This is a genomic window from Muricauda brasiliensis, assembly GCF_003057865.1.
In the GTDB taxonomy this organism is placed as follows: domain Bacteria; phylum Bacteroidota; class Bacteroidia; order Flavobacteriales; family Flavobacteriaceae; genus Flagellimonas; species Flagellimonas chongwuensis.
The window spans coordinates 691,120-748,790 of record NZ_QBTW01000011.1; the positions used below are offsets into that span (position 1 = coordinate 691,120).

The 57,671-nt window shown below is 40.9% G+C and carries 56 protein-coding genes (2 of these 56 only partly in view); 33 read left to right on the plus strand and 23 right to left on the minus strand.

All coding sequences use genetic code 11. The features are described 5' to 3' along the window. Nucleotides 1–146, plus strand: the 3' portion of a protein-coding gene (locus tag DCK90_RS09030; RefSeq protein WP_108245952.1) for a putative signal transducing protein. 241 nt of this gene lie to the left of the window's left edge; only the last 146 of its 387 coding nucleotides appear in the window; its start codon lies beyond the left edge, outside the window; its stop codon occupies nt 144–146. Between the two features lie 18 nt (nt 147–164). Here DCK90_RS09030 and DCK90_RS09035 read toward each other — a convergent pair whose 3' ends face one another. Together DCK90_RS09035 and DCK90_RS09040 are read right to left on the minus strand one after the other, a co-directional pair. Continuing rightward, on the minus strand, nt 165–1,640 hold the full coding sequence (locus DCK90_RS09035; protein ID WP_234414692.1) for an ArnT family glycosyltransferase: 1,476 nt from the start codon (nt 1,638–1,640) through the stop codon (nt 165–167). Between the two features lie 61 nt (nt 1,641–1,701). Then, nucleotides 1,702–3,198, minus strand: a complete 1,497-nt coding sequence (locus DCK90_RS09040) for an aminotransferase-like domain-containing protein (protein ID WP_108245849.1) — start codon at nt 3,196–3,198, stop codon at nt 1,702–1,704. Nucleotides 3,199–3,293: 95 nt separating this feature from the next. On the opposite strand from DCK90_RS09040, the gene DCK90_RS09045 reads away from it, so the two are divergent. Both DCK90_RS09045 and DCK90_RS09050 read left to right on the plus strand, forming a co-directional pair. Continuing rightward, nucleotides 3,294–5,126 (plus strand): TonB-dependent receptor plug domain-containing protein, encoded by a 1,833-nt coding sequence (locus DCK90_RS09045; protein ID WP_108245850.1) that lies wholly within the window; start codon nt 3,294–3,296, stop codon nt 5,124–5,126. Between the two features lie 137 nt (nt 5,127–5,263). Further along, the gene (locus DCK90_RS09050) at nt 5,264–6,133 is read left to right on the plus strand and encodes a cupin-like domain-containing protein (RefSeq protein WP_108245851.1); all 870 of its coding nucleotides are present in this window, start codon (nt 5,264–5,266) and stop codon (nt 6,131–6,133) included. A gap of 1 nt (nt 6,134) precedes the next feature. On the opposite strand, the gene DCK90_RS09055 is transcribed toward DCK90_RS09050, so the two are convergent. The 3 genes from DCK90_RS09055 to DCK90_RS09065 form a co-directional block, all read right to left on the minus strand. Then, complete coding sequence (locus DCK90_RS09055) at nt 6,135–6,608, minus strand: regulatory protein RecX (RefSeq protein WP_108245852.1); 474 nt, start codon at nt 6,606–6,608, stop codon at nt 6,135–6,137. Between the two features lie 54 nt (nt 6,609–6,662). Continuing rightward, entirely contained in the window at nt 6,663–8,213 is a 1,551-nt protein-coding gene (locus DCK90_RS09060) for an Rne/Rng family ribonuclease (RefSeq protein ID WP_108245853.1), read from the minus strand. A gap of 271 nt (nt 8,214–8,484) precedes the next feature. After that, nucleotides 8,485–8,775 carry an HU family DNA-binding protein gene (locus tag DCK90_RS09065; protein WP_014032385.1) on the minus strand — a complete coding sequence of 97 codons (291 nt, stop codon included), beginning with the start codon at nt 8,773–8,775 and terminating at the stop codon, nt 8,485–8,487. Between the two features lie 124 nt (nt 8,776–8,899). Between DCK90_RS09065 and mutY the strand changes: the two genes are divergently transcribed. Genes mutY through gldD form a run of 4 tightly spaced genes read left to right on the plus strand, consistent with a single transcriptional unit; the run spans nt 8,900 to nt 12,313 of the window. Next, nucleotides 8,900–9,937 (plus strand): A/G-specific adenine glycosylase, encoded by a 1,038-nt coding sequence (mutY, locus tag DCK90_RS09070; RefSeq protein WP_108245854.1) that lies wholly within the window; start codon nt 8,900–8,902, stop codon nt 9,935–9,937. Between the two features lie 24 nt (nt 9,938–9,961). Next, the gene (locus DCK90_RS09075; RefSeq protein ID WP_108245855.1) at nt 9,962–10,429 is read left to right on the plus strand and encodes a single-stranded DNA-binding protein; all 468 of its coding nucleotides are present in this window, start codon (nt 9,962–9,964) and stop codon (nt 10,427–10,429) included. A 26-nt stretch (nt 10,430–10,455) separates the two neighbouring features. After that, the gene (locus DCK90_RS09080) at nt 10,456–11,766 is read left to right on the plus strand and encodes a gliding motility-associated protein GldE (protein WP_108245856.1); all 1,311 of its coding nucleotides are present in this window, start codon (nt 10,456–10,458) and stop codon (nt 11,764–11,766) included. After that, entirely contained in the window at nt 11,756–12,313 is a 558-nt protein-coding gene (gene gldD / locus DCK90_RS09085; RefSeq protein WP_108245857.1) for a gliding motility lipoprotein GldD, read from the plus strand. The genes DCK90_RS09080 and gldD overlap by 11 nt, the downstream gene beginning before the upstream one ends. Here gldD and DCK90_RS09090 read toward each other — a convergent pair whose 3' ends face one another. From DCK90_RS09090 to DCK90_RS09100, 3 genes are all read right to left on the minus strand, one after another. Beyond that, nucleotides 12,314–12,748, minus strand: a complete 435-nt coding sequence (locus tag DCK90_RS09090; RefSeq protein ID WP_108245858.1) for a hypothetical protein — start codon at nt 12,746–12,748, stop codon at nt 12,314–12,316. It abuts the gene before it with no gap. Between the two features lie 148 nt (nt 12,749–12,896). After that, complete coding sequence (locus DCK90_RS09095) at nt 12,897–14,969, minus strand: M16 family metallopeptidase (RefSeq protein WP_108245859.1); 2,073 nt, start codon at nt 14,967–14,969, stop codon at nt 12,897–12,899. Nucleotide 14,970: 1 nt separating this feature from the next. Beyond that, nucleotides 14,971–16,293, minus strand: a complete 1,323-nt coding sequence (locus tag DCK90_RS09100; protein ID WP_108245860.1) for a M16 family metallopeptidase — start codon at nt 16,291–16,293, stop codon at nt 14,971–14,973. A gap of 184 nt (nt 16,294–16,477) precedes the next feature. Between DCK90_RS09100 and DCK90_RS09105 the strand changes: the two genes are divergently transcribed. From DCK90_RS09105 to DCK90_RS09130, 6 genes are all read left to right on the plus strand, one after another. After that, a complete protein-coding gene (locus DCK90_RS09105) occupies nt 16,478–16,933 on the plus strand; it encodes a DUF4199 domain-containing protein (RefSeq protein ID WP_108245953.1) in 456 nt (151 codons plus the stop codon). A 95-nt stretch (nt 16,934–17,028) separates the two neighbouring features. Next, nucleotides 17,029–17,568, plus strand: coding sequence for a 50S ribosomal protein L21 (gene rplU, locus DCK90_RS09110; RefSeq protein ID WP_108245861.1), 540 nt, complete (start codon nt 17,029–17,031; stop codon nt 17,566–17,568). Nucleotides 17,569–17,592: 24 nt separating this feature from the next. Beyond that, nucleotides 17,593–17,853, plus strand: a complete 261-nt coding sequence (gene rpmA / locus DCK90_RS09115) for a 50S ribosomal protein L27 (RefSeq protein ID WP_108245862.1) — start codon at nt 17,593–17,595, stop codon at nt 17,851–17,853. Between the two features lie 151 nt (nt 17,854–18,004). Continuing rightward, the gene (locus DCK90_RS09120; protein WP_108245863.1) at nt 18,005–19,594 is read left to right on the plus strand and encodes a tetratricopeptide repeat protein; all 1,590 of its coding nucleotides are present in this window, start codon (nt 18,005–18,007) and stop codon (nt 19,592–19,594) included. 171 nt (nt 19,595–19,765) lie between these two features. Then, nucleotides 19,766–22,669 carry a TonB-dependent receptor gene (locus DCK90_RS09125; protein ID WP_108245864.1) on the plus strand — a complete coding sequence of 968 codons (2,904 nt, stop codon included), beginning with the start codon at nt 19,766–19,768 and terminating at the stop codon, nt 22,667–22,669. Nucleotides 22,670–22,763: 94 nt separating this feature from the next. Continuing rightward, a complete protein-coding gene (locus tag DCK90_RS09130; RefSeq protein ID WP_108245865.1) occupies nt 22,764–23,786 on the plus strand; it encodes a phytase in 1,023 nt (340 codons plus the stop codon). Here the strand turns inward: DCK90_RS09130 and DCK90_RS09135 are convergent. After that, complete coding sequence (locus tag DCK90_RS09135) at nt 23,775–24,887, minus strand: D-TA family PLP-dependent enzyme (protein WP_108245866.1); 1,113 nt, start codon at nt 24,885–24,887, stop codon at nt 23,775–23,777. The two genes, DCK90_RS09130 and DCK90_RS09135, sit on opposite strands and share 12 nt — an antisense overlap. 158 nt (nt 24,888–25,045) lie before the next feature. Between DCK90_RS09135 and DCK90_RS09140 the strand changes: the two genes are divergently transcribed. Continuing rightward, nucleotides 25,046–25,624, plus strand: coding sequence for a DUF3332 domain-containing protein (locus tag DCK90_RS09140; RefSeq protein ID WP_108245867.1), 579 nt, complete (start codon nt 25,046–25,048; stop codon nt 25,622–25,624). A gap of 67 nt (nt 25,625–25,691) precedes the next feature. Here DCK90_RS09140 and ahcY read toward each other — a convergent pair whose 3' ends face one another. Then, nucleotides 25,692–27,008 carry an adenosylhomocysteinase gene (gene ahcY / locus DCK90_RS09145; RefSeq protein ID WP_108245868.1) on the minus strand — a complete coding sequence of 439 codons (1,317 nt, stop codon included), beginning with the start codon at nt 27,006–27,008 and terminating at the stop codon, nt 25,692–25,694. 74 nt (nt 27,009–27,082) lie between these two features. Between ahcY and DCK90_RS09150 the strand changes: the two genes are divergently transcribed. From DCK90_RS09150 to DCK90_RS09180, 7 genes are all read left to right on the plus strand, one after another. Beyond that, on the plus strand, nt 27,083–27,724 hold the full coding sequence (locus DCK90_RS09150; RefSeq protein WP_108245869.1) for a 4'-phosphopantetheinyl transferase family protein: 642 nt from the start codon (nt 27,083–27,085) through the stop codon (nt 27,722–27,724). A gap of 40 nt (nt 27,725–27,764) precedes the next feature. Then, on the plus strand, nt 27,765–28,025 hold the full coding sequence (locus DCK90_RS09155; protein WP_108245870.1) for a thiamine-binding protein: 261 nt from the start codon (nt 27,765–27,767) through the stop codon (nt 28,023–28,025). Then, on the plus strand, nt 28,009–28,644 hold the full coding sequence (gene pnuC / locus DCK90_RS09160) for a nicotinamide riboside transporter PnuC (RefSeq protein ID WP_108245871.1): 636 nt from the start codon (nt 28,009–28,011) through the stop codon (nt 28,642–28,644). The genes DCK90_RS09155 and pnuC overlap by 17 nt, the downstream gene beginning before the upstream one ends. Then, a complete protein-coding gene (locus DCK90_RS09165; protein ID WP_108245872.1) occupies nt 28,605–29,186 on the plus strand; it encodes an AAA family ATPase in 582 nt (193 codons plus the stop codon). The genes pnuC and DCK90_RS09165 overlap by 40 nt, the downstream gene beginning before the upstream one ends. After that, the gene (locus tag DCK90_RS09170) at nt 29,167–30,705 is read left to right on the plus strand and encodes a DUF4301 family protein (protein WP_108245873.1); all 1,539 of its coding nucleotides are present in this window, start codon (nt 29,167–29,169) and stop codon (nt 30,703–30,705) included. The genes DCK90_RS09165 and DCK90_RS09170 overlap by 20 nt, the downstream gene beginning before the upstream one ends. A 649-nt stretch (nt 30,706–31,354) precedes the next feature. After that, nucleotides 31,355–31,657, plus strand: a complete 303-nt coding sequence (locus tag DCK90_RS09175; RefSeq protein ID WP_014032362.1) for a hypothetical protein — start codon at nt 31,355–31,357, stop codon at nt 31,655–31,657. 134 nt (nt 31,658–31,791) lie between these two features. Further along, nucleotides 31,792–33,138, plus strand: a complete 1,347-nt coding sequence (locus tag DCK90_RS09180; protein ID WP_108245874.1) for a sigma-54-dependent transcriptional regulator — start codon at nt 31,792–31,794, stop codon at nt 33,136–33,138. Here the strand turns inward: DCK90_RS09180 and DCK90_RS09185 are convergent. Continuing rightward, entirely contained in the window at nt 33,113–35,509 is a 2,397-nt protein-coding gene (locus DCK90_RS09185) for a hybrid sensor histidine kinase/response regulator (RefSeq protein WP_159075798.1), read from the minus strand. The two genes, DCK90_RS09180 and DCK90_RS09185, sit on opposite strands and share 26 nt — an antisense overlap. Nucleotides 35,510–35,826: 317 nt before the next feature. Between DCK90_RS09185 and DCK90_RS09190 the strand changes: the two genes are divergently transcribed. Further along, entirely contained in the window at nt 35,827–38,076 is a 2,250-nt protein-coding gene (locus DCK90_RS09190; RefSeq protein WP_108245876.1) for a TonB-dependent receptor, read from the plus strand. A 37-nt stretch (nt 38,077–38,113) separates the two neighbouring features. Beyond that, nucleotides 38,114–39,115: a Gfo/Idh/MocA family protein gene (locus DCK90_RS09195; protein ID WP_108245877.1), complete on the plus strand. Its 1,002-nt coding sequence runs from the start codon at nt 38,114–38,116 to the stop codon at nt 39,113–39,115. Between the two features lie 4 nt (nt 39,116–39,119). Here DCK90_RS09195 and DCK90_RS09200 read toward each other — a convergent pair whose 3' ends face one another. Beyond that, the gene (locus tag DCK90_RS09200; RefSeq protein ID WP_108245878.1) at nt 39,120–40,106 is read right to left on the minus strand and encodes an aldo/keto reductase; all 987 of its coding nucleotides are present in this window, start codon (nt 40,104–40,106) and stop codon (nt 39,120–39,122) included. 9 nt (nt 40,107–40,115) lie between these two features. Next, nucleotides 40,116–40,550 carry a Rieske (2Fe-2S) protein gene (locus DCK90_RS09205; protein ID WP_108245879.1) on the minus strand — a complete coding sequence of 145 codons (435 nt, stop codon included), beginning with the start codon at nt 40,548–40,550 and terminating at the stop codon, nt 40,116–40,118. A 186-nt stretch (nt 40,551–40,736) separates the two neighbouring features. Here DCK90_RS09205 and greA point away from each other — a divergent pair, with 186 nt between their 5' ends. Further along, nucleotides 40,737–41,213 carry a transcription elongation factor GreA gene (greA, locus tag DCK90_RS09210; RefSeq protein WP_108245954.1) on the plus strand — a complete coding sequence of 159 codons (477 nt, stop codon included), beginning with the start codon at nt 40,737–40,739 and terminating at the stop codon, nt 41,211–41,213. A gap of 67 nt (nt 41,214–41,280) precedes the next feature. Then, nucleotides 41,281–41,670, plus strand: coding sequence for an HIT family protein (locus DCK90_RS09215; protein ID WP_108245880.1), 390 nt, complete (start codon nt 41,281–41,283; stop codon nt 41,668–41,670). On the opposite strand, the gene DCK90_RS09220 is transcribed toward DCK90_RS09215, so the two are convergent. Together DCK90_RS09220 and DCK90_RS09225 are read right to left on the minus strand one after the other, a co-directional pair. After that, nucleotides 41,667–42,011, minus strand: coding sequence for a hypothetical protein (locus tag DCK90_RS09220; protein WP_108245881.1), 345 nt, complete (start codon nt 42,009–42,011; stop codon nt 41,667–41,669). The two genes, DCK90_RS09215 and DCK90_RS09220, sit on opposite strands and share 4 nt — an antisense overlap. Before the next feature lie 9 nt (nt 42,012–42,020). Beyond that, on the minus strand, nt 42,021–43,166 hold the full coding sequence (locus tag DCK90_RS09225) for a sensor histidine kinase (protein ID WP_108245882.1): 1,146 nt from the start codon (nt 43,164–43,166) through the stop codon (nt 42,021–42,023). A gap of 122 nt (nt 43,167–43,288) precedes the next feature. On the opposite strand from DCK90_RS09225, the gene DCK90_RS09230 reads away from it, so the two are divergent. Beyond that, entirely contained in the window at nt 43,289–43,666 is a 378-nt protein-coding gene (locus DCK90_RS09230) for a DUF3127 domain-containing protein (protein WP_108245883.1), read from the plus strand. Between the two features lie 120 nt (nt 43,667–43,786). Continuing rightward, the gene (gene aat / locus DCK90_RS09235; RefSeq protein WP_234414696.1) at nt 43,787–44,431 is read left to right on the plus strand and encodes a leucyl/phenylalanyl-tRNA--protein transferase; all 645 of its coding nucleotides are present in this window, start codon (nt 43,787–43,789) and stop codon (nt 44,429–44,431) included. Here the strand turns inward: aat and DCK90_RS09240 are convergent. Genes DCK90_RS09240 through DCK90_RS09250 form a run of 3 tightly spaced genes read right to left on the minus strand, consistent with a single transcriptional unit; the run spans nt 44,402 to nt 46,203 of the window. Beyond that, nucleotides 44,402–45,082 carry a DUF2490 domain-containing protein gene (locus tag DCK90_RS09240; protein ID WP_234414700.1) on the minus strand — a complete coding sequence of 227 codons (681 nt, stop codon included), beginning with the start codon at nt 45,080–45,082 and terminating at the stop codon, nt 44,402–44,404. The genes aat and DCK90_RS09240 overlap by 30 nt on opposite strands. After that, nucleotides 45,069–45,650, minus strand: a complete 582-nt coding sequence (locus DCK90_RS09245; RefSeq protein WP_108245886.1) for a hypothetical protein — start codon at nt 45,648–45,650, stop codon at nt 45,069–45,071. The genes DCK90_RS09240 and DCK90_RS09245 overlap by 14 nt, the downstream gene beginning before the upstream one ends. Continuing rightward, nucleotides 45,640–46,203 (minus strand): DNA-3-methyladenine glycosylase I, encoded by a 564-nt coding sequence (locus DCK90_RS09250; protein ID WP_108245887.1) that lies wholly within the window; start codon nt 46,201–46,203, stop codon nt 45,640–45,642. The genes DCK90_RS09245 and DCK90_RS09250 overlap by 11 nt, the downstream gene beginning before the upstream one ends. A 120-nt stretch (nt 46,204–46,323) precedes the next feature. Between DCK90_RS09250 and DCK90_RS09255 the strand changes: the two genes are divergently transcribed. The 5 genes from DCK90_RS09255 to DCK90_RS09275 all read left to right on the plus strand — a co-directional run bounded on the left by DCK90_RS09255 (nt 46,324) and on the right by DCK90_RS09275 (nt 52,134). After that, entirely contained in the window at nt 46,324–47,013 is a 690-nt protein-coding gene (locus DCK90_RS09255; protein ID WP_108245888.1) for a TetR/AcrR family transcriptional regulator, read from the plus strand. Further along, complete coding sequence (locus DCK90_RS09260; RefSeq protein ID WP_108245889.1) at nt 47,003–48,673, plus strand: peptidase domain-containing ABC transporter; 1,671 nt, start codon at nt 47,003–47,005, stop codon at nt 48,671–48,673. The genes DCK90_RS09255 and DCK90_RS09260 overlap by 11 nt, the downstream gene beginning before the upstream one ends. 5 nt (nt 48,674–48,678) lie before the next feature. Further along, nucleotides 48,679–50,034: an HlyD family secretion protein gene (locus DCK90_RS09265; RefSeq protein ID WP_108245890.1), complete on the plus strand. Its 1,356-nt coding sequence runs from the start codon at nt 48,679–48,681 to the stop codon at nt 50,032–50,034. Continuing rightward, nucleotides 50,018–51,433, plus strand: a complete 1,416-nt coding sequence (locus DCK90_RS09270; protein ID WP_108245955.1) for a TolC family protein — start codon at nt 50,018–50,020, stop codon at nt 51,431–51,433. The genes DCK90_RS09265 and DCK90_RS09270 overlap by 17 nt, the downstream gene beginning before the upstream one ends. Before the next feature lie 80 nt (nt 51,434–51,513). Beyond that, the gene (locus DCK90_RS09275) at nt 51,514–52,134 is read left to right on the plus strand and encodes a thioredoxin family protein (protein ID WP_108245891.1); all 621 of its coding nucleotides are present in this window, start codon (nt 51,514–51,516) and stop codon (nt 52,132–52,134) included. Here DCK90_RS09275 and DCK90_RS09280 read toward each other — a convergent pair. Genes DCK90_RS09280 through DCK90_RS09300 form a run of 5 tightly spaced genes read right to left on the minus strand, consistent with a single transcriptional unit; the run spans nt 52,117 to nt 55,567 of the window. Beyond that, nucleotides 52,117–52,836 (minus strand): energy transducer TonB, encoded by a 720-nt coding sequence (locus tag DCK90_RS09280; RefSeq protein WP_108245892.1) that lies wholly within the window; start codon nt 52,834–52,836, stop codon nt 52,117–52,119. The two genes, DCK90_RS09275 and DCK90_RS09280, sit on opposite strands and share 18 nt — an antisense overlap. A gap of 46 nt (nt 52,837–52,882) precedes the next feature. Further along, on the minus strand, nt 52,883–53,587 hold the full coding sequence (gene truB / locus DCK90_RS09285) for a tRNA pseudouridine(55) synthase TruB (RefSeq protein ID WP_108245956.1): 705 nt from the start codon (nt 53,585–53,587) through the stop codon (nt 52,883–52,885). A 30-nt stretch (nt 53,588–53,617) separates the two neighbouring features. After that, complete coding sequence (locus DCK90_RS09290) at nt 53,618–54,412, minus strand: undecaprenyl-diphosphate phosphatase (RefSeq protein WP_108245893.1); 795 nt, start codon at nt 54,410–54,412, stop codon at nt 53,618–53,620. Continuing rightward, a complete protein-coding gene (locus DCK90_RS09295) occupies nt 54,413–54,679 on the minus strand; it encodes a DUF3098 domain-containing protein (protein ID WP_108245894.1) in 267 nt (88 codons plus the stop codon). Nucleotides 54,680–54,688: 9 nt separating this feature from the next. Beyond that, nucleotides 54,689–55,567 (minus strand): cell division protein FtsX, encoded by an 879-nt coding sequence (locus DCK90_RS09300; protein ID WP_108245895.1) that lies wholly within the window; start codon nt 55,565–55,567, stop codon nt 54,689–54,691. Between the two features lie 89 nt (nt 55,568–55,656). Between DCK90_RS09300 and DCK90_RS09305 the strand changes: the two genes are divergently transcribed. Then, on the plus strand, nt 55,657–57,671 hold the 5' portion of the coding sequence (locus DCK90_RS09305) for a leucine--tRNA ligase (protein WP_108245896.1). It continues 940 nt past the right edge of the window; only the first 2,015 of its 2,955 coding nucleotides appear in the window; its start codon is at nt 55,657–55,659; the stop codon falls past the right edge of the window.

Consider the following 57,671-nt stretch of genomic DNA (forward strand, 5'->3'; position numbering starts at 1 on the left):
ATCCCATCATATGCCCGAATTGCAAGGCAAGTCGTTCCGAAATCTACTATTCGAGAAAGAATTTGTTTTTTAAGCTATTTCCATTTTTTGAATCCACCAAGTACAGGTGCATGCAGTGCAATTTTATTACCAGACCCGCTAAATGATTTTAGTTATAACTGGGATTATTTTAACCGTTGGTAGATAAGGCCTCTGCCCACGGTGGCCTCTAATTGGTAATGATTTTCCAGGTACTCATCAATATAGTTGTTGTAACCTAGTAATTTTTTGTCAAAGATTTTTTTGCCCTTTCTGGCCACCAAAGTTTTTGGCCGAATCACTTCCATAATATATTTGAGTTCTTCGACCCCAGATTTTCGCGGATTGTTCATATAGGGAAATAGCTCTTCGCGAGTAATGTTGCTAGGATGCGTAGCTGGTTTGGTGGGAGGGGTTTCATCCAAGATCCAATAACCGATGTGGTACTCGGTAAAAAAGATATGTTCGGTTTTAAGATTATGGTCTATAATGTATCTGGGTACATCAATGCCCTCACCATTGTAAAAAGAACTCTTTTTTATTTTGTTGGAGATGACATTGCCATATTCCAAATAGGATTCCATGGGAACCAATATGAGAAGGACAGCGATTACAGCACGGTATTTTTTTTGAATGGGCGGGAGTTTGGCAACTGCCATGCCCAAAGGAATCAATATAAATGGATAGAGTTGGATGAGGTAGTGGCCATTCACTTTGCCCGATTGTACGTAGGAGATTAGAATCCCTATGACGACAATGGTCAACAATTGTATGTTTTTTGATTTCCAATCGATAAGTTTTAAATAGAATCCTGAGCCCAACAGCAGTATAATGGTGCCCACGTAGGGCAATGTTCTCCAAGGTGAGTGGAACCTCCCTTCGGAATAGGCCAAGGGTGCCTCAAAAACGGACTTCCACCAAACTTGAGTGTCTCCTTGAAAGTAATACGGAATTGCTGTGCATGCAATGGTCACAAAAAAACCTGTGCCCATAAACACTAAGTTTTTAATGTTTTTCCATGCATGATTTCCATAAAATCCTTCCCACAAAAAGTAGAGTCCCAAACAGAAAACAGGATAGGCCATGTTCAACTTCGTCATCACGGACAAGCCCAACAACAGTCCAGAGGTAAAGAACCACTTCGCATCGTTTTGATAAACCAAAAGATATAGGGCCGCTACAAAAAAGAAGGTGCAAATATGTTCGGACATTACACCCTGTAAACTGCCAAACAGGCTCTGGAAAAATACACAGAAGATAGCCGTCCAGAATGCCACTTTTTTTGTAGTGATTTTTATTGCGACACCATACGTAAATAAACTGGTGAGGGCCACCATTACCGCTCCAAACAACCGAATGGCAAAAAAGCTTTTCCCAAAAATTTTGATGATGATGGCAAAATACAGAAACGTAATAGGAGGTTTTAAATCCCACAATTGAGTGTAAGGCAAATGTCCGTTCACCCAAGATTGTCCCATGAGGATGAAAGTGCTCTCATCGCGATCCACATAATCCCTAAAAAAGAACGGAAATCTTACAAAGACAGAAACAATGACCAAAATAAGCAAGACCATTTTCCAGTCCAAATCTTGATACCTCAGAAAACGTAATTTTTTAAACACGGCGGCATTCAGCTTTTTGGTCGTTAGTTATCATATTTGCAATATAGATAAATTTGAATGGTTAAACAGCTACCAACTTTAGGTACGCTTGCTTTAGCTTTTCAATTACGATTTTTAGTTCATCTTGGTTTAAATGTCCATAACCGAAACGTATGGCGCAGATATTTTTATCTTGATAAAGAATGGTTTTTGGCATGAACAAATCCAATTTTTCAGCTTCTTCGGCTAGTTGTACCAAGGATATCGGATTTTTAAACCGTAACCACATGGCAAGTCCACCAGAGGGTATTTGCCAATCAATTACATTGTCAAAATGTTCTTTTAATAAAGTGCCTAAAGTATCTCTACGTTTTTTGTAGGTTACTATATTTTTTTTCTTGAGACGGTATATTTCGCCTTCGGATATCAGTTCAGAAAGCATTTGTTCCTGTATCAGGTCTCCTTGGGTGTCCAATAATTGCAAATAATTTTTGGCTTCGGTGATTACCTGTTCTGGCGCCACGACAAACCCTGTATGAAAACTTGGAAATAATGATTGTCCCAGTTTGCCCAAGTAAATTATGTTACCATTTGCATCTGCACTTGCCATGGGTAACATGGAAGACCCTTCAAACTGAAAATCATGGTCAAAATCATCCTCAATAATGGCTATACCATGGGTTTTGGCCAATTCCAATAATTGCAATCTTCTTTTGGTGCTTAACGTTGTGGTTGTTGGATAGTCTCTGTTGGAGCAAACATAGATACAACGAATGGGCTCATGTATAAAATGCTTTTTTATATACCCAATATCCAATCCCTCCTCATCTACAGGAACTGTTTTGATTTTTGCCCCAGCTTGTTGAAATATCATGTTGGCCACATAATTACTTAGTTGTCCAACCAGCACCAAATCGCCTGGATTTATCAATACCTGCGAAACAATATACAGGCTCATTTCCGTACTACGGGTATTCAATAAATTGGTTGGTTTTATATGGAAGCCCCTAGTGACATTTAAGTAGTTGCAAAGTTGCGTACTAAAAATCGAAGGAATCAAGGCACTGGTTTTATTCCATTTGTTGATTAATGACTTTCGTTTCATTGCAGCGCTATACCACCTAGAAAATTGGTGCACGGGATGTAATCTTAAATCGGGCTTACCATCATTTATGGAATATTTGGCGGTAATCTCCACTTTGGTCGATGCTAGATTAAAGGATTGTTGGAACGGGAATCCTGGAATTTTTGGATACTCGTAAACCTGGTTGATATGCTGTGTGGTCGCTTTGATTTTTGATTTGGAATCTTCTGGAACTATCACAAAAGTTCCCTTGTTGGGTATGATGTCTACCCAACCTTGCGAGGCCAATTCATCATAGATAGCCACAGCTGTATTGCGATGAACGTTCAACAACTTGCTTAAGGCACGTGTTCCGGGCAACTTACTGCCTTTTTCCAGATAACCACGTTGAATGGCGTTCATGATTTGTTGTGCCACCTGCACATATGCAGGCTGAACAATGGACTTGTCTATAGATGTAATTTGGACCAATAAATCAAAAACCGGACTATTCATTGTTTTAAAACTGGACTAGTTTAATCGTCCGGAAAGTTAGGACTTTTGCGGCATATAATTAATTGACTTAAAAACTTACCTTACAAGCTTACATAATGAAGAAATCAATCTTATTATTTGCGATTTTACTGGTCGGTGCTTTTCAAGTAAAAGCGCAAGAGGACGATGCTGCCGTAAAGGTGGATTCGCTAAGCGAAGTTGTGGTGACCGCAAACCGAATTAACCTTCCTTTCAAGGAAAATTCAAGAACAATTAATATCATCACTTCCATTGATATTAAAAACAGTGCTGCCGTAAATGTGGCAGATTTGTTACAACAAGTTGCGGGTGTGGATATAAGAAGACGCGGAACTGGTGGTAGCCAAGCGGATTTGTATATAAGGGGGGGTGGTTTTGACCAAACCTTATTATTGATAGATGGCGTTAAAATGGACGATGCGCAAACGGGTCACCATACCATGAACGCAGCTTTGCCCATAGAGGTAATAGAAAGAATTGAAATTATAAAAGGTCCGGCAGCGCGGGTTTTTGGGCAAAATGCCTTTGCTGGGGCCATTAATATCATAACCAAGAAGAATTTGGATAATTCTGTTTCCTTAAATGTGGAAGCGGGTTCCTTTGGACAATTGAACGGCAGTGCAACTGCTGGCGTGGATACCGAAAACTCGACTCATATAATACATGTGGGAAGGATGACATCTGAGGGGTATAGAAATAACTCAGATTACGATAATGGCAATTACTATTTAAAGAGTGTTTTTAATAAAAACGCCCAGCCTATAGAAATGACAGCAACTTTCTTGGAGCGTAATTTTGGCGCCGAGAATTTTTATACCACTAACCCCACGTTTCATGAGTACGAAGAAACCCAAAATAGTCTTTTGGCGGTTTCTACCACTTTTAAGAACAACAAACTGAAAATTCAACCAAGAATTTATTGGAAACGTAATCAAGACTTGTTCCTCTTGAGAAGAAACGAACCAAGTTTTTACAGGAATATGCATATTTCTAATAAGGTTGGGGTAGAGACCAATGCGTCTTATGCTTCTAAATTGGGAATTACAGGATTTGGAGTAGAGTTTTCCAAAATCTACCTAAGAAGTAATAACCTAGGTAGCCGAAACCGTTTTATGTCGAATGTGTTTTTGGAACATCGTTTTAGCATTGCGGACAACAAGTTGGATATTACCCCAGGTGTGGCACTAACTTATTTTTCCGACTTTAAGTTTAGAGCATTTCCTGGATTGGATATAGGTTATAGCCTTACCAATACGTTTAAAGTATATGGTAATATTGGCTATACCTACCGTATACCAACGTATACGGATTTGTTCTATAACGACCCTGTAACCAGTGGTAACGAAAATTTGGAGCCAGAAGAAGCTTTTGCACAAGAATTGGGTTTAAAGTACACCACGCCTAAATTTAATGCCAGCGTAGCCGTTTTTAATAGAGACGCGGATAATCTAATCGATTTTATTAGAAACGATGTTTCTGAAGATGTATTTGTAGCAACAAACATTACGGAAGTAAATACCAAAGGTTTGGAGTTGGATGCTATGTATAATTTTAAGTTCAAAGACTTTACGCAAACTTTAAGTGTTGGCTATGCGTTTTTGGATGACAATATTTTAGACCAAAACGAAGAATTGTCCCGTTACTCTTTAAACACGCTAAAACACCAATACACCACGCGCTTAAGCACGCAATTGTTTAAAAATATACGTCAGAATATAATTTATAAGTATGCAGAGCGTACTACAGGACAAACCTATAATGTTTGGGATGCATCATTGGCTGTTAAAGTAAAACTGGCGGAATTTACCCTTACTGCAAGTAATATTTTCGATGCAGATTACATAGAGTCTGGTTTTATACCTATGCCGCCAAGCAATGTTCTATTTGGTTTGCGATACAGTTTTAAATAGGAGCAAAAGCGGATTCCTGCATAAGGTCAAATCTAATCAAGCGGCCAAAGAGAAGGGTAAATAGGTTTCCATGAAATAGACCTAGTAAACATTTAAAAACGTTTTAGTAATTTAGCGATTTCAAACTCCTTGAAATTTTGAAGCTGAACCTTGAACAGATACCTCGGGAGAAGACCCTTTCCAAAAAGGAGTTTATCCAAAAATATTTCAAGCCCCAAAAGCCTGTTGTAATCGAACGCTTTATTGAGGATTGGCCTGCTTATTCCAAGTGGAACCTGGACTATGTAAAGGAAGTTGCCGGGGATAAGGAGGTTCCCTTGTATGATGACCGCCCCGTAAAGCACGATGAAGGTTTCAACGAGCCACATGCCAAAATGAAGATGGCCGATTATGTGGACTTACTCAAAAGCGGGCCAACAAAATACCGTATTTTTCTTTGGAATATCTTAAAAGAAGTTCCCGAGCTTCAAAAGGACTATTCTTTTCCAGATTTTGGTCTTCGGCTTATGAAAGGTTTGCCCATGCTATTTTTTGGTGGTGAGGACTCGTATACTTTTATGCATTATGACATTGATTTGGCCAATATTTTCCATTTTCATTTTGAAGGGAAAAAGCAATGTATTCTTTTTTCTCAGGACGAAACCAAATTCTTATATAAGATTCCACATTCTTTGATTACGCGTGAGGATATCGATTTTGCAGACCCTGATTTGGAGAAGTGGCCTGCACTCCAACATGCCAAGGGGCACATTACGCATTTGGAACACGGGAATGTGCTATATATTCCCGAAGGGTATTGGCACCATATGAAGTATATTACACCAGGTTTTTCTATGAGTTTGAGGGCAATTGCTCGTAAACCAAAAAATCTCAGCAAGGCCATTTACAACATTTTTATAATGCGACATTTTGACAACTTCATGCGCAAACTCAAAGGACAACAATGGATTGACTGGAAGAATGAAAAAGCCATTGAACGGACTCAGAAACTATTGTTGCAGGATTGATTTATTTGATGAGTTCGCTCACTTTTTCGTAAACCAAATGACTTTCCCAGCCTCGGTAAAGTAAATAGTCGGCAAGTTTCTTTTTTTTCTTGAGGGGGTTCTTTTCCGTTATTTGATCTAATCGCTTTTTGGCGAGTTCATCAAAAGTTTTCAGGTAATCTTCATTCTGTATTTCAGCCAATGCACTTTTGATGTTGTATAAAGAGATTTCCCTAAACTTCAATTCCCTGACGATTCTGTTGGCTCCCCATTTTTTAATGTTGAACTTTCCACGGGCAAAGGCTTTGGCAAAACGCTCTTCGTTGAGGTAGTTTTCTTGTATCAAATGGCCCATTATTTGGTCTATGGCCACCGGAATCATGTTCATGCCTTTTAATTTTTCCATTACCTCCTTATGGCAGCGCTCTTGGTAAGCGCAGTAGCTTTCCATCTTTTTGGTAGCTTCGTCCAAGGTGTAGGCTTTGGTATGATTCATATGTCAAAAGTACATAAAACAAAAAAGCGACCCCATTTCTGGAGTCGCTTCTGATTATATTTGGATTTTCTTACCGTCTTTGTCCTTAAAACTATATTCAAGGTATTTGTATGCGTCCCTAGGTTGTATTTTAACCCATTTTTTATGGGTTTTAAACCATTTGGAACGAATTGAAGGAAATCCTTTGGTAAGGTAAGCCGCAATAAATGGATGTATGTTCAATACAAGTCCATTTATTTTTTGGTTTCGCTTAAGGATACGCTCCAAATCTACTTGAATCTTATCGATCAAAACAATCGGCGCTTCTACTTCGGCACCCGAAAGGTTCGGGTTTTCCTCACTGGTTTTGATATTCATTTCCGGACGGACCCTTTGTCTTGTAATTTGTACAAGTCCAAATTTACTTGGGGGCAAAATCTTATGTTTGGCCCGGTCGTCCTTCATTTCGTCGCGCAGGTGGTCAAACAACTTGCGTCTGTGGTCACCTTTGGTCATATCGATAAAATCCACTACAATAATACCTCCCATATCGCGCAAACGTAATTGTCTTGCAATTTCTGTTGCGGCCAAGAGGTTTACTTCTAGAGCGGTATCTTCTTGGTTTTTTGCCTTGTTGGAACGGTTACCACTGTTTACATCAATAACGTGCAAAGCTTCGGTATGCTCGATTACAAGATAAGCCCCTCGGCTCATGGATGCTGTTCGGCCGAACGATGTCTTAATTTGACGTTCTATCCCGAATTTTTCAAAAATCGGTGCGGGACCCGAGTACAACCTGACAATGGATTCTTTTTGTGGTGCAATCTCGTGCAAATAATCCTTGATCTGGTTGTACAGTGTTTCTTCATCAATATGGATTCCTGTAAAAGAATCGTTGAATACATCCCTAAGGATGGATGATGCCCTGTTCAACTCCACCAATACTTTGGATGGATGGGGCGCTTTTTGCAATTTCTTGCACATGTTTGTCCATTTGGAAAACAAGTTCTGTAGATCTTTGTCCAGTTCAGCAACTTTTTTGCCTTCTGCAACGGTACGTATGATTACACCAAATCCCTTGGGCTTAATGCTCTTTACGAGTCTGATAAGTCTGTCCTTCTCCTCTTTGCTCGCTATTTTTTGGGATACCGAGACCCTGTCGGAAAAAGGAACCATTACCAAGTAACGCCCTGCTATGGAAAGCTCCGAGCTAATTCTTGGTCCCTTAGTTGATATGGGTTCTTTTACTATTTGTACCAGTAATGACTGATTGGCTTTCAACACATCGTTGATGCTGCCATTCTTGTCAATGTCTTTTTCAAATGGAAAATTTCTAAGGGAATAATCTTTGAGTTTCCCTGTTCTAGCTTTTTTAATGAATTTCAACATGGAAGACAGTTGCGGGCCCAGGTCATGGTAATGCAGGAACGCATCTTTTTCATAACCTACATTGACAAATGCTGCATTTAGGCCTGTAACGGGTTTTCTTATCTTGGCTAGGAAGATGTCCCCTACGGAAAAGTTGTTGTTGTCTTCTTCTTTGTGTAATTCTACTAATTTTCCATCCTTTAGTAAGGCAAAATCGACTGCTTCTGGCGTAGATCTTACGATTAATTCTCTATTCACCTGAATCGATTTTTATTTATCCCACATGAATTTTGGGATAAATGATTAAACAATATATGGAATCGGCCATTTTTCGGACCGATTGAAATTCGTTTCTTGAATCTCTATGTCAAAGAACGTGATAGGATAAAACGAAAAAGTAGTTGAAACAACTACTTTTTCTTGTGTCGGTTAGCTCTTCTACGCTTCTTACGCTTGTGCGTCGCTACCTTATGTCTTTTTCTTTTCTTTCCACTCGGCATATGCTCTTGCTTTAGTGTTGTTAATTATATTATTTTACTTGTACATTGGTCTTTACGCCTTCCACAAAAACTTTGGCTGGCTTGAATGCAGGAATATTGTGTGCTGGAATTTTGATGGTAGTGTTCTTAGAGATGTTTCTACCTGTTTTTTCCGCTCTGGTCTTGATGATAAAGCTACCAAAACCTCTTAAATAAACATTATCACCATTCTCCAAGGATGATTTTACTTCTTCCATAAAGGATTCCACTGTCGCTTGCACATCTCCTTTTTCAATACCTAGTTTCTCCGAGATCCTAGTTACAATATCTGCTTTCGTCATTTTGTATTATTAATTTTCTAATTTTTTTCGGCTTGCAAATATAAACATTATAATTAATCTTTCCCTTTAACCCTTTAATTTTAAGTATATAAACTGATACATTTGAGCTTTATTACTTTCTTACATGACTTTTGCCCCAAAAATACTGAATTGGTACCATGAACATCAACGCGATCTTCCTTGGAGACAAACGCGCGATCCATACAAAGTTTGGCTATCGGAAATTATTCTCCAACAGACCCGTGTTGCTCAGGGAATGCCCTATTATTATAGCTTTGTGAAAGCTTTTCCCACCGTACATGAACTCGCCATTGCGCCTGAGGAACAGGTGCTTAAGCTGTGGCAAGGGTTAGGGTACTATTCACGTGCCCGTAATTTGCACGCTACGGCGAAAATGGTGGTTGAAGATTTCAACGGGAAATTTCCCGATACATATAATGGATTAAAATCATTGAAAGGAGTGGGGGACTATACGGCAAGTGCCATAGCATCTTTCTGTTTTGATGTCCCAGAACCCGTAGTGGACGGTAATGTGTACCGTGTTTTGTCCCGATATTTTGGCGTGGATCTACCTATTAATACCACTCAGGGCATTAAATGTTTTAAGGAATTGGCCCGCGAGGTAATGGATGCAGAGAATATCCGGGATTACAATCAAGGGATTATGGAGTTCGGTGCAATCCAATGTGCGCCAAAAAAACCTTATTGTTTGTTGTGTCCGTTACAGGAGAGCTGTGTGGCGTTGAAAGAGAACAAAGTGGACCAACTCCCAATAAAGTTGAACAAGACCAAAGTAAGGAACCGTTACTTTAATTATTTGGTACTGTTGGATGATGATCGCAACACTATTTTGGAGCAACGCACAGGAAAAGGTATTTGGCAGAATTTGTACCAGTTTCCATTAGTGGAATCGGAGAAAATGCTTCAGGCCGAAGAATTGAGGCCCTTGATCCACAAAAAAGATACGGTCCCACAGACAGAATCCATATCATTATATAATAATGAACCCGTCGTGCACAAACTGTCACACCAACATTTGTACACTCAATTTTGGATCTTAAAAACTTCTGATATATTAAAGGAAGGAACACCTTGGGAGGAAATTGGAGGTTTTCCCGTACCAGTTTTGATAGCAGATTTTATCAAGACATTGAAAATTTAGTACTTTTGATTAATTAAGAGAGATATGAGCGGAACATTGAACAAAGTAATGCTGATCGGGCATTTGGGAGACGAAGTAAAAATGCACTATTTTGAGGGCGGAAACTGTATTGGCAGGTTCCCTTTGGCCACCAACGAAACCTATACCAATAGGCAAACCGGAGAAAGGGTCACGAATACGGATTGGCACAACATTGTAGTGCGAAACAAAGGAGCGGAAATTTGTGAAAAATACCTGAGCAAAGGTGATAAGGTTTATGTAGAGGGCCGCTTAAAAAACAGGCAATGGCAAGGTGAGGATGGCAATACAAGATATACTACCGAGGTACATGTGCAGGACTTTACTTTTTTAACCACCAAAAAGGAAAGTATGGCCAATGCGCAATCATCCGATTCAGGTTCGTCCTCTTCCAATTACCATGAGCCCAGTAATAATCAAGGTTCAGCCGCACCAATCGATAATACGGAAGAAGAGGATGACCTGCCATTCTAAAATAAAAAGACTAAAGCAATACTAAATTGGATCCCGAGCCCCATAGTTTGGCATTTTACTTGTCCACTAACAGTGGAATATTCACTTTAAAGATAGTTGTACTTATACTTCTTTTGGCCTGCTCTGCTTTGATTTCGGCTGCTGAAGTAGCCCTTTTTGGTCTATCGCAGACCGACTTGAACGAAATGCAAGAAAGCAACTCATCCCGTGGAAAAATGATCGTGGAGTTATTGGAGAAGCCAAAAAAGCTGCTGGCCACTATTCTAATTACCAACAACGCCATTAATATCGGAATTGTACTGCTTTTCAGTTCCATTGGCAATACCATTTTTGCCGAAATCGATGGAACCTTGCGTTTTTTGTTGGAAGTGGTAACTGCTACCTTCCTAATATTGATGTTTGGGGAAATTCTTCCCAAAATATACGCCAATCGTAACCGAGTACAGTTTTCGCAATTTATAGCCGTGCCCTTAAAGGTACTCAGCTATATTTTTACGCCATTGAGTGCGCCAATGCGCTCTGTTACCTTGTTTATGGAGGATAAATTGGGCAAGAAAAAATCCAACTTGAGTATTAACCATCTTTCCCAAGCTTTGGAACTGGCCTCTGAAGGAGATACGACCAAAGAGGAGCAAAAAATTTTGGAAGGTATCGTAACCTTTGGGAATACGGATACCAAACAAGTTATGCGACCTCGGATAGATATTTTCGCCGTAAACGAAAAAATGAAGTTTTCCGAGGTGCTACAGGAGATTAAGAAGAACGGTTATTCCAGAATTCCCGTGTTTTCGGAGAATATGGACAATGTTTTGGGCGTTCTTTATGTGAAGGACCTGTTGCCTTATATTGATAGAAAAACCTTTAACTGGATGTCGCTCATCCGAGAACCTTATTTTGTTCCCGAAAACAAAAAGTTGGATGACCTGTTGTTGGAGTTTCAGGACAAGAAGAACCACTTGGCCGTTGTGGTGGATGAATACGGAGGAACATCCGGAATTGTAACATTGGAAGACATTATTGAAGAAATCGTTGGGGATATCAGCGATGAATTTGATGATGAGGACCTCGTGTTTTCCAAATTGGACGACTACAACTATGTGTTTGATGGCAAAACAGCTTTAAAGGATTTTTACCGTGTGGTAAAAATTGAACAGGAAGACGAGTTCGAGAGCAAAAAGGGAGAATCCGAGACCATAGCCGGATTTGTATTGGAAATTTCAGGAAGCTTCCCGAAGCTAGCAGAGAAGGTATTGTTCAACAATTACACTTTTGTGGTGGAAAGCATGGACAAAAAGAGATTGAAACGCATAAAAGTAACCTTGCCACATGAAGCATAAGATTTTATTTTTCGTAGTTGTAACCATGCTTTTTATGGGCTGTAAAGAAGAAGTCTTGCCAAAACCCAAGGCCATGTTGCGATTGGATTATCCTACGGCTGAATATGTGGAATCCGGCCCAGATTGTGTATATACTTTTGATAAGAACACCCTTTCGGACATTAAGGAAAACAAAGATTGTTCCATGGTACTTGATTATCCTATGATGAACGGGTCCATTTATTTGACCTATAAACCCGTTCAAGGAAACTTGGATACCTTGCTCGTGGATGCTCAGAAACTATCCTACGAACATGTGGTGAAAGCGGATAACATTGTGGAACAACCTTTTTTAAACGAAGAAGATGGAGTGTATGGCATGTTCTACGAAGTAAGCGGAAACGCCGCATCACAATCCCAGTTTTATGTAACGGATAGCATCAATTACTTTGTGACGGGTTCTTTGTATTTCTATGCCAAACCTAATTACGATTCCATTCTGCCTGCGGCGATGTACCTTCAGAACGATATTCGGAGGATCATGGAAAGTCTGCGTTGGAAAAATTAACTATTGAACGGTGTCCTTGGCAAGAAGTGCTTCGGCGCGCTCTATGCTGCCGTTAATTTTTTCCTTGACCACTTTTACCTTTTCTTCCTCTTCATCCAACCATTGCTTTTTTTCTTCGGAAAGTTCTTTGCCGTCAATGATTTCTTCATAATTGAACCGGTCGCCAAAATCTTTCATCCAATCCATCATTGCGGTGTTGGCATCTTGAAGGTCTTTCATGGCCACTTCATATTTTTGGCCCATTTCGGTGGAATCTACTTTTGGCTTAAGCTCTCCGACCAATTTGCCTATCGTGCTCATTTTCGGCATCACCTCGTCGTGGATGGCCATAACCTCTTTCATTTGGGTTTGTTCTTCAGTGGCTTTTTTCTCTTGCTTACAGGAAAAACTCAATAGAAAAACGGCAGATATTAGGAAGGGAAATACTTTTTTCATGGATTTTTATTTGATTACAAAAATAGTGATATACCAAACAACATCGGATAATAAATGTTTAATATGGATTAATCGATAATTATTGAGTGGGTCATAAATAAAAAAGGCGCTCGAGAGGAGCACCTTTTTACGTTATTAAGAGTTTTGATTATTTAAAGTCTGAAGCTTCAACGCCTTCGTTCACCTTGATTTCTTTTACAATAAACTCCATGTTCTGTGGTCCCATGCTTTGCATCAACTTAAAAGGAAACTTGATGCCGGAAACTTCTTGGTAGTCTCCGTAACCGATGGTACTTGTCATTTGTTGTCCTTGCACTTCTTGGGTAACGATTTCCTGTACTTTTAGACCTGTTTCCATGTCATAAAAAGCGGTTTTTCCATCGCTAATTTTGAGTTTGTAGGCTTTTTTGTCATCAACTTGCTCTACCCCTTCAAGGGTAACATCGCCTGCGGCCAAATAATTTAGCTCAGGGAATGCAGCTGATTCTTCTTTGATTTTTGCCACTTCTTCAGCGGAAAGGTCTTTGCGTTGACCCTGCATTATCATATATCCGGAGTCACCATCCAAAACCTGTTTCTGCATAGAGTTGCCCTGCACTTTTATGTTTTGCATGAATTGGTCTTGTGTTGTTTTCTTCATTTCAAGCTCCAATTTCATGCCTTGCATTTCGGCTTCTGCCATCATAGAATACGATTCCACGGCATCCAATTTGGCTTTTCCGCCGATGGCCTCAATGTAATTCTTCAAAACCGCGTTGGCATCGATTCCATCTGGAATTTCAGCGCCATACTCCGGTTTGTCTGTTTTGTTGGCGTACTTATCGTAATAAAGAACAGGAACGGCTTTTCCGTTAAAATTCACTTTCTCCAAATTTTCCAGTACATCTGTTCCTTTTCCGATGACCACTACACGGGCATTGGAGGTCGAAAAGTATTTTTTGGAAGCATTGAGCACATCTTCTTTGGAGATGGCATCCAAACGCTCCAAATACGTTTCGTAAAAATCTTTGGGAAGGTCTTCTGTTTCAATGTTCAATGCGTATTCAGCAACTGTTTCAGGTTTTTCCAAAGCCATTACAAAACTACCGGCATATTTGGCCTTGGCATTGGCCAATTCCTCATCGGATACCGGTTCGGAGGTCATTTGATCGATTTCTTTCAAAATCTCGACTACAGAACTATCGGTAACTGCGTTTCTAACTTGGGCATAGGCGTTGAATCGCATTGGACTGAATTTGTTGGCACGGATACCAGAATACGAACCATAGGTATACCCCTTGTCCTCCCTTAAATTTTTAAACAGACGGGCTTGTGATCCACCGCCCAATATTCTATTGGCCAAAAGAGCGTCCAAATAGTCTTCGTCCTTCATTTTTAAATTTGTGATGTTTTCCACGGCAACTTCGGATTGAACAGCGTTCGGAACATCAACAAAGTTGATTTGTGTGTACTGGACGTCTTGTGGGTCCGAATAGCTGAGGGATGGCGGTACGGCTTTGGTCCATGGGGTAAATGCTTCTGTGACAAGTTCTTTTACGGTATCAAACTCTACATCGCCAATAACCACTAGGTAGGCATTGGCAGGAACAAAATAGGAGCGGTAAAACTGCTCCACATCCATTAGTGAAACATTGTTTACCGTTTCCTCGGTCATAAATTCGCCATAGGGATGATTTTTTCCATAAGCTAAAGCTGCTTGAACTCTATCGGCTATCGCAGAAACATCCTTTTCTTCCGATTTGATTCCGGTAATCACTTTCTCCTTTTCCTTTTCAAACTCTTCTTGGAGAAAGTCTGGGTTGATTGCGGCATCTGCCATTAACTCAAGAACCCTTGGAAAATATTTGGATAAGGAACTTGCAAAGGCGCTTTGCTCACCGATGTAAATATTGGCTCCTAAAAAATCCACTTCTTCATAAAACTCGTCTTTTGGGATGTTTTTGGATCCTTTGCCGAGCATGCTTCCCGTCAAGGCGGAAACTCCTGCTTTGTCCCCCTCCAAAATAGGTGGGTTGTCTATGGACAGCTGGATTCGGACCCGTGGCAACTTGTGATTTTCCACTACGAGTACCTTCAAGCCGTTCTTAAGCTCAAAACGGGCAGGTTCCTTTAAATTTATTTTTGGTGCAGGCCCTGGTTCAGGGGGCGTGCTTCTATCTATTTGTGCGTATGTGGCTGTCATGAACAATGACAGCGCAGCTAAAACTAAATACTTTTTCATCTTAATTAGCGTCTTTTTGTTCTGGAAGGTATTCCAGCTCAATACGCTGGTTCACCTTCAAATATTTTTTGGCCACTTCCATGATTTCCTCACGGGTAATGGAGCGGTAGATATCTATTTCGGTATTGATGAGGTTCGTGTCATCCTTTAGCATATAGTTTTCTGCCAAGGAATTTGCAATGCCTTCAACGCTGCTGTTGGCATTCACAAATTGATTTTCGAACTTGTTTTGAAGTTTTTGATAATCTTTTTCGGAAATCAATTCCATTTGAAGCTTCAAAATCTCTTCATCGATTTCTTTTTTGATATCCTGAATGGAATTGTCTCCTACAGGAAGACCACCAACAATGTACGAGCTGTAATCTTCGGCATCAATGGGAACAGAAAGTATTTGAAGTGCCATTTTTTTCTCGTCAACCAATTTCTTATAAAGTTTGGAACTTTCGCCATCACTTAAATAGGCAGAAATCATGTTGATCACATAGGCATCCCGTTGTCCTTGTCCGGGCGTTCTGTAAGCCAATAGAATGGCCGGGATTTGAATGTTCGGGTCGTAATATTTGGCAAACTTTGTCTCGGTGATAGGGTCTTCCTTGATATTGGGTCTCTTTATTTCGGCTCCCCTTGGAATGGGGCCAAAATAATCTTTGATCATTTTTTTGGTTTTTGCGGTTTCAAAATCACCCGCTACGACCAAAACTCCATTGTTGGGAACATAATAGGTTTGGTTGAATTTTTTGAAGTCCTCCAAAGTGGCGCTTGCCAAATGATCTAAAGAACCGATTACTCCCCATCTATAAGGGTGCTTTGTGTAGAGGTTTTTCAAGATTTGCTCAAAAAATGCACCGTAGGGGGCATTGTCCGTCCTGAGTCTTCTTTCTTCTTGCACCACTTCTTTTTGGGTGTCTACGCCAACTTGCCCGATAATCGGGTGCATCAAACGTTCAGACTCCAACCAAAGTCCAACTTCCAAACTATTGGAAGGGAAAACCTCATAATAATACGTGCGATCCAAAAAGGTGTTGGCATTGTTTCTCCCTCCGTTGGCCGCGGTTATTTGGTCCCACTGGCCTCGCTCAATGTTTTTGGTGCCCTCGAAGAGCAGGTGTTCAAAAAAGTGTGCAAAACCCGTTTTGTCCGGGTCTTCGTCTTTAGATCCCACATGGTACATAACCGATGTGGTCACCACTGGAGCACCGTTGTCTTGATGCAAAATCACATGGAGCCCGTTGTCCAGGTCATACTCTTCAAAAACCACCTCTTGTGCAAAAAGGCTAGTTGCTGCAAAGAGCATGGCAGATGCAGTAAACAAATGTTTTTTCATTTTAATAGTCAGTATTTAAAAATTGATGTTGCTAAGAGGTTGGTATCGATTTATCAATCGATGTTACGCTAAATATAAAATATTTTCGGGCAGCAGATAAATTTTAACCTCGTCTTTGGTTTCAAAGAGTGGGATAATTCACAAACATTCAGTAAATTATACAATGAATTCAAAAAAATACAATATGAAAAATTTAACTCTCCCGATTCGTTTTGGCATAGTCACGAGTGCTGTGCTGATTGCGTATTTTTTGATTTTGGCCTTAATGGGCAAGCATACAAATGTGTTTTATAGCCTGTTCAATGGTGTAATCACGGGTTTTGGAATTTATGAGACCATTAAATATACCAAGATAAAACAGGGTAAGTCTTTCAGCTATGGAAATGGGTTTACGGCCGGTATAACCACTGGCTTTATCGCAACATTGTTGTTTACTATTTTCTTTGCACTCTATGCGACGGAATTGGATAGTGCTTTTCTGGACAAACTTTCGGTTGCCTGGTCCAATGATTATAGGAATTTCCAGGGCATCGTGTTTTTCACCGTGGCCATAATGGGGTTCGCCACTACCTTGGTTTTAACCCTTTCGTTTATGCAACTTTTTAAGACCAGCAACAATTCAAAAAAAATAATGGGCTAAATCCGTGAGGAATACTTGTGGATTAAGGATTTAGCAGTATATTTGCACCCGCTAATTTTGATAAAGCGCAATAAATTTAATCTAATTAACGCATTATGTACGCAATTGTAGAGATGGCAGGGCAGCAATTTAAAGTTGCTAAAGACCAAAAAGTGTACGTTCACCGTTTGCAAGGAGAAGAAGGTGACAAAGTTACCTTTGATAAAGTTCTTCTTTTGGAAGATGGTGATAACGTAACCATTGGCGCCCCGGTCATAGATGGTGCGGCTGTTGAGGCCAAAGTTGTAAAGCACCTAAAAGGAGACAAGGTAATCGTCTTTAAAAAGAAAAGACGTAAAGGTTACCAGAAAAAGAACGGTCACAGACAATATTTGACAGAGATCGTTGTTGAGGGAATTTTGACAAAAGGTGCCAAGAAAGCAGCTCCTGCTAAAGCAAAGGAAGAATCCAAGCCAGCAGCAGAACCTAAAAAAGCTGAGAAAAAAGCAGAAGCACCTAAGAAAGAGGCTCCAAAAGCAACCGAGGACTTGAGCTCCAAAACTGTTGCTGAATTGAGAGATATGGCAAAAGCCAAGGAAATTACCGGTTACTCTTCCATGAAGAAAGCCGAGTTGATTGAAGCGTTAAGCAAATAAGAAAAGAACTAAAATTTATATATCATGGCTCACAAGAAAGGTGTAGGTAGTTCAAAAAACGGTAGAGAATCAGAATCGAAACGCTTAGGTGTTAAGATTTTTGGTGGTCAGGCAGCAGTTGCTGGTAACATTATTGTAAGACAACGTGGTACCAAGCACAATCCTGGCGAAAACGTATACGCTGGAAAAGACCATACTTTGCATGCCAAGGTAGATGGTGTGGTTAAGTTTGAAAAGAAAGTTGGTGGTAAATCTTATGTTTCCATCGAACCTTTTGAAGCATAACAGCGATTTATAAAAGTTAATACGGAAAGGCCCTGCATTTGCAGGGCCTTTTTTGTTGTCTTTATTTTTAATGGTTTGTTAACCCAATGGTGATGTTGGAGTGAGAATCAAAAGCGTACTTGAACTTTTGCTTTTTGCTCAATAACCCACCATGAAAAATGTTTTTGGTTTTGTTTTTTTGTTCAGTTTATTGATTCCGATGGGCGGTTCGGGACAACAGACCAATGTACCTATAACGAATAGAAAAACTACGGATACTTACAATGCACTTCAAAATCAATTGGAGATTGCAAAAAAGAATCCTGAGAACCTGACCAAAATTGCACAAGCCTATCTTCAATTGGGTGAGTACTATCATACACTTGGTCTGTATACCGAAGCCATAGCGCAATACAATTCTGCATTGGAACAGTTAGGGACCAATTTGGATGAATCTCTGCACATTACACTCAACAATAATATTGGTAAAGTATATCTTTCGTTGAACAATTTTGAGTTGGCCGAAAAGTACTTTGAGGAAACCAAACAAGCATCAGAACAACTCAAAGATGATAAGGGTTTGGCCGTTTCACTAGGGCTGTTGGGAGCAAGCCACGAAAAACAATCCAAATACGACGAAGCCCTCCAAGACCAAACCCAAAGTTTAGAGCTTTTTCAAAAATTGGATGATTATTATGGAGTTGCTATTACCAACGAAAATATGGGCAGCATATATGAGGATTTGGGACAGTTCGACCGCGCTTACCAATTCTTTAATAAGGCCTATTGTTATTTTGAAGGCAAAAACACAACCGAGGAAATCAATGTGCTCAATAATCTTGGTGATTCATTCCGAAAACGGGGCGATTATCAAATAGGCTTAGCCTATACCACAATGGCTTTGGACTTGGCCAAGGGGTTGAACGATCTCCATGAATTGGAGAGCGCGCATAAAGACCTTTCCAAAAACTACGCCCTCATGGGCAATTTTGAAATGGCGCACGAGCATCTGCTTCTTGCTGAAGAATATAATAGTGAAATGCTAAGGTCACAAAACTATGACCAATTGAACGTGCTCCAAACCATTTATGAGACCAATAAAAAAGAAGCAGAGATTCAACTATTGAAGGAGCAGAACAAGGTAAGTGTTGCCAATCAGAATTTACTTTGGGTTGCACTATTCGCCATAGCCGTTATTTTTATAATTCTCTTTTACTATATGGGCAGAAAGCGGAAGGCTACGTTGAAGATTCAGGAGTATAAACACCGTATGCTCAAGGCAGAGTTGGACAAAAAAGCCATTGAGGAACAAAACTTACAGCGCGAAGTGCAGTTAAAAGCAGCCTCATTATCGCGATATAGCCTGCACCTCTCCCAAAAGAACAAGATTTTGCTCGATATGTCAAACACACTTCGGAATATGGTCTCACGAAAACATATGAATACTTCGGACAAAATAAAGGAACTGGTCAACGAGATAGATTTTAATCTAAAGCAGGAACAGGAATGGGACGAGTTTATGACTTTTTTTAAGGAGATCCACCCAGAGTTTATCAAGAAACTTTCGATGCTTTCGGAGGATTCATTATCTCCGGCAGAATTACGATTGGGAATGTTATTACGTCTAAATCTTTCTTCAAAAGAAATTGCATCCATTTTACGTGTTACTCCGGATAGCGTTAGAGTGGCCCGTTACCGATTGAGAAAAAAGTTACCCATTGACCAAAAAGAAGAGTTGGTCAACTTTATGATTGAACTTTAACCTCTTAATACCTCTCTTTTTGAGGAAAGGTTATCCCAATGTAAAAAAACTGTAATTGTTGCCCTCTTGTTTCTATCGATTTTCACTTTTGTTTCCTTTTTGTTTCCCTTTAATTTAAATCATAAAGAGTTGATATACATAGTTTTGGATAACATTCTAACGTAAACCAAAATGAAATTGATGAACCTTAAAAAACTACTTTTTGTAACGCTATTTCTGGTGCTCGGAACGGCAATGGGCCAAGCACAATCAGGAAATATTCAGGGTACGATTACCGATGAGAACGGTATCTATGTTCCCGGTGCCAATGTGTATATCGAATCCTTGGTAAAAGGAGCCATTTCCAATTTTGATGGAAAATTTACTTTGGTGGGCATCCCCGAAGGGAGCTATACCTTAAGGATAACCTATATGGGCTACTCCGATGTTGAGCAGGAAGTAACTGTGAGTGCGGGACAAACCACCCCTGTGAGTATTACGCTTCAATCCTCGAATATGGAATTGGATGAAGTTCAGGTGAGTGCTTACGGACTTAGTGGACAATCCAAAGCATTGAATACGCAGAGAAACAATATGAACATCACCAACGTGGTCTCTACCGACCAGATTGGAAAATTCCCCGATGCTAACATTGGTGATGCCGTTAAGCGTATTCCGGGCATCACCATGCAAGTAGATCAAGGTGAGGCACGTAATATAATTGTTCGTGGTCTTTCTCCACAGTTAAACTCTGTTACCTTGAACGGAAGCAGGATTCCTTCTGCAGAATCCGATAACAGAAATATTCAGATGGACCTTATCCCTTCGGATATGATCCAGACCATTGAAGTGAACAAGGCGGTTACCCCCGATATGGACGGTGATGCACTGGGTGGTTCTGTAAACTTGGTGACCAGAACGGCGCCACAAGGTTTCAGGCTTTCTGCCACCGCGGGTTCGGGAGTTAACTTTATTACCGACAAGCGTATTTGGAACGGTTCCATTTTAGTGGGTGACCGTACCAACGATGGAAAATTCGGGTACATGTTCTCGGCAACGATCAACGATAACGACTTTGGTTCCGATAATATCGAAGCCGAGTGGGACAACGAGTTTGAATACAATACGGGAGTCGAAGATGAAGAGGGCGAGCCTATTCTTGAAGAAATGGATGTTAATCCGTATACCAATGTTACGGAGCAACGTACCTATTTGGTGCAAAGGGTAAGAAGAAGTTTTTCTGCCAATTTTGATTATCAGATCAATGCCGCCAACAACATCTATTTAAAGACGATGTACAACTGGAGGGACGACCGGGAGAACAGATTTGCATTTGCCCAAGAGATATTGGACGGCGAGGATATAGAAGAAGGGGATTTTACCATAACCAATGGGGTTCCAACGCGTTTCCCGATTGAGGCCGTGCGCGAATCCAAAGGTGGAATAGCGGGTGGTAGAAACAAAAACCGTAGGTTGGAAGACCAGCGTATGCAGAACTATACCTTGGGAGGTGATCATCTTTTTGGGAATCTAAAATTTGATTGGATGGGAGCTTATGCCAAAGCATCAGAAGAACGTTTGAACGAGCGTTACGCCGCCTACGCCGCCGAGTATATCATCAACAACGATAACTTTGACCCAAAGTACCCGATTATGACAGCTGCCGACCCAAGCGACTTTAATAACTTGGATAATTTTGAGTTTGATGAGATCACCAACGAAAACCAATACACCGAAGAAGAGGATATCAACTTTTTTGCAAATTTTGAATTGCCCGCCGATATTTTTGGTAAGGGGGAAGGTAGCATCAAATTCGGGGCAAGAGGCCGTTTCAAGACCAAATTGAGAAACAATGATTTCTTTGAATATGATTTGGAGGATTTGTACCCAACGTTGGGCGCAGTTCCTGTAAAAAATTACACTGACCCGGATTACTTGGCAGGAGAGAAGTTCCAAGCGGGAACTTTTGCAAGCGAAGAATGGTTGGGGGCACTTGATTTGAACAGTACAAACGGCGAAGCTTTACCGGACGAGTACCTTCCTGGGAATTTCGAGGTAAAGGAGAACGTTCTGGCGGCTTATCTAATGTTCAACCAAAAACTTTCAGAGAAATTGAGTGTATTGGCAGGTGTTAGGGTAGAGAATACTAAACTTGATTCCGAAGGAAACAGAGTAGTTTATATAGAGGAAGACGAAGATGCAGGAATCGAAGAAAGTATAGAGGTTGAAGGCGTTTCGGACGAGAATTCGTATACCAATGTATTGCCGGGCATTCACTTTAAATATGACTTGGACAATAGCACTGTTTTAAGGTTTGCATGGACAAATACTTTGGCGCGCCCAAATTACGTGGACCTTATTCCAAGATCGGAAATCGTAAACGAGGACGAGGAGGTTATCGTAGGCAATCCAGAATTGGACCCAACAACCTCCATGAACTTTGACTTGAATGCTGAGCACTATTTTGAAAGCGTTGGTATCCTATCCGGGGGATTATTCTACAAAAGGATAAATGATTTTATCTACACCTATATCACCGAAGCAGAAGATGATGCATTTGGTTCCGGAACTACGGGTTATGATGTGTTTCAGCCTTTGAACGGCGATTCTGCTTCCATTTTTGGTGCTGAGGTATCTTTTCAAAGGCAATTGGACTTCTTGCCCGGTTTTGCCAGGAACTTTAGCATTTATCTGAACTACACTTACCTATCATCAAACGCTGATGGTATCCGTAACGAGGATGGTGACGAGCGTACCGATTTGGATTTGCCAAACACCTCCCCGAATATGTTCAATGGTTCCTTGGGTTATGCCGATAAAAGGTTCAGCGCCAGGCTATCCGCTAACTTCTCGGATTCTTATATTGATGAAATAGGAGGCAATGCTTTTGAGGATAGGTATTATGATACCCAGTTTTTCTTGGATTTTAATGCCAGTTACGCCATCACCAACAATTTGAGAATCTATACCGATGTGAACAATATTACAAACCAGCCGCTGCGCTATTTCCAAAGCGTAAAGGAAAGAACACAACAAGCAGAATTTTACAGCGTAAGATTCACCTTTGGTTTGAAGTACGACTTGTTTAGAAAATAATTTCAGGTAGTATATTTATATACGGTGTCACAACAAGTGCCTACCAAGTAAGGGTAGGCGCTTGGGACTGGCATTTCCTATCTTAATTATCAATATGAGAAAAATATTTATACCAATTATAGCTGCTGTTGCATTGACCTCTTGCAATCAAGGAAGCAAACTGCCAGCTATTGCCCCAGATATAATCACAGAAAAAACGCCGAACGATACCGATGACCCCGCTATTTGGATCAATCCGGACGATGCATCCAAAAGTATTGTGTTCGGAACCGATAAAGAGACCAACGGCGGTGTTTATGCCTTTGACCTTGATGGTAAGATCATTGAGGAGAAATCCATCAAAAACATCCAAAGACCCAATAATGTGGATTTGGAATATGGCTTTCAGCTAAACGATTCCGTTACCGTTGATGTAATCGCTTTTACCGAAAGGGAAAAACAACAGATCAGATTGTTCTCCGTGCCCGACATGAAACCGCTCGATGGCGGTGGTTTTCCAGTATTCGAGGATGAAACGGATATGGAGCAACGTTTGGCCATGGGAATTAGTCTGTACAAATCCCCAAAGGATTCATCCCTATATGCGATTGTCGGCAGAAAGATAGGACTAAGCGGTTCGTATTTGTATCAATATAAACTGGAATCGGACAGCACAGGGGTTTCGTCCAATTTGGTGCGTAAATTCGGGAGTTTTACAGGAGGAAAGGAAATCGAGGCCATAGCTGTGGATAACGAAATGGGTTACGTTTACTATTCCGACGAAGGAGAATGCGTAAAAAAATATTACGCTGAACCAAGTATGGGCAATGAAGAATTGGCCTGTTTCGGTGGTGAACTGTTCTTGGAGGATATTGAAGGCATTGCCATTGCCAGGTACGCCAATGGGGAGGGATACATCATTGTTTCCGATCAACAACGCGGACAGTTCAACATATTCTCCCGAAAGGACAATAGTTTTGTAAAAGCCGTAAATCTATCTACCTTGGAAACCGATGGTTGCGATGTGGTCACTGTGCCATTGAACGATACGTTCCCAAATGGTCTTTTCGCCGCCATGAACGATGAAAAAAACTTTTATTTCTACGACCTGAAAAAGGCGCTGGACTTAAAACCTTAGTTTTCGTTTTCGGGCGGTAATTTCCCAGGTATCCACTTTTTTACCGTTCTCGATAACAGAAACTTCATCATGAAGGTTGATACTGGGACAAATATGATACGGAATCCCGTACAGGACATCACCAACTTTGTATTTGTCCCAATCCTTTACCTTGATCACCCCGTGTTCCTCACTCTGTGAAAGCAGTTCGTAACCATCAAGATTCAGGAATTTCACACGCTTGTCAATTGGGTTTTCGGCCGCTACCGATTTATGTCCCAAGTCTACGGTTATAATCCCTTCGGTTGGTTTGGAAATTACCCGTGTGACCAAGATTGCGGCATGCTTGAAATTTTGTTCCGTCAATTTTTCACCATATCCCCAATCCCAAAGCACACAAGTGCCGGGGCTGGTAATTCTATTTTCTTGCAGCAAATGAGATGTGAACGATGGGGTTCCGCCACATATCAATTGAGCATGGGGGTAATCTACCCTTAGCGCATCAAAATAAACCACCACATCCATTACCTCTTGTTCTATTTTTTGGTTGCGCACCTCAAAATCGGAATCCCTTAGGTGGCCATCGTAAGCGTGCAGCCCTTTAAAATTGAGTGATTTGCATATTTTCAAATAGTTGATGAGCTCGTCCAGCCCTGGGCCAATTTGGATTCCGGACCGGTCCATTCCATTGTTGATATCAATATAAATATTGGCCGTGAGCTCTTTTTCTTTGGCTTTTTGGTTTAAAAGTTCCGCACTGTCCAAATTGTCCACTAAAGTTGAAAACTCTGTATTTGGATAGTGTTCCATCAAACGTAAAAAACGATCCAACTTTGGTCCCACCAATTGATGGGCAATAAAAACGGCTTTGGCTCCAGCCTCTGCGGCAATCTCTGCTTCGGAAATAGTGGAAGACTTGAATTTTGAGATTCCCGAGCCCAACAAAAGCTCCATTACCCGGGGCATTTTGTTGGTCTTTATGTGCGGCATCAATCTATCTGTTTGTCCATGGACCATCGAAACCATCTCTTCTATATTGAACTTGAGATGTTCCAAGTACAATGAGATGGATGGGGAATCAACAGTTTCAATATTTTCAATTTCGTACCAATGGTCATTCATAACATTCCTCTTTTGAACCAATAAAGGTAAGAATCAAGATTTGATGCCTAGGAATTTTTTTGCCGGCGGACCAATTAAATGTGTCGAAATGAGATTCTAGAAAACCTAAAATCAAAATCTTTTGTACCTTCAATAGCATTAACTATAAATCTTATATCATGAAAAAAGTTATTATTTCTTCACTTTTAGCCTGCTCTATTTTGTTTACCAGCTGCTTAGGTTCTTTTAGCGCTTTCAATAATTTGAAAGATTGGAACCAGGGATTAACGGATAGTAGGTTTTTGGACAACCTCATTTTTTGGGGATTGAACATTGTGCCGGTATATCCACTTTTTTTCTTGGGAGATACCCTTATCTTCAACGTAATCGAATTTTGGTCCGGATCCAACCCGATAGCCATGAAAGATGGAGAGTCGGAAACCCAAATGGTGGAGCACGATGGCAACACTTTTGAAATGATCGCAACCAAGAACAGAATTCAGGTAACCGTGGTGGAAGGCCCAAAAAAAGGAAAGAAAATCGATTTGGTGTACAAACCGGATGAAAAATCTTGGAATGCCGTTCGTCCTAACGGTGAGATTATTAAACTTTCCTCTTTTGAAGAAGGATTCTACATTGTTTACATGCCCAATGGTGAAGAAATAAAGATTGACCCAAATAGCACAAGGGAAGAAGGTCTGGCCTTGTTGGAAGAAAACAAGACCTGCTACTATGGAGAGACCCTATTGGCAGATTAATAAAATTTTCCCAAATAAAAAACCCATGGCAAGCACCATGGGTTTTTGCTTTTTAATCCTTTGGTGTTTAGTAACGGTAGTATTCAGGTTTAAAAGGACCTTCTACGGTTACACCAATATATTCAGCTTGTTCTTCGTTAAGCTCTGTTAACTCGGCACCCAAACGAGACAAGTGCAGTTTGGCCACTTTTTCGTCCAAATGCTTCGGAAGCATGTACACCTCGTTGGCATATTTGTCATTGTGGTTCCAAAGCTCTATTTGCGCCAAGGTCTGGTTGGTGAACGAGTTGCTCATTACAAAACTTGGGTGTCCGGTGGCACAACCAAGGTTTACCAATCTACCTTCCGCCAAGATGATCACATCTTTGCCATCTATGGTGTATTTGTCCACTTGAGGTTTTATTTCATTCTTGGTATTTCCATAGGTACCGTTCAACCATGCCATATCTATTTCATTGTCAAAATGGCCAATGTTACATACAATGGCTTTGTCCTTAAGGGCACGGAAATGCTCCTCTCGGATGATATCTTTGTTACCTGTTGTGGTAATCACGATGTCTGCATTGGATACCACGGTTTCCAGTTTTTTCACTTCAAAACCATCCATACAGGCTTGTAGGGCACAGATCGGGTCGATTTCGGTAACGGTAACAATGGAACCGGCTCCACGGAATGAAGCTGCGGTACCTTTTCCAACATCGCCATAACCTGCAACCACTACGCGTTTACCGGCCAACATAGTGTCGGTAGCTCTACGAATGGCATCCACGGCACTTTCACGACAACCATATTTATTATCAAATTTTGATTTGGTAACAGAATCGTTCACGTTGATGGCGGGCATCGGAAGTGTTCCCTTTTTCATTCTTTCGTACAAGCGGTGCACTCCTGTGGTAGTTTCTTCTGACAACCCCTTAATACCTCCTGCAAGTTCTGGATATTGGTCCAACACCATATTGGTAAGGTCGCCACCATCGTCCAAGATCATGTTCAACGGCTTTCTGTCCTCACCAAAAAACAAGGTTTGTTCTATACACCAGTCAAACTCCTTTTCGTTCATACTTTTCCAGGCATACACAGGAATTCCAGCAGCGGCAATTGCAGCGGCGGCATGATCCTGAGTAGAGAAAATGTTGCAAGAACTCCAGGTAACGTCAGCACCCAGTGCGACCAATGTTTCAATCAAAACAGCAGTCTGGATGGTCATATGCAAACAACCGGCTATTCTAGCACCTTTTAAAGGTTGTTGTTTCCCATACTCTTCACGTAGGGCCATAAGACCTGGCATTTCTGCTTCGGCAAGCTCAATTTCTTTCCTTCCCCAATCGGCAAGAGAGATATCTTTCACTTTATAAGGAACATACGGAATTGTCTTTGTGCTCATACTTTATATAAATTTACTTTTGTAGCTTCGCTTTTGTAGTGCGACAAAGATACAAATTCACTTAACTTAAGTTAATGCCTCTTTACAAAACAATAACAGTTTCTCCGACCACTAAGGTCTACATCTGGAAAGTGACCGAACCAGAAGGTGAACTTTCTAAGAATGTGGAGCTTACAGAGCATTGTCAAACTAGGATGGACGGCATGAAATCCATGGCGCACCGACGGGCTTTTTTGAGTATTCGTCACCTTATGGCCGAGGCAGGTTATGTGGACCATGATTTGTATTATGACGATTTTGGGAAGCCCCATCTAAAAGATGGTAAGTTTATATCCATTACCCATTCGCACAACTTTACAGGCATCATCATCAGTGAAACGGATGAAGTGGGTATAGATATTGAGATGCAACGCGATAAAATATTGAAGATAGCTCACAAATTCACACCTATCCAAGAGTATAAAACGTTGGCCAATTCCGAAGCACTCATACGAAAATTGACCATAGTTTGGGGGGCAAAGGAATCGCTCTATAAAATTTATGCACAACAGGGGCTCAGTTTTTTACGTCATATCAATGTCATCGATTTTTCTTTTGAGGATACTCGAACCGTTGCCGAAATACTGTACCATGGCAAAAGGACCCATTACGAAATCGAGTTTTTGGAGTTTGAAGGGTTTACGTGCGTTTATGCCCTTAAAATGATGGGGGGATAACAATTCCTTTTTGTAGTTTTACCCTGAAATTATTTGCTCCATGAGAATATCCGTTGAACTTACGCTATCTCCGCTTCAGGATGATTTTGAGGCCCCGGTAATCGCTTTTATCAAAAAGTTGCGAGACTCTGGACTTACTGTTTTGGAGAACCCACTGAGCACACAGGTTTTTGGGGGTTATGATGAAGTAATGGAATTGCTCAATTCAGAAATAAAGAAAAGTTTTGAGAATTTGGACCATGTGGTGCTGACCATGAAAATGGTAAAATCCGACCGAAGCGAGTATGAACCCCATTTTTGATTTTTTTCTTGGTCCTTACGAAGGTCGTGAGCTGTCCCTCATCATTTTGGAGGCAACTGCATTTTTCTTTGGTATTGCCAGTGTTGTCTATGCCAAAAAAGAAGATATTCTGGTATATCCTACCGGCTTGGTCGCTACAGTTATTACGACCTATATCTTTTTTGTCGATAATCTTTTCGGGGACATGATGATGAACTTCTACTATTCCATAATGAGTATTTATGGATGGTGGAACTGGGCAAGACGAAGGGATGATAGAAACCCTGTGGTACATATTACACGAACCAATTCTAAGGAGAAATTTATCGGGATTGGTTTTTTTCTGTTGACCATGTTGGTCACATACGGGGTTTACAAAGCTTTTGGAGCGGATATAGGGCCCACAAACTACGTGGATATCTTTACCTCGGGTGTTTTCTTTACGGCAATGTGGTACATGGCCAACAAAAAGCTGGAAAACTGGACCCTTTGGATATTGGGTGATTTAATTACCGTACCTTTGTACGCCTACAGGGGATGGGGTATGTTCTCTTTACAGTACCTCATTTTTACTGTTCTAGCTGTACAGGGATATCTAGCATGGAAGAAAAACTTGGCCAAGAGCCCACAAACCTCATAAAAGTGGTCCTTTTTGGACCTGAATCCACAGGCAAGACCACGTTGTCCAAACAACTGGCGGAATACTACAATACCGAATGGGTGCCCGAATATGCTCGCGAATACCTACAAGATAAATGGGACAGAGAACAAAAAACATGCGAACCACACGATTTGTTGCCCATTGCTTACGGACAAATGCGCCTAGAGAACCAATTGGCGAAAAAAGCAAATAAAGTACTTATATGTGATACCGACCTTTTGGAGACAAAGGTGTATTCCGAAGCGTATTACAACAGTACCTGTGACCCACTTTTGGAAGAATACGCCCTAAAAAACAGTTACGACCTCTACTTCCTGACCTATATCGACACGCCTTGGGTAGCTGATGATCTTAGGGACAAACCGGATGAGAGAGAACGGATGTTTATGCATTTTAAAGAAGCTTTGGAGGATAATAACAGGAAATTCATTAATTTGAGGGGAGATAAAGCGTCAAGGCTTTCCACAGCAGTAGAACACATAGATAAACTTCTCCAAAAACATGATAAAATTAAGTCCTAAAGACTTGGAACAACTGGACTCCAAAGGAATTTCCAAAGAAAAAGTAAATAATCAAATACAAACATTTAAAGAAGGCATCCCATTTGTACAACTATCGCAAGCAGCGGTAGTGGGCAATGGAATACTTCGGTTCTCGGAAAAGGAGCAGTTGGATCTGCTTCAATATTTTGAGGATAATAGAAAGGAACTTGAACTATTAAAGTTTGTTCCAGCCTCCGGAGCGGCATCCCGTATGTTCAAGGCCATGTTCAATTTCTTGGACAGCTATGACCCATCAAAAGAAGAGCTGTCCGAATACATAGAACGCACAGGAGACCAAGATGCTAAAAAATTTACCAAGAATCTTTCCGACTTTCCCTTTTATGATTTGATCATGTCCAGAATCAAGGGCAAAGCCTCCAACAAAGATGAGGAAGCCTATCTTTTTGTAAAGGAAATGTTGATGGACAGCGGTCTTAACTATGGCTTTTATCCCAAAGGTCTTTTGCCTTTCCATAAATATAAAACGGGTACGGCAACCCCCTTCGAGGAGCATTTGAAAGAAGCCGCCCTCTATGCAAAAACAAAGGGTACCGCCAATCTTCATTTTACCGTATCGGAACAGCATGATGAGATGTTTGCGAAAGAGGAAGCGACTGTGGGGCCAAAAATCTCCAAGAAAACAGATACTTCTTTCAATATTACCTATTCCAATCAAAAACCATCTACTGATACCATTGCAGTAGATATGGAGAACAACCCTTTTAAAAATAACGATGGTTCTATTTTGTTCCGTCCGGGAGGACATGGTGCCCTCATAGAGAACCTGAACGATCAGGATGCAGATATTATCTTCATCAAGAATATAGATAATGTGGTCATCGATAAAAACTTGGAGACCGTATCAAACAGTAAAAAAATGTTGGCAGGTGTTCTTAAAAAAGTTCAGGACAAAGCGTTCGCCTATGCCAGACTTTTGGACAAGGATGAAGTTTCCATTGAAAAAGCTGACGAGATCAAAGCGTTTTTGGAGAAAGACCTTAATGTACGTATGCCTAAGAATTATGATGATTTTGGAGTAGAGGAGCAAAAAGCGATGTTGAAGGACAGAATCAACCGTCCCATACGTATATGCGGTATGGTCAAAAATGAAGGTGAGCCCGGTGGCGGTCCATTTTGGATAAAAGATGCACAAGGCAACATATCCCTTCAGATAATAGAGTCCGCCCAAATAGATATGGAGGATAAAGCCCAAGCGGCTATACTACAGAATTCCACACATTTTAATCCGGTAGATCTGGTATGCGGGGTACGTGACTACAAAGCACAAAAGTTTGACCTTTTGGACTTTGTGGATAGCAAACAAGGTTTTATTACCGGTAAAACCAAAGAGGGAAAAGAATTGAAGGCACTGGAGCTCCCTGGATTATGGAATGGGGCAATGGCTTTTTGGAACACCATTTTTGTAGAGGTGCCACTGGTGACCTTTAATCCGGTTAAAACGGTTAATGATCTTTTAAAACCAACTCATCAGGCATAACTGATTAATTAACAATAGACTAATCCCGCTGCTGAAAAAGTAGCGGGTTTTTTTATATTCAAATGTGACTTGGTTTTAAAAGATGTGTCTAAAAATATAATCGGAATCGTTTCCGGTGACATGATTAAATTTTTTGATAATCCTTGCGGGGTTGTCTTAACTAGGTTGGTTGATTTGGTAAGATAGCCGTGCTTTATGTACGGCTTTCTTTTCATTAATGTTCAAAAAGATAGACAACGGCATATATGTTTTACAAAATAATATTGTTTTTAAACGTGGTATCGTTGGGCTTGGCTCTATATATATTGATATCCTACTTAAGGAACAGAAACAAGCATAAACATATCAAAAAACAGGATGATGCTATATAAACACTAGCCATGTATTATCCATTTCTGCCAATCTGTACCATGGTCTTTTTTCCTTGTGACCATTTATTGGCAAATACGAAAGGCTGCCTGGGCAGCCTTTCTTGTATAATTTTTACACACTTTGTTTACGGTATTACACAGTTTTACACAACTATTAAAATTGGCACAAAAACGTAAAGTATTAAAAATCAATAAATTAACTGGATTTTTAAAAATTTTCTGGTGTTGGCACTATGTTTTCAGTTAGATAAGCAAGTTTAACAATAAAATTAAATACCATGAAAAATTTAGCTTTAGCAACAGTACTATCATTTGTAGGAATCACAGCATTTGCAAATGTTGAAACTCCAGAACTAGAAAATAACAGTGCAATCGAGATTGTAGTAGGAGATTTTGAAGAAATCAGCGTGTCTGACCTTCCTTCTGCTGTATCTAGCGCAGTAGAGTCTAACTACCCTACCGCTAAAATCGATAAAGCATACAAAAACGATAAGGACCAATATAAATTGGAACTTACCCTTGAAGACGGTACATCAGGAACTGTATATGCCGATGCTGAAGGGAACTGGATTGACATGTAATTAGATATATCACCCCACAATAGTTAGTTTGGTTGATGAAGGGCTGCAGTATGCAGCCCTTTTTTTTTGTGATAATTTTATAAGAAAGCAATCATCTTTAAAAAGATATGGGCCGTATATTAGGTAACTGAATTATGCCCAAAATCCTAATCATTGAAGACGATACCGCTTTCTGTCAAATGCTTCAAAAGTTTTTGACCAAGAACGGTTTTGAGGTATCCATAGGTTTCTCCATCAAAGAAGCAGAGGAACATCTTGCATCATCAACTTTCGATTTAATATTGTCCGATGTAAGATTGCCCAAAGGAAACGGAGTTACTCTGCTTGCACAGGTCAAACGCGATTCTCCAAAAACGCAGGTTATTCTGATGACGGGTTATGCAGAGGTGAAAACCGCGGTAAACGCCATCAAAGAAGGTGCTTTCGACTATATTTCAAAACCTTTTACACCAGAGGCGATACTTGGAGTGATCAAAGAAGCATTGAAAACACAGGTCGTCGAAACACAAAAGGCTGTTGAACCTTCTAAAAAGGTACCAATAGAGGAGAAGAAGCCCGTTGGCTTTTTAAAAGGACAGGGAGAAAAATCCAAAAAACTTCAACAGTATGTAGAGTTGGTCGCCCCCACAAATATGTCTGTTTTGCTTACTGGCGAAAGCGGTACGGGAAAAGAGGTGACAGCCAACTCCATTCATTTGGCAAGTAAGAGGAGCAATAAACCTTTTGTGGCCGTGGATTGTGGGGCCATACCAAAAGAAATAGCCACAAGCGAGTTTTTTGGTCACCTTAAAGGTAGTTTTACGGGAGCTATTGATGATAAAAAAGGTCATTTTGAAGCTGCCAATGGCGGAACACTCTTTTTGGACGAGGTAGGGAATCTTTCATATGAACACCAGGTACAATTGCTCAGGGCCATTCAAGAACGTAAGATAAAACGTGTGGGTAGCACCCAAGAAATCCAAGTGGATATTCGAATTATAGCCGCCACAAACGAAAATCTTCTTGAAGCTGTCGAAGAAGGCGATTTTAGGGAAGATTTGTACCACCGACTCAATGAATTTTCCATAGAAGTACCATCTTTAAGGGATAGGCGGGAAGATATTCTCCTGTTTGCCGATTATTTTTTGGCCAGGGCCAATACCGAATTGGACAAAAATGTGCTTGAATTTTCCGAGGAAACCAAAAATATTCTGCAGAAGTACGATTGGCCCGGGAATTTAAGAGAAATGAAAAATGTGATCAAAAGAGCTGTACTTTTCTCCCCAACGGAAACCATGTTCCCTAATGCATTGGCAGATGAGGTGGTCGATGGCGCCAATAAAGAGCATGAAGTCAATTTCTCTAAATCCGATTTTGAACGAGAAAGGATTCTGAGTGCATTAAAGCAAACCAACTTTAACAAGAGCAAGGCAGCAAAACTGTTGCAGGTTACCCGAAAGACACTTTACAACAAAATCAATCAATATCAATTGGATGTTTAGCCAGATATGCTTGGATTTCAACATCAAGATTGTTCAGGACTGTTTGAAGTTCTGATAAAATTTCAAATACCTTTTCTCCTGTTGCATCATCGGGAAGATGTTCCAAAACCTCCAATAATTGAATGGCATCATGTACTTCCAATTGCCTGAACATGGGTAGCATTTTGTGGGATATGGCCTTAATATCGGTATAATCCTGATTGCCAATAGCGGAAAACATGAGCTCCATGTTTTTGAGGGAATTATCCAAAAAGACCTGCAAAACTTCTTTGACCGACTCAAAACTGTCTAGAAATGCGGAAATATTTCGAATGGTAAATAAGGAGGAAGCTGTGTCCGGGATTTCGTTTTTGAAACTCATATTATTGACGAACGACAAAGCTTTTAATAGGTCTGTTGCTGAGAAAGGTTTCTGCAGAACTTCGGTAAAACCTGCATCCAAATATTCAGATTTATTTCCAATCTGTTGACCGGTCATTGCTATTATGGGTTTTGAATAACCTGTATTATTGACTTTTTCCAATACTGAAAAACCATCAATCGAAGGCATTTGAATATCCGTGATAACCACGTCGAATTGATGGATTTCGGAAATGTGAAAATCATCAAAATTTGTAAAAGTTGCGGTTTTTACCTGATGGAGTTTGCAGACTTCTGATATAAGACTCAACATATTTTCGTCATCATCGATTACCAAAATGGATAAATCATCAGGTTTTACAATTGGAGTTTCGAAATTGTCCTCTTTGATTTCGATATTGGTAAACTCAACAGGAATCTCAACTGTAAAGGTACTCCCCTTGTTCACTTCGCTGCTCAAGCTTAAAGTGCCATCCAATAATTCGGTAAGTTTTTTGGAAATGGTCAGGCCAAGGCCATACCCAATTTGTTTTTTCTCTGTGGATTCCCCTGCTTGGATAAACTCTTGGAAAATGGCTTCTTGCTTTTCTGCAGGTATTCCGATTCCTGTATCCTCAACCTCGATTTTTGCCCATTTGGATTTACTTTTTTCAACCACAGTTGCGGTAACCTTTACAGACCCTTCATCGGTAAATTTAAAGGCATTGCCAATCAGGTTGGATAATATTTGCCGTATTCTAAATGGATCGTTTATGATGGGTGTTTTTAAATCTTCGGAGACTTTCAATTGTAACGACACTCCTTTTTTGGATTGCATCTCCTCAAAATCTGTTGCCGTGTCTTCTATTAACTGTGACAGCAAAAAAGGAACTTTGTCCAATTGAATTTTGCCAGCCTCTAATTTTGAAAAATCCAAAAGGTCGTTCACCAGTTTTTCTACATAATCGGAAGAAGATTGAATCTTTTTTAAATAATTCGATTGTTCGGAATTTAGTCCGCTTTGCCCTATCAAATCGGAATAACCGCTAATGGTATTCAAAGGAGTGCGCAGATCGTGGCTTACGGTCGATATAAGCTGCTCCCTACTTTTTAAAAGCGATTCCGAATATTTTTTGGCCCTTTCGAGACGTTCCCGATATTCTTGGACTTTCCAATAATCTTTGGAAATCATAAAAGTGAATACAACTACGATAATCAACCCTAAGATCACCGCTCCACCGGCCAAACGTGTGCTTTTTTTCAGTGCTTCTTCCTGCTGAAGAGCATCTAGATATGTGTTCTGGGCCATTTCTCGTTCAAAATCCGATAAAATCCCCCTCATTTTTTGGGAAAGTTCAAGGTCTGTGCGATATATTTCGAGTTCCTTTTGAAGTACAGTCCTCTCGGCAGTGGCAGTTTCTGTAATGGCTTTGTTTATGATGGATTTGGAAACCTCTAAAATGGAATCGATATTGTTGGCGTCCGCACCCCCATCTGAGTTCGGGATATTCTTATTAAGAATGGCCACAGATTTTCGTATGGACTCTTTTGCTGCTGGGGATAATTTGTCAAAGTTCGGAGCAAAGGTTTCGGGGGTAATTCTTCCCATACCCACTTCCATATCATGAAAAGCCTTTAAAACCGAATCCAACGAAGTATTGTTTTCGTTCCGTACCTTAAGTTTTCGCAATTCTGCATTATTGAAGACTTTTTGGCTCAGTAATTCTTGAACACTGTCTAATTCAGAACTTAGGGGACTGTAATCTGATCTTACCAACGGCTTTAGAGAATCGATGAAGGCCGTAATAGAATCCACTTTTTGCGCATAGGATCTTAAATCCTCTGGCTTTTTGGTCTGGAGGGCCAATTTGGATAAATTTTCAGCATCGTAGAGTTGTGTGAGCAATATATTGGTCTTCAATAGCTTTTCATTGCTGTCGTCCTGGTTTTTGGATGAGGCGTAGCTTTTGAATTCATTATAGATGAAAAATGCAGCCAGAGATGCAAGAAGACCCAGCGTAACATAGCTCATTACAATTTTCAGGGTAAACCTTTTTTTTGATTTTGGATGCATACTCTTATATACGCTTGCACTTGGGGTGCATGGTTGTTAGCAAAAGTTAAATTTTTAAGATGTTTTTTATGAAAATCAATACGGGCAGCTTACATTTGCGGCATCTCAAAGGGGTGCTTTTAACAAAAGGCTGAGATTATACCCAATGAACCTGGGCGGGTAATGCTGCCAAGGGAATGCGCTGGCCGCATCTTGGAATTTCTATGTTTCTTTAGAAACAAAAATCAATTTTTAACAAAGAATAATGACCCCTTTTATTCGTAACATTTTTACGAATGAAACTCTATTCAATTATTCAAAAAAGAGTCTTTTCTGGCTCGTTGCGATCGTCGAAAAAAACTAAAGGACATCGCACCAAAATGCTATTTGCAAGTACGGCCCTATTTGGCCTGGCACTTTCCTTAAGTGCACAAGAAGAACCTGTTGACAGCCTTGAGGGAACAAAAGTTGTTCTGGATGAAGTTCTAGTGCAATCCATAAGGATTACCAAGGATTTCCCCATTACTTTTTCTGATTTGGATAAGGTGGAACTGGCTCCTCGAAATCTCGGTCAGGACATCCCGATTCTCATGAATTTTATGCCAGCCGTTGTGACCACATCGGATGCTGGGGCGGGTATCGGTTACACCAGTATGCGGGTTCGTGGTAGCGATGCAACAAGAGTCAACGTTACAATTAACGGTATTCCGTATAACGATGCAGAATCGCATGGTACTTTTTGGGTGAACATGCCCGATTTTGCTTCCTCTACGCAAAGTTTGCAATTGCAGCGTGGCGTGGGAACATCTACGAACGGTGCAGGTGCCTTTGGGGCTAGCTTAAACATGCTGACCGATGCTTTTTCGGAGGAAGCATATGCAAAAATCTCATCATCAGTAGGAAGTTTTAATACACTGCGCAGCAACGTAAAGTTTAGCACGGGTTTAATGAACGACCATTTTGAATTTTCTGGACGTTTATCACGGGTAACTTCAGATGGTTACGTAGATCGGGCATCCTCTGAATTGGAAAGTTATTTTCTGCAAGGAACTTATAAAGATGATAATACCTTGATCAAGGCGTTGCTTTTTGGTGGACACGAAATTACCTATCAGGCGTGGAACGGTATAACCGCAGACCAGTTGGAAGATAACCGTACCTACAACTCGGCCGGGGAATATACCGATGATAACGGAAATACTCAATACTATGAAAATGAGGTCGACAATTATAAGCAAGACCATTTTCAATTGCACTGGTACGAGACTTGGAACTCCGCATGGAACACGCATTTGGCCGTTCACTATACAAGAGGCCGGGGCTTTTTTGAGCAATACAGGGAAGAAGACGATTTTGCTACTTATGGTCTGGAACCTTTCACAGTAAATGGAGAATTGGTAGAAACTACCGATTTGATTCGCCGCCGTTGGTTGGACAATGATTTTTATGGAACCGTATTTTCCGCTACCTACAAAAGTGAAAGCCTAGAACTAATTATGGGCGGGGGGTACAATGAATACAAAGGAGACCACTTTGGCGAAATCATATGGGCAGAATATGCACGCAATAGTGAAATTCGTGATAGGTATTATGACGATAATTCCACCAAAACAGATATAAACTTCTACACAAAGGCTAATTATCAGCTTACGGACCAGTGGTCCTTGTTCGGAGATGTGCAATATCGTGGTGTTGGTTATCAGGCCAATGGCGAGGATACTGGTCTAGTGGACGATACATTCAATTTTTTTAACCCGAAAGCTGGAGTCACTTTCGATTTGAACCGAAACAATAACTTTTACTTTTCGTATGCGCGAGCCAATAGGGAGCCCAACCGTAACGATTACGAAAGCGGAAGCCCAAAACCTGAAAAACTCAACGATTTTGAGCTGGGCTGGAGATACGTTTCACCAAGTTTTCAGTTGAACACCAATGTGTACTATATGCGTTACAAAGATCAGTTGGTTTTGACTGGAGGTTTGAATGATGTAGGGGCCCCGTTGAGGTCCAACGTTGGTGATAGTTATCGTTTAGGATTGGAAATCGATGCCAACGTAACGCTCTCCAATTCCTTTAAATGGAGACCGAACATTGCTTTGAGCGATAACAGGAACCTAGATTATTTCTTTGAGCGGGATGGAGAGCTTCAAGATTTGGGAAATACAAATATTGCCTTCTCCCCAAAATTGATTGCGGGCAACATTATCACCTATCAGCCCAACACCAACTTTCAGGTTTCATTGCTTTCAAAGTTTGTAGGCAAACAATACATGGGCAATATAGATTCCGAAGGCTCGGTTTTGGATAGCTATACCCAAACGGATTTCAATATTCAGTACACGATCAACATGAACTCTTTTATAAAGAGTATTGAACTTTCCGGTTTGGTGAACAATATTTTTGATGCCGATATTGTCTCCAACGGATATTTCTACACGTTTGATGATGACTATTCCAATCCTGGAACCATTACCACAATTGAAGGTGCCGGTTACTATCCACAAGCAGGAATCAATTTTCTTGTGGGAGCGACCATCAACTTTTAAGGTGTAAAAAGAACGGGATTCTGTAAATTTATCCATAATGACAGAATCCCGTTTTAATTTTTCAGAAGAAAAGCCCCTGCGCTGGGGCATTATCGGTTGTGGTGCCGTAGCCGAAATAAAAAGCGTGCCAGCCTATAAGATTACACCCGGTTTTGAGGTTGCCATGGTAATGCGGCGCGATTCGGAAAAAGCTGAAGATTATGCCAAAAGGCACCGGATTCCTCATTGGACGACCGATGCTGATGAAGTAATCGGCAATCCAAATATTGATGCAGTTTATATTGCTACACCTCCCGATACCCATAAATTTTACGCTTTAAAAGTAGTTGCAGCGGGGAAACCTTGTTGTATAGAAAAACCCATGGCCCCTACGTATGATGATAGTTTGGCCATTTATGAAGCTTTTCGGAAAGGGGATGTTCCTCTTTTTATAGCTTATTATCGCCGTTCTTTGCCCAGATTTTTGAAAGTCAAGCAATGGTTGGATGATGGTCTGATCGGTGAAGTCCGCCATATCCATTGGCAAAAGACTAAACCGCCCAGCGAACTGGATTTGAGTAAAAAATACAACTGGCGTACCGATTTGGCTATCGCCAGAGGAGGGTATTTTGATGATTTGGCCAGCCATGGCCTGGATTTGTTCATCTTTCTGTTGGGTGATATTGTAGAGGTTAATGGAACAGCAACCAATCAACTAGGGCTATATACTGCTTTTGATGCAGTAGCGGCCCATTGGATGCATGATGGAGGGATAACGGGTACAGGTAATTGGAACTTTGGCACCCATGATCGGACGGACAAGGTTGAAATATTAGGTTCCGAAGGCAGTATTCGTTTTGCCGTTCTGGATGAGGCTCCCATTGAACTGAACAATGCATCAGGAAGTCAAACATTGGAAATTGTGCATCTCGAACATATTCAAGAATTTCATGTAAAGAATATTAAACGTCACCTTCTTGGCAAATCAGTACATCCATCAACGGGAAAAACGGGACTACATACCAGTTGGGTTATGGAAAAAATTCTGGGAACACTTTAAGGTGCTACCAAAGTTGATGCACGTGTTTTTTGATGTACTTTTCGTAGATGTCGTTGACGGCAACTTTCTCTTTTTTTGTTAACGGAGGTAGTTTAGCAGCATTGATATTGCTGTTCAGGTGTTCAACTTTGGATGCTCCGGGAATAATGCAACCGACCTCGGGAAAATCCAATATCCAACGAAGTGCAATGGGAGCCAGGCTTTCTCTATCAGGAAATACCTTTTTAAGTTCATTTACGGCTTCCAGCCCAACATTAAAAGGAACGCCACTAAAGGTTTCGCCCTTATCAAAAGCTGCACCATCTCTGTTAAAATTCCTGTGGTCTTCTTCATCAAAAGTGGAGTCCTGAGAAAATTTTCCTGTAAGCAACCCGCTGGCCAAAGGCACGCGGACAATTATACCGATGTCTTTTTTCTTTGCCTGTTCAAAGAACAGTCCCAACGGGCGTTGCCTGAACATATTGAATATGATTTGGACCGTTTTGACGTTGGGATATTCAATGGCCTTTAAACCCTCCTCTATTTTTTCTATACTAACACCAAGGTTTTTTATTTTGCCCTCATCCTTTAATCGGTCGAACAATTCAAAAATTTCGGGACGGTAGTACACTTCCGTCGGAGGGCAGTGCAATTGAATCAGATCCAAGCATTCCAGCCCAGTGTTTTTTAAGCTGTCCTCCACATATTTTCTAAGCACCTCCGGGGTATATCCTCCATTAATGTGCGGATTGATTTGTCTTCCACATTTTGTGGCCACAAAAACTTCTTCGGACCTTGATTTTACCACTCGGCCAACGGCTGCCTCACTTGCACCGGCTTGATAGACATCAGCGGTGTCTATAAAGTTTACACCGTCATCTATTGCTTCATTAATAATTTGTTCAGCTAAAGCATCATTGAATCCAGAGCCCCATTTTCCACCTACCTGCCAAGTACCCAAGGAGATTTCAGAGACTTCTATTCCTGTTTTTCCTAGTTTTCTATACTTCATTCTTCAGGACTAATTAGATATGATGACCACGTTTCCACTTTGGGTAGCCCTATAAAATAAGAGGTCATGGTATCGGTTTCCATCATCGGGCCGGTCCAATAGTTGTCCTGTAAATAAACTATAAGTATAACCTTCGCAGCTACATACAGCGTTCTGCCCGTCGATTGTCATGGTGGAACATTCATTGGGAACATGGTTGGGACAACTGGCTTCCCAGGCCATAAAACTGGACCCTGTATTGATAACGAAGGCGCCTCGGGTTCCCACGCCATTGTTGCCCACATAAACAGGATTTCCAATGTTTTGTAAATTATTGTACAACGGCAGGTTAAGGTTCAACTCAAAACGAAATCGTACCTCCTGTAAATAAGGATTTCTATTGGAGGTATCGGAGCTACAGGATAATACCAGTGCCAATAATACTATGGCCCAGAGGTGCTTCATGTTCGATAGTTTCAGTACGTTACGGCAGCAAAGTTGAACAAAAATTCTCTATATTTGCGTAAAATCCTCGCAAAAACCATGCAGGTCATGGGCATCGTTGAGGATTTTTTGTATTTGTAGAGGAAGAGTACATTGGGGAAATTTTTTGATTTTCTTCAATGCCTCTTTGCATTAAAAATTAACGATATGAGCAAAGTATCATACTATACACCCGAAGGATTAAAGAAATTGAGGGACGAGTTGAATCAACTTAAGGATGTAGAGCGTCCAAAAGCGTCACAGGCCATTGCTGAAGCAAGAGACAAGGGAGATCTTTCAGAAAATGCGGAATATGATGCGGCCAAAGAGGCCCAAGGGCTTTTGGAAATGAAGATTTCCAAAATGGAAGAAACCTTGGCCAATGCCCGTTTGATAGACGAATCACAACTGGATACCTCCAAGATATTAGTGCTTTCTACCGTGAAGCTAAAGAACCAGGCCAATGGGATGGAAATGAAGTATACCTTGGTGGCCGAGAGCGAAGCCAACCTTAAAGCAGGTAAGATTTCCGTGACATCTCCGATTGGTAAAGGGTTATTGGGCAAAAAAGTAGGTGATGTTGCCGAAATCAAGGTTCCCAATGGAACACTCAAATTTGAGATTTTAGAGATCACTCGAGAGTAACAGCAACTAAATTGGTATATTTAATCCCGTCATAGCACGGGATTTTTTTATTTTAAACTGAATTAAAATGGCCAGCATTTTTACCAAGATCATCAATGGAGATATACCTTCTTATAAAATAGCGGAGGACGAAGATCATTTTGCTTTTTTGGATATTAACCCCAATTCCAAAGGACACACGCTATGCGTCCCAAAAAAGGAAGTGGACAAGATTTTAGATCTTGATGAGGAATCTTACATGAAACTCATGGCCTTCTCAAGAAAAGTTGGTCTTGCCATACAAAAAGCAGTGCCCTGTAAAAGAGTAGGGATGACGGTTATTGGTTTAGAGGTGCCTCATGTGCACGTACATTTAATCCCGTTGCAAAGTATGGCCAATGCTACGTTTCAAAATAAGGAGAGCCTTACCTCAGATGAGTTTGAAGCGGTAGCGGAACAAATCAAGTCACATCTTTAGCCCTCTATCATAAAATAGACGCCGGCCGCTACAAGACATAGCATTAGGACCAAAACCACAAAAAATAGCATGGTAAAACGCACCGCGGGCCTGTCTGGCTTTACCAATTTGTTGTAGTAATCGAATACCCTTTCAATATCGGGTGTCCAATCCACGGGATATATGGTGGAGTTGCATTTTTTGCACTTGATCTCATTGGTAACCACACCGGTAGTTCTGTGGTACAGTGCATTAAACGTGTGTTTTTGATAAAACGTAATCTTAAGTTCCTGATTAAAACATTTGGGGCAATTGTTGGTGATATCAGCTTCTTGTATTACGAGTTGCTTTTCTTTTGCCATAATTCAAATTTATAGTGCTCGTAGTGTAATTTGCATGATAGTTCCTTCTTTACTAGACGAAAATACTTTAATTTTTCCTTTATGGTACTCTTCAACAATTCTTTTTACCAACGAAAGCCCTAATCCCCAGCCTCTTTGCTTGGAAGTTACACCGGGATTGAAGATGTTCTGAAAATCACTTTTGGGGATTCCATGGCCGGTATCCGATACCAGAATATTGATGTTTTGTCCCTTTTTCTCTATTTGGATGGCAATATTTCCCTTGCCCTTCATGGCATCAATGCCATTCTTTACCAGGTTTTCTATACTCCAGTTGTACAATGGGGGATTCATAAGCACGTGGGCTTCATCTATATTGGAGCTAAAGGAAAAATGTACCAGTTTGGAACTACGTTGCTTCAGGTACTCGAATGCCTTTTTGGTTTCATTTACAATATCATGGTCCTTCAATTCTGGAATAGAACCAATTTTGGAAAATCGTTCTGTAATGGTTTCCAACCTATCAATGTCCTTTGCTATTTCTTGGGTCACCTCAGGATTGATATCTTCAGATTTCAGTAGTTCGTTCCAACCCAAAAGAGATGTGAGCGGCGTTCCGATTTGATGCGCCGTTTCCTTGGCCATACCGGCCCAGAGCTTGTTCTGTTCCGATGCTTTGTTGGTTCGAAAGAAAAAGAAAATTACTGCCCCGAACAAAAAAATAATCAACAAAAGGGCAAGTGGATAATATTTTAGTTTGTTGAGTACCTCCGAATTGCCATAATACAGAGTTTCGAGCAGTTCGTCTTCCTGAATGATTTGAATGGGTTGGTTCTCATTTTTGAACTGTGCTATCTTTTGCTGGATGTATGCGCTGTCGGCAATTTTGTCCTCAGGAATATTATGGGTTTTATAGGAGCCTTCCTCGTTAACCAGAATCATTGGGGTAGACGTGTTGTTGCCCAGAACTTTGAGGGTAAGGTTACCCAGTTCCTGATCTACCGATGACTGGACAAGTTCCAACTGCGCTGTTGCCCAAATTTCCATTTTTAGGCGTTCCTCCTCCTTAAACTTTCGGAAAAAGCTATTGGTGTTCCATAGAATAAGACTTACAATGATGAATGCCGATACCAGCAGTATAATATTGGAGGTTTTCCGTTTGGTACTAAAATCCATTGGTGGTCAAATTCTTTTTAAAGATAGGTAATTGGAAAACATGTTGATAGTTAGTTTAAATAACGGATGTCATTAGGATTCATTTTATGTACTTTTGAATTTTCAACAAAAATTAACATTGCATGGAAGTTCAGGGAAGAATCAAAATGATAGATGAGACCAAAACCTATGGCAACAACGGTTTCAGAAAAAGAGAGGTGGTCGTGACCACTGAAGAACAATATCCGCAGCACATATTGGTAGAGTTTGTTCAGGATAAATGTGATTTGCTCAACAACTATTCCGTAGGGCAAATGGTGAAGATCAGTATCAACCTGAGAGGAAGGGAATGGGTAAACCCTCAAGGAGAAACCAAATATTTCAACTCCATCCAAGGGTGGCGAATAGAGAACCTTCAGTCTGAGCCTGCAGGTGACAATATGCCTCCGGTTCCACCTATGGAAGCCTTTGAGCCTGCCGATGATTATAATGATGAAGACCACGACGATCTTCCATTCTAATAGATAGATTTACCATCGATAGAATTCGAAAATCCGGACGTTATGTTCGGATTTTTTAGTTTTTGGGCTGATTTGTATTTTTAGAAAAAATTGCCCTTGGAAAACACTCCCTTATATTTTTTGAACAAGAGATTGGAGTTTCCTCCCGTTGATGATGCCAGTGAAGATGGTTTGCTCGCAGTAGGTGGAGACCTTTCACCGGAGCGATTGCTGCTGGCCTATAAAAATGGGATTTTTCCATGGTTCAATGATGACTCACTGATTTTATGGTGGACGCCCGACCCAAGGATGGTGCTGTTTCCACATAAAGTAAAAGTGTCCAAGAGCATGCGAAAAGTAATTCGGGATCGATCATTCGTGCTAACCCAAAACACCTGCTTTGAACAGGTAATCGACTACTGTGCCCAAATTCGTCGTAAAGGCCAAGATGGTACATGGATAACGCCCGAAATGAAAACCGCTTACATGAAGTTGTTCGAAAAGGGGCATGCAAAATCCTATGAGGTCTGGGAAAACGAAGATTTGGTAGGAGGACTCTACGGAATTGACCTAGGGCATGTGTTCTGCGGGGAGAGCATGTTCAGCTTACGGGCCAATGCCTCAAAGTTTGCATTTATACAAATGGCCAAAGAATTGGGTGAGAAAGGGTATCGGGTTATAGATTGTCAAGTGCACACCGATCATTTGGAAAGTTTGGGTGCCGAACTTATTCCTAGAAAAGAGTTCGTTAAACTACTACAGGGAAATTTGAGCACTGGTCAGTAAAAAAAGGATGTGTTCCGGAACATTGGCAGTGTAATCCTCCATACGATACTCCATTCCTATTTGCAATTTCATGCCACTGTGCAACTCCCAGCCCACTTGCCCGACCAAGCGTATATCGTATTCGGGTGAGTTTTGTTTCGCCACACTCAACAAATTTTCAAAGCTTCCTACAAAATAAGGTTCACCGGGATTTAATTTCTCTCCCATTAATGGAAAATCCAGGGCAAAGCGGTATCTAAATCTATGGGTGGTCAGGGAATTGGTGATTCGCTGCTGGGCTCGGAACCTATGTCCAAAACGTATGGCGAACGGCTTGTGCGTTACATTGTATTGTTGCGTGAATCTAAGTTCGTTCTCCCTACTATTGTAAAACCTGTACATTATACCAAGAGCAATACTTTGGTTATCCTTGATCTCAAGTTTTGAAAAGTGGGTAAAATCCAATTGTTTCACCCTAAATGTAAAATCTTCGTTCTCATAGAGAAAGTTTCTGTTAGCGATGGAAAAATTATGGGAGTACGCACTCGCTACCTTATAGTTTACAGCAAATTGTGGCTGCCAGTAACCCGTTAGGTTTTCTTGACCTTTTACGGATACGGAAGTCATCAACAGTAATAACGAAACAAATAAAATCCGTTTAATAAAGTACATGATCATAACTTGGGGGAAAGGATTTTCGCAATCGTATCAACTGCCCTTCAGAATCGAAAAGCGCCTCATATTCTTGAAAATCGCCACTTTCTTTGGCAGAAAAGACCAATTCGTAGTTTACATCGGGCAGAATCAAGTTCTGAAATGCGTTGTGTAAAGTCTTTTCAACCGACTTTTTTTCTCGTAAGGGATATTGCTGTTGAATTTTTTTTACTCTGTGTTTGTAGTGGTTTTCATCCAAATAGGATTGGATAGTATTCCATGTATCGTTCGGAATGTCCCTTTCCTTTATCTTAAACTCTACATCTTCGAGTGTTCCTTCTTCATCGAACTCAACGCTGTAATGCAATCGCCCTTTTTTAAATTTGGTTTCAAAGCTTTTTTTGGTACTATCCGTTTCTTGGTAAAAACGTACTCGTTTGGCATCTTTCAGGTAATCTTCAATTAACAGATAGGCGCTGTTCGGGAAGTCGGCCTTGTCTATTCTGGATTCCTGTTCGTACTTGTTTTGCGCAGATGTGATTTGCACAGTACCAACGATTACAAATAGGAGGTATTTAAACTTCATGGTATCTAAAACAGTTTACTTCGTGGTCGTTGACCATGCCTGTGGCCTGCATGTGGGCGTAAATTACTGTGCTTCCCACAAACTTGAAGCCACGCTTTTTTAAATCTTTACTGATTGTATCGGATAAGTCAGTGGTTGCCGGAGCATTTTTGTAGTTTTTCAACTCGTTTTTAATAGGCTTATGGTCTACAAATCCCCAAATGTATTTACTAAAACTACCAAATTCTTTTTGGACTTCCATAAAAGCAATGGCGTTGGTGACCGTGGCATTGACTTTTAGTTTATTTCTAACGATTCCCGGGTCTTGTAGAAGGGCATCAATCTTAGCTTGATCATACTTTGCAATCTTTTTGTAGTCAAAATGGTCAAAGGCCTGCCTAAAATTTTCACGTTTTCTTAATATAGTTATCCAACTCAGGCCCGCTTGAAAGGTCTCCAAGATCAAAAATTCGAAAAGGGTTTCATCATCTTTGACAGGAACGCCCCATTCCTCGTCATGATAGGCTTCATAAAGGGTGTCGCCGATGCACCAGCCACATCTATGTTTGTCCATAGCAATCAATTTTAAGTAAAAGTAAGGCAAAATAAGAAATCGTTAAGTGCAAGTTAAAGTGATGCATGTTAATAGTAATGCTATTATTTTTGCGAGACTTTGTTTTAAAAATGGAATAGCATGGACATTTTACTACAATCTGTGAAACTGGAAATCGATGAAAAACTCTATGTTAAAGACCCTGAATCGTCAGATTTGGGGAAGAAAATCGTGGAGCAGAGTATATTGTTGATTGATGAAATTGGTTTCGAATCCTTTACGTTTAAGAAATTGGGTGTTAGAATACACTCAAACGAGAGTTCGATTTACCGATATTTTGAGAACAAGCACAAGCTATTGCTTTATCTGGCCTCTTGGTATTGGGGTTGGGTGGAGTACAAGATGGTTTTTTCTACCAATGCAATTTCCGACCCCGTGGAAAAATTGGCAGATTCCATTGAAGTATTGACACAGACAGTAGAGGAAGATTCCTCCTTTTCGCATATTAACGAAGTGGTACTCAACAAGATAATCATTAACGAGTATTCAAAGTCCTATCTTGTGAAAGAAATGAACAATGATGGGGCGGAAGGGAGCTTTATCATATGCAAAAGGTTAGTGGGTCGTCTCAGCAAAATGATTTCTGATGTGGACGGTGATTATGAATTTCCGACCAGTCTGGCCAGTAATGTGCTTGAAGGTTCGTTACATCAGAATTTTTTAAAATCGCACTTTCCATCTCTCACAAACTGTAGTGAAGAGGTAACCCCTACCGCATTTTTCACGGATTTGATATTCCGCACACTAAATCAAAAAGTACATGGCCAATAAAAAAATACTCTCTGCCTGGCAGCGGCTAACCGGTTTGCTCTCCTTGGACAAAAAGGATATTCTTCAAATTTTTTACTACGCTATTTTTGCGGGACTGGTCAATCTTTCCTTGCCTTTGGGAATACAGGCCATTATTAACCTGATTCAAGGGGCCCGTGTGAGTACTTCTTGGATTGTATTGGTGGTTCTTGTAACCATGGGTGTGGCCTTTGTTGGGGTTTTGCAGTTAATGCAGATAAGGATTATAGAGAACTTGCAGCAAAAGATTTTCACCAGATCATCGTTTGAGTTCGCCTATCGTTTTCCAAAAATCAAGATGAGTGAGCTTAGGTATTATTATCCTCCGGAACTTGCCAATCGCTTTTTTGATACTCTTACCGTACAAAAATCCTTATCCAAAATATTGATAGATTTCCCGGCGGCTCTGCTACAGATTGTTTTCGGACTATTGTTGCTGTCGTTTTATCACCCTTTCTTTATTATCTATGGATTGTTGTTACTGGTACTCATTTATATAGTGTTCAAGTTTACTGCACAAAGGGGCTTGGATACCAGTTTGGAAGAATCCAAGATCAAATACAAAGTAGCTCATTGGGTTCAAGAAATCGCCCGTTCCATTATCAGTTTTAAACTTTCTGGTAAGACCTCCCATGCCCTTGAAAAGAACGACACGTTGGTAGATGACTATTTGGATGCGAGGGAAAGTCACTTTAGAGTGTTGGTATTGCAATTTATCCAGATGATAGGTTTCAAGGTTTTGGTTACCGCAGGGTTGCTTTTGATCGGGGGGCTCTTGGTACTGGAGCAGCAGATGAACATTGGTCAGTTTGTGGCGGCGGAAATCATTATTCTATTGGTTATCAGTTCTGTGGAAAAATTGATTTTGGGTCTCGAGACATTTTATGATCTATTGACTTCATTGGAAAAAATGGGGCAGGTCGTGGATAAGGAATTGGAACCACAAGAAGGGGAAACCCCGTTCAAGGAAAATGAAGGATTAACGGTGGAGCTGGAAGATATTGTGTACAAGGTGCCCGGATTGGATAAGAAAATAATAGACCATGTATCACTCAAAATAAAACCAGAAACAAAGTTGCTGATACAAGGAAAGAGTGGATCGGGAAGGTCAACGTTGCTAAGAATGATTGCCGGTATTCTAGAACCGGATGAAGGCAAGATATATGTGAACAATGTAGCGCTTAAAGGAATCAAATTGAGCCAGTATAGATCATATCTTGGTCATTCGTTAACGGAGGAATATCCCTTTGAAGGAACCTTATTGGACAATATTACCTTCGGTAACAAGGACATCTCTATGGAAGATGTGTATTGGGCCTTGGAAAAAGTAAGTCTTTCAGAATTTGTGAAGGAGCAGCCGCAGGGGTTAAAAACCGTCCTGTATCCTGAAGGAAAAAAATTCCCCGACTTTATCTCCAGAAAAATTGTTTTGGCCCGAAGCATAGTAACCCGTCCCAAATTGATGGTGCTCAAGGACCCATTGGAGCAATATGATGAGGAAGAAACAGAAAGAATGATGGATTTCTTAACTGACCCCGCCAACGGATGGGCTTTGGTCGTTGTTAGCGAAAATCCCAAGTGGGCAAAACGCTGTAATCAAGTAATCCGTATGGAAAAAGGTAGATTGATCAACGTAAATTAAAGTTCATGCTGAATATTTCTTCAAATAATAAACTGAACGAAAAGGTGGACCTTACCGGTTACGAAGCTGGTAAAAAAGTGTTCCATAAGAGGCACTACAAGCAGTTCAACCGCTTCTTGGCATCCTTTTCCATAATTGTTGTTTTTATGATGTTTCTGCCGTGGACCCAGAACATATCTGGCCGAGGGTACCTTACCACTTTGACACCGGATCAAAGACCTCAAACAATCCAGTCGCCAATACCCGGACGGATTGAAAAATGGTATGTGAGGGAAGGTCAATATGTGGAAAAGGGAGATACTATTTTGCATATCTCCGAGGTAAAGAGCGAATATTTTGACCCAAATTTGGTAGAGAGAACCGGGCAGCAGATTAAGGCCAAATCCATGTCCGTAACATCGTATCAGGAAAAAGTAAAAGCCTTGAACCAGCAGATCAAAGCGTTGAACCAAGAACTCGGTTTAAAACTGGAACAAGCTAGGAACAAGTTGATGCAGTCAAAACTAAAGGTAAAAAGCGATAGTATAGACCTAGAAGCGGCCAAGACCAATATTTCGATTGCCCAGAGACAGTACGACCGAGTTGAAAAATTGCAAGATGAGGGGTTAAAGGCCGTTACCGATCTAGAAGAAAAACGATTAAAATTGCAAGAGACACAGGCAAAGCTCATTAGCCAAGAAAATAAATTGTTGGCCAGTAAAAATGATGTAATCAATGCCCAGGTAGAGATCAATCGAGTGCAGGCAGAGTACACCGATAAAATTTCAAAAGCACAAAGTGATCTTTATACGGCCCAATCCAATCAGTTCGACTCAGAAGCGCAGGTAACAAAACTGGAGAACCAGTATACCAATTATGAGATGAGGAGTGACATGCTGTTTATACGGGCCCCTCAAAATGGGTATATCACTAAGGCCATCCAATCTGGAATTGGGGAAACTTTTAAGGAAGGAGCCCAATTGGTCGGCATCATGCCTTCAGATTATGATATAGCTGTAGAAACGTATGTAGATCCCATCGACTTGCCCTTGATTCACTTGGATGAGAAGGTACGTATCCAATTTGATGGTTGGCCAGCTATTGTATTTAGTGGTTGGCCCAATGTTTCCTACGGTACTTTTGGGGGCAAAGTGGTCGCTATCGAGAATTTTATCAGTCCTAATGGGAAATATCGCATACTGCTGGCCCCGGACGAGGAAGAAGCTCCTTGGCCCAAGGATATTCGGGTGGGCTCAGGAGCAAGTACCATGGCCTTGTTGGAAGATGTCCCCATTTGGTACGAACTATGGAGGCAGTTGAATGGCTTCCCGCCAAACTATTATCAACCTCAAAACACAAGTGCAGATGCCGCAAAGAAATAGAAGATCACTTTTATTTTGTACCCTCTTTTTCTTTACTGTAGGTTCTTTTTACGCTCAGCAAGATTCTTTGGTGCTGGGGTTTAAAGAGTATTTGGGCTATGTTAAAAAATATCATCCCGTAGCCAAGCAGGCCCAATTGAACATTGCCATAGGGCAGGCCAATCTGATGAAGGCCAGAGGAGGGTTTGATCCCAAGGTCGAAGTGGATTACAATACCAAGGAGTTCAAAGAAACCGAATACTGGGACCGCTTGAATGCCACCTTTAAGATACCTACCTGGTTTGGGATAGAGCTCAAAGGAAATTTTCAGCAAAATGAAGGGTACTACCTCAATCCTGATGAAACCTTGCCCGATGATGGGCTGTACAGTGCCGGGGTATCCATGTCCGTTTTACAGGGGTTTTGGATCAACGAGCGTATGGCCACCCTCAGAAAAGCAAAGCTTTTTAGGGAGCAGACCAAAGCCGACCAAGACCTGCAGGTTAACCAAGTGTTGTACAATGCATCCTTGGCCTATTTTGATTGGTTAAAGGCCTATAGGGATGCTGAGGTATACAAAGATTTTTTGGAGAATGCCGAGATACGTTTTCAAGGGATAAAAGAAAGTGCCCTGGCAGGCGATATTGCCATGATTGATACAGTTGAGGCTAAAATTGCCGTTCGAAACCGAGATTTGGGCTATCAGCAGGCAAAGGTCAACCTCATGAAAAAATCATTGGAGCTCAGTAATTTTTTATGGATAGAGGACGTTCCCGTTGAACTTCAGCCCGGTATAGCTCCTAATTTGCAACCCGAAATAGATATCAATTCAACCTTGGAGATAGATGGTATACCGTTGGACAGCTTTAATCTGGAGACACATCCAAAGCTGTTGTCCTTGGATTATAAAATAGAAGGGCTAGCAGTTGATAAAAGATTGAAGGCGAATAAATTGCTTCCAAAATTACAAGCTGAATACAATTTTATCACTGAGACCCCTGAGTTTATCGATTCTTTTGTGACCGAAAATTATAAGGCTGGCTTAAGTTTTCAGATGCCCATCTTCCTACGGAAGGAACGCGGAGATTTAAAACTGGCCAAGTTTAAGTTGAGGGACGCAGAGTACGAAAGGGACAACGCACAAGTCGAAATTCAGAACAAGGTGATTGCTATTTATAACGAACTGGATTCCTTTACGCAACAAAACCAGTTGATATCCGACATTGTTAAAGACTATACAACTATGTTGCAAGCCGAGGAGCGAAAGTTCAGTTTTGGAGAGAGTTCCCTGTTTTTGATCAATTCGCGGGAAAGCAAGCTTATTGATGCCTACTTGAAACAGAATGAGATGCAGAACAAGTTTTTCTACACTAAGGCCATGTTGTTCAAGAGTTTGGCCATAAACCCAAAAACATTGTAAGGTTTCAATCTAACAAACAACCAATGACAAAAGTCACCTAACCGCTAAATGCATGGTGCTACTTTTGAAAAAATGTTTTTATGGAAATACTGGAGAAGAACAGGTTGGAAATGGTTCAGGAATACATCTCAAAGGCAATGGATTATCCAAGGTATCGTGCATTGGTCTCTCAATTGGCCTTGACAGGTGGTTCCACCGGTCCCAATCAATCCGAAATATATGTGAATTACACCAAACTGGGCGACAAGCGGATGTCGCGTTGGGAAAAAACATTCAAGATTTCCGAGGAGGTCCGGGAAAAATTGAAATCCTACGATAAGGAATTGGTCCTGCTCGTACTTACCGAAAGCTGGTGCGGTGATGCAGCGGCCAGTTTGCCTATTATGAATAAAATAGCTGAAGCAAGCCCAAGTATTTCATTAAAGATTGTGTTAAGGGATGAAAATCTCGATTTAATGGATCTGTTCCTTACCAACGGTGCCCGCTCAATTCCCAAAGTTATCGTGTTTGATAAAGCCAATAATGAAATCATTGGGGAGTGGGGTCCAAGACCAAGCATGGCTACCCAAATGGTGGAGGACTACAAAAGAGAACATGGTAAATTGACCGATGAGTTCAAACAAGAGCTACAACTTTGGTACAATAAAAATAAGGGTCAAAATATCTTGGAAGATATTCTGGAATTACTTGCTCTGGAATAGATAGGTTATCGTCCCGATTTGGGATGCTTTGGAATCCGGGCTAAAACGTGCCTTTAGTGCATAAGCGATAGCATTGTCCACTAAGCAACCATTACTGGTTCCCGAACTTTTATCGTTGAAGGTCGCCTCGTTTACATAACCATTTTCGTCCACAGTAATATTGATGACGACCTTACCACCTTCAATACAAGTGTAGATGGGTGGAGGAAGATAGTAGGCATTTCTTTCCAACAAAGAATAGGAGATGGAGGTACGTCTATCTTTTAAATAATTGGTGAACTCCTCTTTTAGAGCATCGCGTTCGCCAAGTTTTTCTTTTTTCTCGTCCCGTTGTGCTTTCAATTGTTTTAATTGGTCCTCAAAACCTGAGTTATCGGCATATTCCCCGGTCTCGCTGCTCAATGCTCTTTCTTCAATAAGTTCTTCAAGGGTCTTTAAAGGTTCGGGATTTCCAACACTGGGTTTTGCGGTTTCATTGACCGCCATGTGGCTTTTAATGGGGTCGTTGGCGGCTTGCATTTCTTCCAATCGCTCCTCTTCCTCTTCCAGAAGTTTCTCGATATCCTCATCGGCCAAGCTCATTTCAATAACGTACTCATCCTCTTGTATGCCCCCTAAGTGAATATTGAACAGCAATAATATCACTATGGACATAGCGAAGAAAGTGATCAAAAGTGATAACTGGCTCTTGTTTAAGTTCATGGTTTAACTATAACCGCTTTTTTGCAAAATTATTTTATCCCAACATTTAAGGAGAAACGTTTGCTTCAAGATTATCCTTGAAAACATTGGGACTTGTAGCATTATTTACGTTGAAATCACCTATTTTGGTTCTTCTTAGTTTGGATAAATAGGCTCCAGAGTCCAAGGCTTTACCAAAATCGTGGGCCAAAGAACGGATATAGGTCCCTTTGCTGCACACCACCCGAAAATCAACTTCGGGCAGTTCAATTCGGGTAATTTCAAACTCAGAAATTTCAATTTTTCGTGATTTTATATCGACTTGTTTTCCTTCACGTGCCAATTCGTACAATCGTTTCCCATCCTTTTTTAAGGCAGAAAAGATGGGGGGTACTTGGTCAATTACGCCCAAAAATTGTGCCGTAGCTTCTTTGATTGATGTATTTGTAATGTGGCCGATGGGAAAGGTCTCGTTCACTTCGGTCTCCAAGTCATAGGATGGCGTGGTGGCCCCTAAAGTGAAAGTTCCCGTATATTCTTTTACCTGTCCTTGAAGCTCTGGAATTTTTTTGGTGAATTTCCCCGTACAGATAATCAACAGCCCGGTAGCCAAAGGGTCCAATGTTCCTGCATGACCGATTTTTATCTTTTTGAGGCTGAATTTTTTACGAATGGCCCATTTAAGCGCGTTCACCGCTTGGAAGGAACTCCATTCCAATGGTTTATCGATCAATAAGATCTGACCGTTTAAAAAATCTTCTTTGGTGTTCAACAACTTGGGGTTTTGGGCAAATATACTGATCTATCCCCACATGCTCCACGCAAGAGCTATAAGGCCTACCACTAAGCAGTAAATAGCGAAATAGGTCAACTTGCTTTGGCGTACCAATTTGATCATCCAAGTACAGGCGGCAAGTCCAGCGATGAATGCTGCGACAAAACCTGCTCCCATGGCTACAGCTTGGTCGCCATGAAAGGTAATATCTCCGCCCATCACATCTTTGGCTACTTTGCCTAAAATTAGAGGCACTACCATCAAAAAGGAAAAACGTGCCGATTTTGTCTTGTCAACCCCCAAAAGTACGGCTGCCGAAATAGTCGCACCACTTCGGGAGATACCTGGTAATATGGCAACTGCCTGTGCCATTCCTATGGCAAAAGCACTGCGGAAAGATACATTTTTATCGGTAGTCTTGGCCAAATCTGCCAAATACAGCAAAAATGCCGTAATCACGAGCATGATACCGACGATAACGATGGCACCATCAAAAAACACCTCGATAAAATCATTCAAAAAAAGACCGACCAAAGCGGCAGGAATCATGGAGATGATAATTTTTAAAGAAAACTGGGTTTCCTCGTTCCATTTAAACTGAAATAGGCCCTTCAATATCTCAAAAACATCTTTTCGGAATACCACCAAAGTACTTAAAGCGGTCGCAAAGTGAAGCACTACGGTAAACAACAAACTTTCTTCGGGAACGGCCTGCGCTCCCAAAATAGCTTTTCCTAATTCTAAATGACCGCTGGAGGAAACAGGCAAAAATTCGGTCAATCCCTGAATGATTCCAAGGATAATGGCGTCAATTAATTCCAATTATTCCTTCTTTTTCTTGTGAGGATTCAACAAAATGGCATACACCTGAATGCCAAGACCGATAAGAATCAAGGTCGGTGCAAGGCGGATTCTCCTAAAATTGTATATCTCGGGATTGAATACTTCGGGGTCGTCGCTTCCACCACCGCTCATCAAAATAAATCCGAGGGCAATAAGGGCAATACCTATAAATAGAAAGAGATAGTTTTTCCTTTGGAAAACAAACTCCTTGGTAGGTTTTTGACCGTTGTTGTTTTTCTTGCTCATGCTGCAAATTTAGTAATAAAGATCGTCCGTCCTTAGATTTAAAAAACGTTGGGTCGCAAAATGGGTGCTGGCCCAAGATATGATAACGCCCAAACTAAATACACTAACGAACAAAATGATGAGTACCATATAATCTTGCAAAAGATTCAGTTCGGGGAAATTTTTGTCGATATAATACACTAAAACGCCAAGTCCGATCAAGGCAACCACTGCTCCGACCATACCTAGTTTAATGTTCGTCCAAATAAAAGGTCTTCGGATAAAGGTTTTGGTGGCACCCACCATTTGCATGGTCTTGATGATGAACCTTTTGGAATAGATGGACAGTCGAATGGAACTATTGATCAATAAGAATGCGATTACGGTAAAAATGGCACTGGCCACCAATATCCACAAACTGATTTTCCGAGCATTGTTGTTGAGTAGCGAAATCAAAGGTTTGTCGTAGCTTACCTCGTCCACGTAGGCTTTGGCTGCCAGCTCCTCCGCTATCTCGTCAATTTGTTGCGGGGATACGAAATCGGCCTTCAAATTCACGTCGATGGAATTTTTTAAGGGGTTATAACCTAAAAACTCTTCAAAATTTTCACCAATATCCTCGCTATATTGCTCGGCCGCATCTTCCTTGGAAATGTATTCGGCCGACTTGGTGTACTCGGCAAGCGCCAAACTTTTTTGCAACTGATCTATTTCCACAGGCTTTGCGCTGTCCTTCAAAAACACCGAAATGGTAATCTGCTCCTTAAAGTGATCCGCTAATTTTTTGGTATTGAGCACCAAAAGACCCAAAACACCTAAAAGGAACAGGACCAGGGCAATGCTCAAAGCCACGGAAAAGTAGGAGGAGATCAGTTTTCGACGCTGATATCGTTCAATATATTGGCTCATATAGTAGAATCAGTACGTAAAAATAGAAAAGTAAATTGTATTTAGGGGATTAAACCTATTTTTGCACACGAAATTGAACAAGATTAACAATGAATTACGATTTCCGCGAGATTGAGGCCAAATGGCAGAAGTATTGGGCAGAAAATGAAACTTTTAAGGCATCCAACGATTCCGATAAACCTAAATTTTATGCATTGTCGATGTTTCCTTACCCATCTGGGGCAGGTTTGCACGTAGGGCACCCACTGGGATACATTGCCACGGATATCTATTCGCGTTACAAAAGACATAAAGGATTCAATGTATTGCATCCCATGGGCTACGATTCCTTTGGGTTGCCTGCGGAGCAATATGCGATTCAAACAGGGCAACACCCAGCTATTACAACAGAGAATAATATAAATAGGTACCGAGAGCAGTTGGACCAACTTGGTTTTTCTTTTGATTGGAGCCGCGAAGTACGCACCTCCAACCCACAATATTATAAATGGACGCAATGGATTTTTATCCAATTGTTCAACTCGTGGTACAATAAGAAATCCGATAAAGCGGAAAACATTTCCAGTTTGATTTCCATCTTTGAAAAAGAAGGAAATGCTAATGTTGAAGCCGCTTGTGATGATGATACTCCAAGTTTTGATGCCGCAACTTGGAATGGATTTTCAGAAAAGGAAAAGCAAGAAACCCTCCTAAAATATAGACTCACTTATTTGGCGGATACCGAAGTGAACTGGTGTCCTGCCCTTGGAACGGTTTTGGCCAATGATGAAATCGTGAACGGTGTTTCCGAGCGTGGAGGTCATCCTGTAGTCCGAAAAAAAATGACGCAGTGGAGTATGCGTATTACCGCGTATGCCCAACGTTTATTGGACGGATTGGACAAAATTGATTGGCCACAGCCACTAAAAGATTCCCAGACCAACTGGATTGGACGTTCTGTGGGAGCCACGGTTAAGTTTAGAGTTATGAGTGAAAAGTTAAGAGTGAGCGAGAGTGAAAACTCCGAACTCAAAACTCAAAACTCATCACTTGATATTGAAGTCTTCACCACCCGCCCCGATACCATTTTCGGAGTAAGCTTTATGACCTTGGCTCCAGAACACGAGTTGGTGGCCAAAATCACTACGCCAGAACAAAAGACTGAGGTTGATGCTTACGTGGAAGCTACGGCAAAGCGTTCCGAGCGTGACCGTATGGCAGATGTAAAAACGATTTCCGGTGTGTTTACGGGAGCTTATGCAGAGCATCCGTTTACTAAAGAACCTATTCCTATTTGGATTGGCGACTACGTTTTGGCGAGTTATGGAACGGGAGCGGTAATGGCGGTGCCCTGTGGTGACCAACGGGATTACGATTTTGCCAAACATTATAATATAGCTATCCCCAACATCTTTGAAGGGGTGGATATTTCTGAAGAGGCATTTGCCGATAAGGAAACTACGATAATTGCCAATTCTGACTTTTTGAATGGACTATCTTATAAGGATGCCATGAAGAAAGCAATTGCAGAATTGGAAAAAATTGGACATGGTGAAGGAAAGGTGAATTACCGTTTACGTGATGCCGTATTTAGCCGTCAGCGGTACTGGGGAGAGCCTTTCCCAGTGTATTATGTGGACGGGATGCCGCAAATGATTGATTTGGAGCATTTGCCCTTGCAATTGCCCGAAGTTGAAAAGTATCTCCCTACCGAAACAGGCGAGCCACCACTGGGCAATGCCACCGAGTGGGCATGGGATACCGATAAGAATGAAGTCGTTTCCAATGATCTGATTGACCATAAAACCGTTTTTCCTTTGGAGTTGAACACCATGCCGGGTTGGGCAGGAAGTTCCCAATACTTTAATAGGTATATGAATCCACGGAATGATGACGCTATTTTCTCTCCCGAAGCCATCAACTATTGGCAAGATGTGGACTTATATATAGGAGGTAGCGAACACGCTACGGGCCACTTATTGTATTCCCGTTTTTGGCAGAAGTTTATGTTTGATATGGGTTATGTGCCCAAAGATGAATTTGCCCAAAAGTTGATCAACCAAGGGATGATTACGGGGACGAGTGCGTTTGTTTATAGAATTCATACTTTAAACAGAAAAGCCTT

Coding starts and splice junctions, on each gene's coding strand:
- DCK90_RS09055 (WP_108245852.1), bottom strand. CDS start 6,608: ATGAATCATACCAAAGCCTACACCTTGGACGAAGCTACCAAAAAGATG.
- DCK90_RS09215 (WP_108245880.1), top strand. CDS start 41,281: ATGGCCAGCATTTTTACCAAGATCATCAATGGAGATATACCTTCTTAT.
- mutY (WP_108245854.1), top strand. CDS start 8,900: ATGACTTTTGCCCCAAAAATACTGAATTGGTACCATGAACATCAACGC.
- DCK90_RS09255 (WP_108245888.1), top strand. CDS start 46,324: ATGGACATTTTACTACAATCTGTGAAACTGGAAATCGATGAAAAACTC.
- DCK90_RS09240 (WP_234414700.1), bottom strand. CDS start 45,082: ATGTACTTTATTAAACGGATTTTATTTGTTTCGTTATTACTGTTGATG.
- ahcY (WP_108245868.1), bottom strand. CDS start 27,008: ATGAGCACAAAGACAATTCCGTATGTTCCTTATAAAGTGAAAGATATC.
- DCK90_RS09220 (WP_108245881.1), bottom strand. CDS start 42,011: ATGGCAAAAGAAAAGCAACTCGTAATACAAGAAGCTGATATCACCAAC.
- DCK90_RS09275 (WP_108245891.1), top strand. CDS start 51,514: ATGGAAATACTGGAGAAGAACAGGTTGGAAATGGTTCAGGAATACATC.
- DCK90_RS09045 (WP_108245850.1), top strand. CDS start 3,294: ATGAAGAAATCAATCTTATTATTTGCGATTTTACTGGTCGGTGCTTTT.
- DCK90_RS09140 (WP_108245867.1), top strand. CDS start 25,046: ATGAAAAAAGTTATTATTTCTTCACTTTTAGCCTGCTCTATTTTGTTT.
- DCK90_RS09165 (WP_108245872.1), top strand. CDS start 28,605: ATGGAAGAAAAACTTGGCCAAGAGCCCACAAACCTCATAAAAGTGGTC.
- DCK90_RS09155 (WP_108245870.1), top strand. CDS start 27,765: ATGAGAATATCCGTTGAACTTACGCTATCTCCGCTTCAGGATGATTTT.
- DCK90_RS09270 (WP_108245955.1), top strand. CDS start 50,018: ATGCCGCAAAGAAATAGAAGATCACTTTTATTTTGTACCCTCTTTTTC.
- DCK90_RS09230 (WP_108245883.1), top strand. CDS start 43,289: ATGGAAGTTCAGGGAAGAATCAAAATGATAGATGAGACCAAAACCTAT.
- pnuC (WP_108245871.1), top strand. CDS start 28,009: ATGAACCCCATTTTTGATTTTTTTCTTGGTCCTTACGAAGGTCGTGAG.
- DCK90_RS09180 (WP_108245874.1), top strand. CDS start 31,792: ATGCCCAAAATCCTAATCATTGAAGACGATACCGCTTTCTGTCAAATG.
- DCK90_RS09120 (WP_108245863.1), top strand. CDS start 18,005: ATGAAAAATGTTTTTGGTTTTGTTTTTTTGTTCAGTTTATTGATTCCG.
- DCK90_RS09105 (WP_108245953.1), top strand. CDS start 16,478: ATGAAAAATTTAACTCTCCCGATTCGTTTTGGCATAGTCACGAGTGCT.
- DCK90_RS09200 (WP_108245878.1), bottom strand. CDS start 40,106: ATGAAGTATAGAAAACTAGGAAAAACAGGAATAGAAGTCTCTGAAATC.
- DCK90_RS09195 (WP_108245877.1), top strand. CDS start 38,114: ATGACAGAATCCCGTTTTAATTTTTCAGAAGAAAAGCCCCTGCGCTGG.
- rplU (WP_108245861.1), top strand. CDS start 17,029: ATGTACGCAATTGTAGAGATGGCAGGGCAGCAATTTAAAGTTGCTAAA.
- DCK90_RS09075 (WP_108245855.1), top strand. CDS start 9,962: ATGAGCGGAACATTGAACAAAGTAATGCTGATCGGGCATTTGGGAGAC.
- DCK90_RS09260 (WP_108245889.1), top strand. CDS start 47,003: ATGGCCAATAAAAAAATACTCTCTGCCTGGCAGCGGCTAACCGGTTTG.
- DCK90_RS09150 (WP_108245869.1), top strand. CDS start 27,083: ATGCCTCTTTACAAAACAATAACAGTTTCTCCGACCACTAAGGTCTAC.
- DCK90_RS09130 (WP_108245865.1), top strand. CDS start 22,764: ATGAGAAAAATATTTATACCAATTATAGCTGCTGTTGCATTGACCTCT.
- DCK90_RS09225 (WP_108245882.1), bottom strand. CDS start 43,166: ATGGATTTTAGTACCAAACGGAAAACCTCCAATATTATACTGCTGGTA.
- DCK90_RS09125 (WP_108245864.1), top strand. CDS start 19,766: ATGAAATTGATGAACCTTAAAAAACTACTTTTTGTAACGCTATTTCTG.
- DCK90_RS09300 (WP_108245895.1), bottom strand. CDS start 55,567: ATGAGCCAATATATTGAACGATATCAGCGTCGAAAACTGATCTCCTCC.
- greA (WP_108245954.1), top strand. CDS start 40,737: ATGAGCAAAGTATCATACTATACACCCGAAGGATTAAAGAAATTGAGG.
- DCK90_RS09205 (WP_108245879.1), bottom strand. CDS start 40,550: ATGAAGCACCTCTGGGCCATAGTATTATTGGCACTGGTATTATCCTGT.
- DCK90_RS09040 (WP_108245849.1), bottom strand. CDS start 3,198: ATGAATAGTCCGGTTTTTGATTTATTGGTCCAAATTACATCTATAGAC.
- DCK90_RS09090 (WP_108245858.1), bottom strand. CDS start 12,748: ATGAAAAAAGTATTTCCCTTCCTAATATCTGCCGTTTTTCTATTGAGT.
- DCK90_RS09065 (WP_014032385.1), bottom strand. CDS start 8,775: ATGACGAAAGCAGATATTGTAACTAGGATCTCGGAGAAACTAGGTATT.
- DCK90_RS09250 (WP_108245887.1), bottom strand. CDS start 46,203: ATGGACAAACATAGATGTGGCTGGTGCATCGGCGACACCCTTTATGAA.
- gldD (WP_108245857.1), top strand. CDS start 11,756: ATGAAGCATAAGATTTTATTTTTCGTAGTTGTAACCATGCTTTTTATG.
- DCK90_RS09170 (WP_108245873.1), top strand. CDS start 29,167: ATGATAAAATTAAGTCCTAAAGACTTGGAACAACTGGACTCCAAAGGA.
- DCK90_RS09175 (WP_014032362.1), top strand. CDS start 31,355: ATGAAAAATTTAGCTTTAGCAACAGTACTATCATTTGTAGGAATCACA.
- DCK90_RS09100 (WP_108245860.1), bottom strand. CDS start 16,293: ATGAAAAAACATTTGTTTACTGCATCTGCCATGCTCTTTGCAGCAACT.
- DCK90_RS09135 (WP_108245866.1), bottom strand. CDS start 24,887: ATGAATGACCATTGGTACGAAATTGAAAATATTGAAACTGTTGATTCC.
- DCK90_RS09185 (WP_159075798.1), bottom strand. CDS start 35,509: ATGAGCTATGTTACGCTGGGTCTTCTTGCATCTCTGGCTGCATTTTTC.
- rpmA (WP_108245862.1), top strand. CDS start 17,593: ATGGCTCACAAGAAAGGTGTAGGTAGTTCAAAAAACGGTAGAGAATCA.
- DCK90_RS09295 (WP_108245894.1), bottom strand. CDS start 54,679: ATGAGCAAGAAAAACAACAACGGTCAAAAACCTACCAAGGAGTTTGTT.
- DCK90_RS09265 (WP_108245890.1), top strand. CDS start 48,679: ATGCTGAATATTTCTTCAAATAATAAACTGAACGAAAAGGTGGACCTT.
- DCK90_RS09245 (WP_108245886.1), bottom strand. CDS start 45,650: ATGAAGTTTAAATACCTCCTATTTGTAATCGTTGGTACTGTGCAAATC.
- DCK90_RS09190 (WP_108245876.1), top strand. CDS start 35,827: ATGAAACTCTATTCAATTATTCAAAAAAGAGTCTTTTCTGGCTCGTTG.
- DCK90_RS09095 (WP_108245859.1), bottom strand. CDS start 14,969: ATGAAAAAGTATTTAGTTTTAGCTGCGCTGTCATTGTTCATGACAGCC.
- DCK90_RS09280 (WP_108245892.1), bottom strand. CDS start 52,836: ATGAACTTAAACAAGAGCCAGTTATCACTTTTGATCACTTTCTTCGCT.